The organism is Eubacterium sp. Marseille-QA0814, assembly GCF_965119675.1.
GTDB lineage: Bacteria > Bacillota > Clostridia > Lachnospirales > Lachnospiraceae > Eubacterium_G.
In genome coordinates this window covers 215,514-273,184 of the sequence record NZ_CBCPMG010000001.1, presented here as the reverse complement: position 1 = coordinate 273,184, position 57,671 = coordinate 215,514, and the positions used below count along the sequence as shown (strand labels likewise).

Annotated in this window: 47 protein-coding genes and 1 tRNA gene (1 of these 48 only partly in view); 7 read left to right on the top strand and 41 right to left on the bottom strand. The window is 34.2% G+C overall.

Annotated elements, in window-relative coordinates:
* Positions 1–249: 249 nt before the first annotated feature.
* Complete coding sequence (gene lgt, locus ACQY63_RS01270; protein WP_117999108.1) at positions 250–1,131, bottom strand: prolipoprotein diacylglyceryl transferase; 882 nt, start codon at positions 1,129–1,131, stop codon at positions 250–252.
* Between the two features lie 279 nt (positions 1,132–1,410).
* On the opposite strand from lgt, the gene ychF reads away from it, so the two are divergent.
* Entirely contained in the window at positions 1,411–2,508 is a 1,098-nt protein-coding gene (ychF, locus tag ACQY63_RS01265; RefSeq protein ID WP_022166258.1) for a redox-regulated ATPase YchF, read from the top strand.
* A 248-nt stretch (positions 2,509–2,756) separates the two neighbouring features.
* Here ychF and rpe read toward each other — a convergent pair whose 3' ends face one another.
* The 18 genes from rpe to rpsO form a co-directional block, all read right to left on the bottom strand.
* Entirely contained in the window at positions 2,757–3,416 is a 660-nt protein-coding gene (gene rpe / locus ACQY63_RS01260; protein ID WP_022166259.1) for a ribulose-phosphate 3-epimerase, read from the bottom strand.
* A gap of 26 nt (positions 3,417–3,442) precedes the next feature.
* Positions 3,443–4,309 carry a ribosome small subunit-dependent GTPase A gene (rsgA, locus tag ACQY63_RS01255; protein WP_428245269.1) on the bottom strand — a complete coding sequence of 289 codons (867 nt, stop codon included), beginning with the start codon at positions 4,307–4,309 and terminating at the stop codon, positions 3,443–3,445.
* A gap of 198 nt (positions 4,310–4,507) precedes the next feature.
* Positions 4,508–6,529 (bottom strand): Stk1 family PASTA domain-containing Ser/Thr kinase, encoded by a 2,022-nt coding sequence (pknB, locus tag ACQY63_RS01250; protein WP_302689209.1) that lies wholly within the window; start codon positions 6,527–6,529, stop codon positions 4,508–4,510.
* Between the two features lie 4 nt (positions 6,530–6,533).
* Positions 6,534–7,289: a Stp1/IreP family PP2C-type Ser/Thr phosphatase gene (locus tag ACQY63_RS01245; protein ID WP_022165810.1), complete on the bottom strand. Its 756-nt coding sequence runs from the start codon at positions 7,287–7,289 to the stop codon at positions 6,534–6,536.
* Complete coding sequence (rlmN, locus tag ACQY63_RS01240; RefSeq protein ID WP_118436862.1) at positions 7,282–8,340, bottom strand: 23S rRNA (adenine(2503)-C(2))-methyltransferase RlmN; 1,059 nt, start codon at positions 8,338–8,340, stop codon at positions 7,282–7,284. The genes ACQY63_RS01245 and rlmN overlap by 8 nt, the downstream gene beginning before the upstream one ends.
* A 1-nt stretch (position 8,341) precedes the next feature.
* Positions 8,342–9,694, bottom strand: coding sequence for a 16S rRNA (cytosine(967)-C(5))-methyltransferase RsmB (gene rsmB / locus ACQY63_RS01235; RefSeq protein WP_022165808.1), 1,353 nt, complete (start codon positions 9,692–9,694; stop codon positions 8,342–8,344).
* The gene (locus tag ACQY63_RS01230) at positions 9,684–10,391 is read right to left on the bottom strand and encodes a zinc metallopeptidase (RefSeq protein ID WP_022165807.1); all 708 of its coding nucleotides are present in this window, start codon (positions 10,389–10,391) and stop codon (positions 9,684–9,686) included. Before ACQY63_RS01230 ends, rsmB begins: the two co-directional genes overlap by 11 nt.
* A gap of 32 nt (positions 10,392–10,423) precedes the next feature.
* Entirely contained in the window at positions 10,424–11,344 is a 921-nt protein-coding gene (gene fmt / locus ACQY63_RS01225; RefSeq protein ID WP_428244604.1) for a methionyl-tRNA formyltransferase, read from the bottom strand.
* A 92-nt stretch (positions 11,345–11,436) separates the two neighbouring features.
* Positions 11,437–11,928 carry a peptide deformylase gene (gene def / locus ACQY63_RS01220; RefSeq protein ID WP_302689211.1) on the bottom strand — a complete coding sequence of 164 codons (492 nt, stop codon included), beginning with the start codon at positions 11,926–11,928 and terminating at the stop codon, positions 11,437–11,439.
* Positions 11,929–11,942: 14 nt separating this feature from the next.
* Complete coding sequence (gene priA / locus ACQY63_RS01215; protein WP_022165804.1) at positions 11,943–14,171, bottom strand: replication restart helicase PriA; 2,229 nt, start codon at positions 14,169–14,171, stop codon at positions 11,943–11,945.
* A 55-nt stretch (positions 14,172–14,226) separates the two neighbouring features.
* Positions 14,227–15,072, bottom strand: coding sequence for a bifunctional methylenetetrahydrofolate dehydrogenase/methenyltetrahydrofolate cyclohydrolase FolD (gene folD / locus ACQY63_RS01210; RefSeq protein ID WP_117999119.1), 846 nt, complete (start codon positions 15,070–15,072; stop codon positions 14,227–14,229).
* 213 nt (positions 15,073–15,285) lie between these two features.
* A complete protein-coding gene (locus ACQY63_RS01205; RefSeq protein ID WP_022165802.1) occupies positions 15,286–16,956 on the bottom strand; it encodes a formate--tetrahydrofolate ligase in 1,671 nt (556 codons plus the stop codon).
* A 15-nt stretch (positions 16,957–16,971) separates the two neighbouring features.
* The gene (locus tag ACQY63_RS01200; protein ID WP_412335469.1) at positions 16,972–19,914 is read right to left on the bottom strand and encodes an FtsK/SpoIIIE family DNA translocase; all 2,943 of its coding nucleotides are present in this window, start codon (positions 19,912–19,914) and stop codon (positions 16,972–16,974) included.
* Between the two features lie 121 nt (positions 19,915–20,035).
* Positions 20,036–20,692: a ClpP family protease gene (locus tag ACQY63_RS01195; RefSeq protein ID WP_022165800.1), complete on the bottom strand. Its 657-nt coding sequence runs from the start codon at positions 20,690–20,692 to the stop codon at positions 20,036–20,038.
* A 122-nt stretch (positions 20,693–20,814) separates the two neighbouring features.
* Positions 20,815–21,585, bottom strand: coding sequence for a phosphoribosylformimino-5-aminoimidazole carboxamide ribotide isomerase (gene hisA, locus ACQY63_RS01190; protein WP_022165799.1), 771 nt, complete (start codon positions 21,583–21,585; stop codon positions 20,815–20,817).
* A gap of 93 nt (positions 21,586–21,678) precedes the next feature.
* On the bottom strand, positions 21,679–22,953 hold the full coding sequence (locus tag ACQY63_RS01185) for an O-acetylhomoserine aminocarboxypropyltransferase/cysteine synthase family protein (protein WP_412335470.1): 1,275 nt from the start codon (positions 22,951–22,953) through the stop codon (positions 21,679–21,681).
* 380 nt (positions 22,954–23,333) lie between these two features.
* Positions 23,334–25,418: a polyribonucleotide nucleotidyltransferase gene (locus ACQY63_RS01180; RefSeq protein WP_117999123.1), complete on the bottom strand. Its 2,085-nt coding sequence runs from the start codon at positions 25,416–25,418 to the stop codon at positions 23,334–23,336.
* Between the two features lie 238 nt (positions 25,419–25,656).
* Complete coding sequence (gene rpsO, locus ACQY63_RS01175; protein WP_022165795.1) at positions 25,657–25,923, bottom strand: 30S ribosomal protein S15; 267 nt, start codon at positions 25,921–25,923, stop codon at positions 25,657–25,659.
* A gap of 260 nt (positions 25,924–26,183) precedes the next feature.
* Here rpsO and ACQY63_RS01170 point away from each other — a divergent pair, with 260 nt between their 5' ends.
* Positions 26,184–27,569 carry an alanine/glycine:cation symporter family protein gene (locus ACQY63_RS01170; RefSeq protein ID WP_022165210.1) on the top strand — a complete coding sequence of 462 codons (1,386 nt, stop codon included), beginning with the start codon at positions 26,184–26,186 and terminating at the stop codon, positions 27,567–27,569.
* A gap of 260 nt (positions 27,570–27,829) precedes the next feature.
* Here the strand turns inward: ACQY63_RS01170 and ACQY63_RS01165 are convergent, their stop codons facing one another.
* The 10 genes from ACQY63_RS01165 to ACQY63_RS01120 form a co-directional block, all read right to left on the bottom strand.
* The gene (locus tag ACQY63_RS01165) at positions 27,830–28,735 is read right to left on the bottom strand and encodes a bifunctional riboflavin kinase/FAD synthetase (RefSeq protein WP_022165211.1); all 906 of its coding nucleotides are present in this window, start codon (positions 28,733–28,735) and stop codon (positions 27,830–27,832) included.
* A gap of 20 nt (positions 28,736–28,755) precedes the next feature.
* On the bottom strand, positions 28,756–29,664 hold the full coding sequence (gene truB / locus ACQY63_RS01160; protein WP_022165212.1) for a tRNA pseudouridine(55) synthase TruB: 909 nt from the start codon (positions 29,662–29,664) through the stop codon (positions 28,756–28,758).
* A gap of 21 nt (positions 29,665–29,685) precedes the next feature.
* Positions 29,686–30,633, bottom strand: a complete 948-nt coding sequence (locus ACQY63_RS01155) for a DHH family phosphoesterase (RefSeq protein WP_302689221.1) — start codon at positions 30,631–30,633, stop codon at positions 29,686–29,688.
* Between the two features lie 57 nt (positions 30,634–30,690).
* Positions 30,691–31,056 (bottom strand): 30S ribosome-binding factor RbfA, encoded by a 366-nt coding sequence (rbfA, locus tag ACQY63_RS01150; protein ID WP_117999221.1) that lies wholly within the window; start codon positions 31,054–31,056, stop codon positions 30,691–30,693.
* 116 nt (positions 31,057–31,172) lie between these two features.
* The gene (gene infB, locus ACQY63_RS01145; RefSeq protein ID WP_428244603.1) at positions 31,173–34,067 is read right to left on the bottom strand and encodes a translation initiation factor IF-2; all 2,895 of its coding nucleotides are present in this window, start codon (positions 34,065–34,067) and stop codon (positions 31,173–31,175) included.
* Positions 34,068–34,080: 13 nt separating this feature from the next.
* Positions 34,081–34,380 (bottom strand): L7Ae/L30e/S12e/Gadd45 family ribosomal protein, encoded by a 300-nt coding sequence (locus ACQY63_RS01140; protein ID WP_022165186.1) that lies wholly within the window; start codon positions 34,378–34,380, stop codon positions 34,081–34,083.
* Positions 34,373–34,648: an RNase P modulator RnpM gene (gene rnpM / locus ACQY63_RS01135; RefSeq protein WP_022165185.1), complete on the bottom strand. Its 276-nt coding sequence runs from the start codon at positions 34,646–34,648 to the stop codon at positions 34,373–34,375. The genes ACQY63_RS01140 and rnpM overlap by 8 nt, the downstream gene beginning before the upstream one ends.
* Before the next feature lie 38 nt (positions 34,649–34,686).
* On the bottom strand, positions 34,687–35,898 hold the full coding sequence (gene nusA / locus ACQY63_RS01130; protein WP_117999129.1) for a transcription termination factor NusA: 1,212 nt from the start codon (positions 35,896–35,898) through the stop codon (positions 34,687–34,689).
* A gap of 15 nt (positions 35,899–35,913) precedes the next feature.
* Complete coding sequence (gene rimP / locus ACQY63_RS01125) at positions 35,914–36,381, bottom strand: ribosome maturation factor RimP (protein WP_022165183.1); 468 nt, start codon at positions 36,379–36,381, stop codon at positions 35,914–35,916.
* A 311-nt stretch (positions 36,382–36,692) separates the two neighbouring features.
* Positions 36,693–37,508: an SDR family NAD(P)-dependent oxidoreductase gene (locus ACQY63_RS01120; RefSeq protein WP_428244602.1), complete on the bottom strand. Its 816-nt coding sequence runs from the start codon at positions 37,506–37,508 to the stop codon at positions 36,693–36,695.
* A 72-nt stretch (positions 37,509–37,580) separates the two neighbouring features.
* Between ACQY63_RS01120 and ACQY63_RS01115 the strand changes: the two genes are divergently transcribed.
* A tRNA-Glu gene (locus ACQY63_RS01115) sits at positions 37,581–37,652 on the top strand.
* 511 nt (positions 37,653–38,163) lie between these two features.
* Here ACQY63_RS01115 and ACQY63_RS01110 read toward each other — a convergent pair.
* The 9 genes from ACQY63_RS01110 to ACQY63_RS01070 form a co-directional block, all read right to left on the bottom strand.
* A complete protein-coding gene (locus ACQY63_RS01110; protein ID WP_412621888.1) occupies positions 38,164–42,687 on the bottom strand; it encodes a PolC-type DNA polymerase III in 4,524 nt (1,507 codons plus the stop codon).
* 1 nt (position 42,688) lies between these two features.
* Positions 42,689–43,744, bottom strand: coding sequence for a flavodoxin-dependent (E)-4-hydroxy-3-methylbut-2-enyl-diphosphate synthase (gene ispG / locus ACQY63_RS01105; protein WP_299053708.1), 1,056 nt, complete (start codon positions 43,742–43,744; stop codon positions 42,689–42,691).
* 30 nt (positions 43,745–43,774) lie between these two features.
* On the bottom strand, positions 43,775–45,076 hold the full coding sequence (locus ACQY63_RS01100) for a site-2 protease family protein (RefSeq protein WP_302689227.1): 1,302 nt from the start codon (positions 45,074–45,076) through the stop codon (positions 43,775–43,777).
* A gap of 3 nt (positions 45,077–45,079) precedes the next feature.
* Positions 45,080–46,222 carry a 1-deoxy-D-xylulose-5-phosphate reductoisomerase gene (locus tag ACQY63_RS01095; protein ID WP_022164958.1) on the bottom strand — a complete coding sequence of 381 codons (1,143 nt, stop codon included), beginning with the start codon at positions 46,220–46,222 and terminating at the stop codon, positions 45,080–45,082.
* Between the two features lie 19 nt (positions 46,223–46,241).
* A complete protein-coding gene (locus ACQY63_RS01090) occupies positions 46,242–47,066 on the bottom strand; it encodes a phosphatidate cytidylyltransferase (protein WP_022164959.1) in 825 nt (274 codons plus the stop codon).
* Position 47,067: 1 nt separating this feature from the next.
* Entirely contained in the window at positions 47,068–47,796 is a 729-nt protein-coding gene (locus ACQY63_RS01085; RefSeq protein ID WP_428244601.1) for an isoprenyl transferase, read from the bottom strand.
* Between the two features lie 85 nt (positions 47,797–47,881).
* Complete coding sequence (gene frr, locus ACQY63_RS01080) at positions 47,882–48,436, bottom strand: ribosome recycling factor (RefSeq protein ID WP_022164961.1); 555 nt, start codon at positions 48,434–48,436, stop codon at positions 47,882–47,884.
* Between the two features lie 53 nt (positions 48,437–48,489).
* Positions 48,490–49,188, bottom strand: a complete 699-nt coding sequence (gene pyrH, locus ACQY63_RS01075; RefSeq protein ID WP_412335481.1) for a UMP kinase — start codon at positions 49,186–49,188, stop codon at positions 48,490–48,492.
* 203 nt (positions 49,189–49,391) lie between these two features.
* Positions 49,392–49,730, bottom strand: a complete 339-nt coding sequence (locus tag ACQY63_RS01070; RefSeq protein WP_428244600.1) for a cupin domain-containing protein — start codon at positions 49,728–49,730, stop codon at positions 49,392–49,394.
* A gap of 230 nt (positions 49,731–49,960) precedes the next feature.
* Here ACQY63_RS01070 and ACQY63_RS01065 point away from each other — a divergent pair, with 230 nt between their 5' ends.
* Entirely contained in the window at positions 49,961–50,845 is an 885-nt protein-coding gene (locus tag ACQY63_RS01065) for a LysR family transcriptional regulator (protein WP_428244599.1), read from the top strand.
* A 4-nt stretch (positions 50,846–50,849) separates the two neighbouring features.
* Here the strand turns inward: ACQY63_RS01065 and ACQY63_RS01060 are convergent, their stop codons facing one another.
* On the bottom strand, positions 50,850–52,265 hold the full coding sequence (locus tag ACQY63_RS01060) for an NlpC/P60 family protein (protein WP_428244598.1): 1,416 nt from the start codon (positions 52,263–52,265) through the stop codon (positions 50,850–50,852).
* 275 nt (positions 52,266–52,540) lie between these two features.
* On the opposite strand from ACQY63_RS01060, the gene ACQY63_RS01055 reads away from it, so the two are divergent.
* From ACQY63_RS01055 to ACQY63_RS01045, 3 genes are all read left to right on the top strand, one after another.
* A complete protein-coding gene (locus ACQY63_RS01055; protein WP_428244597.1) occupies positions 52,541–53,164 on the top strand; it encodes a Maf family protein in 624 nt (207 codons plus the stop codon).
* A 93-nt stretch (positions 53,165–53,257) separates the two neighbouring features.
* Positions 53,258–54,526, top strand: coding sequence for a DNA repair protein (locus ACQY63_RS01050; protein ID WP_428244596.1), 1,269 nt, complete (start codon positions 53,258–53,260; stop codon positions 54,524–54,526).
* Between the two features lie 10 nt (positions 54,527–54,536).
* Complete coding sequence (locus ACQY63_RS01045) at positions 54,537–54,872, top strand: YolD-like family protein (protein WP_117999137.1); 336 nt, start codon at positions 54,537–54,539, stop codon at positions 54,870–54,872.
* Positions 54,873–55,052: 180 nt separating this feature from the next.
* Here ACQY63_RS01045 and ACQY63_RS01040 read toward each other — a convergent pair whose 3' ends face one another.
* Positions 55,053–57,080 carry an FtsX-like permease family protein gene (locus ACQY63_RS01040; protein ID WP_428244595.1) on the bottom strand — a complete coding sequence of 676 codons (2,028 nt, stop codon included), beginning with the start codon at positions 57,078–57,080 and terminating at the stop codon, positions 55,053–55,055.
* Positions 57,067–57,671: the 3' portion of an ABC transporter ATP-binding protein gene (locus ACQY63_RS01035; RefSeq protein ID WP_428244594.1), read on the bottom strand. Its footprint extends 163 nt past the window's final position; the window shows 605 of its 768 coding nt (coding positions 164–768); its start codon lies beyond the right edge, outside the window; its stop codon occupies positions 57,067–57,069. The genes ACQY63_RS01040 and ACQY63_RS01035 overlap by 14 nt, the downstream gene beginning before the upstream one ends.

The window sequence follows — 57,671 nt, the reverse complement described above, 5'->3', positions numbered from 1 at the left end:
TTTCCTATTTTTTCATATTTTTGTGGGGAAAAATATTTTTTAACCATTTCTGTGCAAAAATAAAAAATATAGTTTTCCCCTAAGCTTGACAAATAGCAAAAAAAGAAAAACTGTCAGGTCGACTTACACACTAGGTGTTATCAACATAACAGTTTCTCTTTTCAGTTATTTCTTATTTAATTTCTTATTTAATTTTTAATTCAGTTTATAATCTACTTTATATCATTTATTATTTTTTTCATATTTTTATTACTGTTGTGCTCTTTTTATCTGCACACGTTTAACAATTATTATAGTCAGTGCTACCGCCGCAACTACTATTGACAATGCCTGAGATACCGGCCACCCCGTTACAGGCATTATTAACTGGTCTGTTCTCATGCCTTCTATAATGGCTCTGCCTGTTCCATAGCCAAGTAAATACCATAATAAAATCTCGCCATCAAATTTTTTCTTTTTTCTGAAAGTAAGCATTAATATTAGAACACACAGGTTCCAAAGGGATTCGTATAAAAATGTTGGTTGTACCTGTATATATCCTATTTCACTTAATGTTTTGCCTTTCAATGTTTCCATCCCCTGTCTTACTGCATCAGGCACCTGAGATATGCTGTATTTATCACCGAAGAATATTTTCATCATTAATGGGCTGGAGTCTTTTGCTACCCCACCGAAAGCTTCTCTATTAAAGAAGTTGCCCCATCTTCCTATAATCTGTCCAAGTATTAAACCGTATACTGCAGTGTCTGCAATTTTTTTAAACGAAATTTTTTTCACCCTTGTATATATTAAACATACAAGTACCCCTGCTATTACACCACCGTAAATTGCAAGTCCACCTTCTCTTATATTTAATATTTCGTTTGGATGTTTTCCATAATAATCCCAACTGAAAATTACATAATATAATCTTGCTCCGATTACACTAAAAATAATGGCATATAATGCAAAATCAATGTATTCGTTATAGTCCTGACCTGAAGTCTTTGCTATATAACAAACAAGTGCAATGCCTAAAATCATACCCAGGGCAATTATGCACCCGTAAAAAGCGATATCCACCCCAAAGAAATTAAAACTCTTAGGTAAATTTTCTATATTAATGTGTAAATTTGGAAATTGAATGTCCATGTGTCTCTCCTTATTTTTGCTAATTATCTCACATTACAACATATATAAGATTCATATTTATGGTAAATAACTAATCCTTATACGGGAACAGAAACTTCGTATTGCAAGATCACCTTTTTCTGTTTTTTATCTTATCAGTTACAGGAAATATATTCAACCCCAAGCAAATATTATTGCCCACCCTACCATAACTATTAATATCTATTATTGTGCATTGCCCCACTTGTAAAAATATGATAAACTTACCTTTGGTATTACCAAAGAATGGAGGAACAAAAAATGAAATTAGGTATAGTTGGTTTACCAAATGTAGGTAAAAGTACTTTATTTAATTCTTTAACAAAAGCCGGTGCTGAATCAGCAAACTACCCTTTTTGTACTATTGATCCAAATGTAGGTGTTGTTTCTGTTCCGGATGAGAGATTAGATAAATTAACAGCAATGTACAACTCAGCAAAAACTATTCCTGCCGTAATCGAATTCGTTGATATTGCAGGACTTGTAAAAGGAGCTTCAAAAGGTGAAGGTTTAGGAAACCAGTTCCTTGCTAACATTCGTGAAGTTGATGCTATCGTACATGTTGTAAGATGTTTTGAAGACACAAACGTTATCCATGTAGACGGAAGCGTTGATCCTATTAGAGATATTGAAACAATTAATCTTGAATTAATTTTCTCTGATGTTGAAATATTAGAAAGAAGAATTGCAAAGACAACAAGAGGCGCAAGAAATGACAAGGTACTTGCAAAAGAACTTGATTTCCAGCAAAGAATGAAGAAATTCCTTGAAGATGGAAATCTTGCTATTAAATTTGAAACTGAAGACGAAGATGAACTTGCATGGCTTCAGGAATATAACTTATTAACAGCTAAGCCTGTTATTTTTGCAGCTAACGTTTCAGAAGATGATTTAGCTGATGATGGCAACTCAAATAACCATGTTGCCGCTGTTAGAAAATTTGCAGCAGACAATAACTGCGAAGTTTTTGTTATTAGTGCAGAAATCGAACAGGAAATTGCAGAACTTGACGACGATGAAAAGCAAATGTTCTTAGAAGACTTAGGCATTAAGCAGTCAGGATTAGATAAATTAATTCAGGCAAGCTACTCTCTTCTTGGACTTATCAGTTACCTTACTTCAGGCGAAGATGAAACAAGAGCCTGGACAATCAAGAAAGGAACTAAAGCTCCACAGGCTGCCGGCAAAATCCATACTGATTTTGAAAGAGGCTTTATTTGTGCAGAAGTTGTTGCCTACGATGACTTAATTAAATGTGGTTCTATGAAAGATGCAAAAGAAGCCGGTTTAGTTGGTCTTCAGGGTAAAGACTATGTTGTAAAAGACGGCGACGTTATTACATTTAGATTTAATGTTTAATTATTATGTAGTAGAATTTTCCGAAAATTTACTATTATATAATAGAGGATGTTGTTTGCGACATTCTCTCCATTACATAAAAAGCGTAAGATTAACATTTCTAATCTTACGCTTTTTATGTAATATTTTTTCTTTTTCATATCTAAAAAACTTTATGAGCCACTACCTTCTATTCCACTTAAAAGACTACAATAAAGCACATCTATAATAGAGTACGCTGTACTAACTCATGTTATCTTATCTAATATTTATTTTACATTTTCAAAGATTTCTTTAAAGTTTTTAATATTTCCTTCCACATCACCTTTGTATACTGCCGAACCTGCAACTATTACATTGGCACCTGCTTTAATTGGTGTTTCAACATTAGCTGTTGTAATTCCACCATCTACCTGTATAAGTAAATCTTTATTTTCTAAATTTGCTTTTTCTCTAATTACTTTTACCTTGTCTGTACAATCATCTATGTATGACTGACCACCGAATCCCGGATGTACTGTCATTACTAAAACCATGTCAACATCATTAATGTATGGGAACACTTCTTCTGCTTTTGTTTCAGGATTTATCGCCAAGCCCACTTTCATGCCCTGTTTTTTGATTTCATCAATAGTTTCTTTTACGTTCTCACAGGCTTCCACATGTATTGTAAGCAAATCTGCGCCTGCAGCTTTAAATTCTTTAATATATCTGATTGGTTCCTTTATCATCAAGTGTACGTCAAAAAATTTTGAGGTGTAACTTCTGATTGCCTTAATAACAGGCATACCAAAAGAAATATTTGGAACGAAAATTCCATCCATAACATCCACATGAATCCAATCGCAGCCACCTACATCGATTCTTTTTACGTCCTGTCCTAAATTTGCAAAATCTGCTGATAAAATTGATGGTGATAATTTAATCATAATTCTCTCCTTATTTATTTCTTATTTTAATATCTCTGTTTTTCCATTTCTTTTAATTCATTATACATTAAAATATAATTATCATATCTTGACTGTGCAATTTTGTTTTCCTCTAAAGCATCCTTTATAGCACAGTCTGGCTCGTTATTGTGAGCGCAACCTACAAAACGACAATTATTAAGATGTTCTCCAAATTCTGGGAAACAGTCCTCTAACTTTTCTTTTGTCATTCCCGGAACAAACAGTGAACTAAATCCCGGCGTGTCAAACACAAATGTATCCTTGTCAATCTCAAACATTTCAGAATGTCTTGTTGTATGACGGCCTCTTCCTATTTTTTCACTTACACTTCCTGTTTCCATTGTGTAATCTTTTGTCAATGCGTTGAGCATTGAAGATTTTCCAACACCTGAAGGACCTGCAAAAACAGTTGTCTTTCCCTTCAGGAGTTCTTTTACTTTATGCACGCCTTCGTCTTCTGTGGCACTGGCAAATATTACTTTGTATCCGGCAAGGTTATAAATATTTTTCAGATAATCCATATATTCTTCATTGCCAATATCTTTTTTATTGAAGCATATAATAGTTTCAATATTCTGATACTCCATCATTACAAGAAATCTGTCTAGAAGATTCAAATTAGGATCCGGTTGTTTTACTGCAAAAACTATCATAGCCTGATCTATGTTAGAAACAGCCGGTCTTATTAATTCATTTTCTCTTTCTTTTATTAAAGTTATATTACCTTTTTTCTTTTCCTCATCAATAATGTCAATTTCAACATTGTCGCCTACTAACGGTTTTATCTTTTTATTTCGGAAAACGCCTTTTGCCTTACACTCGTATATATTTTCCTCTGCTATTACATAATAAAATCCCGCTATTCCTTTTATTATCTTGCCCTGCTTTTTAATAATATCACCCTCACTTGTATTTAATAAATAATATACTGTGACGAATCACCTATACTTAATATAAATAATCTGCCTTGACAAATCACTTGTGCATATTATAAATATCCACCTTAGCAAATTATATGTTTGTGTATTTTAGTTTCACATAGATAAGTCCACCCTTACGGGTGGGCTTTTCTATTTAAATTTAACTGTATCTTTCTTTACACTCTTTCCATTTACGAACAACTCAATAGTAGCTTTCCCCTTTGTTTCGCTGGTTAAGTCCATTGTGTAATCTCCATCCCACTTAGAAACATCTGAGTATTTTTTGTCTACTTTCTGTAAAACTTCGTCAACAGCAACACTTACAACACCTTCTGTAATAGGATTTCCATCAGAGTCAACTAAATCTTCCAAAGCAAATGTATATGTTGCCTTGTACTCTTCCGGATTTTCCGGTCCTTTACTTACTACTAAACCTATTGTAGCCCCTGATGGGATTGAAGTACCGGCTTTAAGAGTCTGTCTGATAACAATTCCTTTTTCAATTTTTTCATCGTAAACTTCTCTAACAGCACCAATGCTAAATCCTGATGATGAAATCTTAGCTTGAGCTTTTCCCTGTTCCATTCCTACTAAATTAGGCACTGTGTATACACTCTGATTATTGCTTACTGTTCTTCCTCTACTTACTTTTAAAGTAACAATACTGTTCTTTGAAACAGATGCTCTTTCTGATGGTGAACATGAAATAACCACATCAATACTTCTGTCACTGTATTCATATACAACCTCAGTTTTAAGACCTGCTTTTTTGATTGTATCTTTGGCTGTTTCCAATGAAGAATTTACAATACCTGATGGAACTGTAATTTTCTTTGCTCCCTTACTTACTACCAAAGTAACTGTTTCGTTTCTATCAACCATTTTTCCTGAATCAATAGACTGTGAAACAATTGTATCTTTAGGATAAATATCGCTATATACATAATTTGAATCATATTTATATCCTAAGTAGTTTTTATGAAGTAATTGTTCTGCATCATCTAAAGTCTGACCTAAAACATTAGGTACAATAGTCTTATCTGATGGAACAGTTGAAACCTCTACTGTTTCTGCTTTTTTTGCGAAATCAAAATTATTATCACTAATAAATAATGTTGCTACTACAGTTGCAATTAATAAAGCGATAATTCCAATAATAATTCCACCAACAGACACAATTCTGTCCATTTTAGGATTTAATTTATCAATATCGTTTTCGTCATCTAAAGTATCTTCAACTGTATCTTTTCTATTATCACTTGAGCCTTTTCTAATTTGGTTAATTTCATCATCTGTAATCATGACTGTTGAACCACCAATGTTTGATGTGTCCAACTGTACAAAATCAACATTTGGTTCTGCCAAAGCTCTTTTTAAATCTGATATAAGTAATGATATCTTTGGATATCTCCTGTCAGCTTTGTTCTGTGTACATTTAAGAATAATCTTCTCAATGCTTACAGGCACCGTTGGTACATATTCACGTACACTTGGCACATTGCTCTGAATATGCTTAAGAGCAATTGACACAGTTGATTCTCCGTCAAAAGGAACGCGACCTGTGTACATTTCAAACATTGTAATACCAAGGGAATATATGTCACTTTTCTCGTCAACATATTGTCCGCCTGCCTGTTCAGGAGATATATAATGCACAGATCCCATTGCATTTCCGTTAATTGTATTGGCAGATGCTGCCCTTGCAATACCGAAATCTGTTACTTTTACCTTACCTTCTCTGGATATTAAAATATTCTGTGGTTTAATATCCCTATGAACAATTTGATTGTTATGGGCACACTCAATTCCGTTGGCAATCTGGATTGCTATGCTAATTGTCTCTCTAAAAGAAAGCTTGCCCTTTTTCTCAATATATTTTTTTAAAGTTATGCCTTCAATAAGTTCCATAACTATGTAATATAGTCCATCATCTTCACCTACATCATATACATTTACAATGTTAGGGTGAATAAGACTTGCAGCTGACTGTGCCTCTACTCTGAATTTTGATACAAAATTCTTATCTTTGCTATATTCTGATTTTAATACTTTTATAGCAACATTTCTGTTTAATTTATGATCTTTTGCTTTATAGACATCAGACATACCACCTGCTCCAACAGGATTAATAATCTCATATCTGTTATTTATAAAATTCCCTTTTTCCAACATAGTTTTACTCCTTGCCCAATACAGGTTGTATTAGAATTGCTGATATATTATCCTTTCCACCATTCTCATTTGCCTGATCAATCAATGCTCTTACTGCATCCTCGATTCTTTCGTTTTTGGTTACTATCTTTTTAATTTCATAGTCCTCAACCATATTTGTAAGACCATCTGAGCATAGCAAAAGCTTCTCACCGTCTGATATTTCTATTTCAAAAATATCAGGTGTTGCAGTTCTGTCATCTGCCACCCCTATAGCTTTTGTTATTACATTCTTTTTGTAATGAGTTTTTGCTTCCTCCTTGTCAATCATTCCCATTCTTACCATATCTTCAACAAGAGAATGATCTCTTGTAATCTGTCTGATATCTCTACCGATTAAATATAATCTGCTATCCCCAACATTAGCAATATATACATGATTATCCACTATTGAGCACGCTACAAAAGTAGTTCCCATACCACTATAATCCTTGTTTGAAATTGCCATGTCATATATTTCTTTATTAATTGATATAATTCCTGAATCTAAAATATTTGCAGGATCTGACATATGAGTTGTACATGCATACTTTACGAACTTCTCAATTGCAGCCCTGGATGCAACGTCACCCGCCTTATGTCCTCCCATACCGTCAGCAACAATAAAAAGATTAGGGAGCTTACCTATTGGTTCAATAGATGTGAAAATACTGTCCTGATTAATTGTTCTCATTAATCCAACGTCTGTTTTTCCAAAAGCATTTATTATTTCTCTAGACATTGCTTTCCTCCTTTCTTCCTTTCATTGCCTCGTTTCTAAGCTGTCCACAGGCACCGTTAATATCTCTGCCCATTTCCCTTCTTATAGTAACATTTATCTTATTTTTTTCAACCCTGTTTTTAAACTGCTCTACTGCTTTTTTACCGGATTGAACATAATCGCGTTCTTTTATAGGATTTACAGGTATAAGATTAATATGGCAATTCATTCCTTTTACTAATCTGCATAAAGCATCGGCTTCTTCCACAGTATCATTCTGTCCGGCCACAAGACTATATTCAAAAGTAATTCTTCTGCCTGTTTTGGCAAAATAATTTTTGCAGGCATTTATTACTTCATCAATAGAATACTTATATGCAATAGGCATTAAGCTTTTTCTTGTTTCGTTGTTTGATGCATGAAGTGATAATGCTAAAGTTATTTGAAAATGCATGTCTGCCAACTCATTAATCTTCGGTACAATTCCACATGTTGAAAGTGTTATGTTTCTCTGACTGATGTTAGCTCCATTTTCATCTGAAATCATCTGAATGAATTTAACTACATTATCAAAGTTGTCCATAGGTTCCCCGCTTCCCATAAGAACTACATTGGAAACTTTTTCATTAATGTCTTTCTCAATTTCATATATCTGTCCTAACAATTCAGAAGTTGTCAGATTGCGCTCTAAGCCATTTAAAGTTGAAGCACAAAATCTACAGCCCATTCTGCAACCTGACTGTGTTGATATGCATACTGAATTACCATGATGATATCTCATAAGAACACTCTCTATTATGGAGCCGCCTTTTATTTCAAAAAGATATTTTCTTGTACCATCAATTTTCGAAATTAGAACTTCATGCTTTTTTACATTTCTAATTTCATACTGGTCATTTAATTTTTGTCTTAAGGCCTTTGATATGTTTGTCATTTCTTCAAAATCTGTAACTTTTTCTTTATGCAACCACTGATAAATCTGTTTCGCCCTAAAAGACTTTTCACCGATTTTTTCCATTTCTTCTTTTAATTCTTTCAAATTAAAAGACTTTATATCCTTCTTTTCGTCCATATTAATCCTTTATTTTTTCAAATACTGATATGAAAAATCCGTCCATGTTGTAATCTCCTGGGAATATTTGAATCATGCCATTCCCATTATCTAACTTCTTTGGAAAAAGCTCTCCAAAATCAGTTCTTCTCAATGGTAAATTTTTCTCTATCCATTCTACATTTTCATTATTTTCGTATTTGTTTACAGTACATGTACTGTAGACTAATCTACCACCTATTTTAACATACTTACATGCCTGCTCTAATATCTTTCTTTGAATTTCCACTAACTGAAAAATCTGTTTCTTAGAAACATTGTGCTTTATGTCACTTTTATTTCCAATAATTCCAAGTCCTGAGCATGGAACATCTGCAATAACAACATCTGCTTTTCCAATAGCCTCTTTGTCCTCTTTTGTTCCATCCCAAACCTTTGTTTCTATATTTTTAATTTTCATTCGGGAAATATTTTCTTTAATTAATCTTTCTTTATTCTCTGTTAAGTCTCTTGCCTGAACCGTTCCTGTTCCATTCATAAGCTGGCTTATGTGAATACTCTTCCCGCCTGGAGCCGCACAAACATCCATAACATAATCATTTTCTTTAACTCCACTTGCAAGACCTACTAATATGGAACTTTCGTCCTGTACAGTTATTATGCCATCTTCAAACAACTTTAATTTTTCAAGAGAATCGTAACCTTTAATATACAAAGCATTTCCATAAAGTTCTGATTGTTTTACGGAAATATTTTCCTTTTCAAACTCAACAATAACCTGCTTAGGTGACATCTTATTAGAATCTACTCGTATGGTTGTGTATTCATTTGTTTCATACAAACTATTTAAAATCTGTTCTGTTCTCTCAATTCCATACTGCTGGGACCACATTTCTATTATCCACATAGGAATTGAATAACACACAGACAAATATTCTTTTTTATCTTTTGGATATTCTATTTTATCAAGACTTCTTGATATGTTTCTTAAAACACCATTAACAAAACCTTTTAGCCCTGACATTTTTCTTTTATTAACAAGCTTCACTGCCTCATTGCAGGCTGCCGAGTCAGGTACATTGTTCATGTATTTAAGCTGATATACAGAAAGTCTGATTATATTTCTAATTACCTGCTTCATTTTTGAAACTTTTGTTTTTGAAAATTGATTAATAATATAATCAAGCTCTATTTGTCTTTCAATTGTGCCTTTAAACAAAACAGTTACAAATGCTCTTTTCTGTTTATCTAAATAATCGTAACTGTCTAATGTTTCTTTTAAAACAATATGACTTTTTGCTCCGTCCTCTACTTTACAAAGCATAGTTAAAACACTATTTCTTAAATTGACCTGTGGATTACCATTAGTCGTCATCTCGTCCTCCAAACAATAGGATTAATCTTAATAACTGTAAAATCGATGATGCTGCTGCCGCAACGTATGTTAAAGCTGCTGCCCCTAGTACCTTTTTGGTACATTTTAATTCTGATGTTCCAAAAATACCTGTGGATTCCAAAACTCTAATGGCTCTGTTTGACGCATTAAACTCTACAGGCAATGTGACAATTTGAAATAAAACGGCTAAAGAAAAGGCAAATATACCAATATTAATCATTGTCTGACCTGTTCCCTGTCCATAAAAGATAATACCTATAATAATTAAAACCCATGATAATCTTGAACCCCAGTTAGCAAATGGTACTAGCGCATTTCTAACGGATATTGGTGCATAGCCTTTGTTGTGCTGCATTGCATGACCACACTCATGAGCCGCCACACCAATTGCCGCTACACTTGTGCTTCCGTAAGTTGCATCTGACAAACTTAATACCTTTGTTGATGGGTTATAGTTATCTGTAAGATTACCTGAAATATGTCTGATTGACACATCATATATCCCCTGTGATTCCAAAATTCTCTGTGCTGCCTGAGCACCTGTCATTCCCGAATTGCTTCTCACTCTTGAATATTTATTAAATGTTGAATTAACATGAGCCGATGCTGCCAGACATAAAGCCATGCCAATAATAATCAAAATATATGTTGGATCAAAATAAAAACCGTAAAGCATACAACTACCTCCTGTTTAAAACTTCATATAGTTTAACCTAATTTCGTAGAATTTATTTTATATCCATTTAAAAAGGATACAACGTCCATTATTTTCTTCCCCTGTAACTGTAATTCCTTAATGTCCAAATAGCCATCTGCTGTGGCAACTTTTAATGTTTTATTTGTACTAATAATTGTTCCCGGCTCTTCTGCTACTTCTTCATCTATAACATCTGCATCCCATATTTTTAATACCTTTTCATCAAGATATGTAAATGCACTTGGCCATGGATTAAGTCCTCTGATTAGTCGCTCGATTTCTTCTGCTGACTTTGTAAAATCTATATGACCTAATTCTTTTGTGATTTTACCTGCATAAGTTGACTTATCATCATCCTGTGGAGTAGTTAATGCAGTATTATTTTCCAACTTCTCTAATGTTTCTAAAATAAGACTACCACCTGTAATTGCTAATTTATCAAAAAGACTGCCACCTGTTTCTTTTTTATCTAATTCCACAATCTTCTTGTCTATTATGTCACCTGTATCAAGTCCTTCTGCCATGTACATTGTTGTAACACCACTTTCCTTTTTGCCATCAATTACAGCCCATTGAATTGGCGCTGCTCCTCTATATTCAGGAAGCAATGATGCATGAACATTTATGCAACCGTATTTTGGTAAATCCAAAATTTCTTTTGAGAGAATCTGTCCAAATGCAATTACTACAATCACATCAGGCTTTAATTCTTTTAATACTTGAACAAATTCAGGATTCTTGACTTTTTCAGGCTGATAAACAGGTATATTTAGTTCTACCGCCTTTTCTTTTACAGGAGTAAACTGCATTTTATGTCCACGTCCCTTTGGTCTGTCCTGCTGTGTTACAACTGCCACAACCTCATGTTTGTCTGCAATTTTTTCTAAAGCCGGAACTGAAAAATCCGGTGTTCCCATAAATACTACTCTCATATACTCCTCCATTAATAAGCACAATTATATACTGTACCTTACTATTATCTGTTTTTCTCTCTGTAGTTATAAGTAACTGTCTCTGCAATTACTTATTCTTCACCTTGTAACTCTTCGTTATTGTATAAACGACCTTCTACTTTATCTACATAGATTACACCATCTAAATGGTCATTTTCATGAAGAATACATCTTGCAAGTAAGCCTTCAGCTTCCATTTCAAATTCTTCCATTTTTTCATTGTAAGCTCTGACTTTTACCCAGTTGGCTCTTGTTACCTTACCTGATTTTCCCGGTACACTAAGACAACCTTCATAATCTGTCTGACTACCGTCTCTATCTAAAATTTCAGGATTAATGAATACATATGGCACACTGTTTCCTTCTTCATCGCCACAGTCAATTACAAAAATTCTTTTAAGAATTCCAACCTGTGGTGCTGCAAGTCCAACACCATTTGCTTCATACATTGTGTCAAACATGTCGCCTATTAAAATCTTTGTTCTAAGATTAACATCTTTTACAGGCTTGCATACCTTTCTTAAACATTCTTCTCCTAATTCTCTAATATTTCTTATAGCCATTTTTATCTCCTTTACTACGCTTTAAAATCAAATTGTATATTAATTTTTTTGAATTTCTGTGAACTGTTTATAACATCTTCTAAATAATTTTTTAATTGGATAATTCCCTGTCTGCTGTCACTTTTTAAGTAAATTATTTTTCGGTATATGTCATTTATTTTTCCTACAGGTGGATCTGCCGGTCCAATAACAAACAGTTCCTTAAAATATTTATCTTTGTAATTCTTTATTATTTCCACTAAATAATTAGTAACTTCTATTAATTGCTTCTGTTCTCTTCCCTGAAGTAAAATGGAAACCATGTTCGATACCGGCGGATACTTCATAAGTTTTCTGTAAGCAATTTCTTCTTCATAGAATTCTTCATAATTTTGTCTGCCTGCTGTTTCGATGCTGTAATTGTCAGGTGAATAGGTCTGGACAATGGCAATGCCCGGCAATTCACCTCTACCGGCTCTACCTGCTGCCTGGCAAATAAGTTGAAATGTTCTTTCATTTGCACAATAGTCTGATGAATACAATGACATGTCAGCTGCAATTACACCTACTAAGGTAACTCCTGGAAAGTCATGACCTTTTACAATCATTTGTGTACCAACTAAAATATCAGCTTCTCTGTTAGCAAAGGCTGATAAAATTTCGTCGTGCCCACCTTTTTTTGAAGTTGTGTCTGCATCCATTCGCAAAACTCTTGCGTGAGGAAACATTTTCTTTACGGCAGTTTCAATTTGCTGGGTTCCTATTCCAAAGCCGCCCAAATATTTAGAACCACATTTTGGACAAAGTGTAGGCATATTTTCTGTATGACCACAATAATGGCAAACTAACTTTCTGTTTCTATGAAGTTTTAACGTTACGTCACAATGGGGACACTTTATTGCTTCACCACAATCTCTACAGGACACAAATCCTGCATAGCCCCTTCTATTTATAAACAACATTGTCTGTTGTTTTTTTTCTAATCTGTCTTTTATCAAATTCTGTAATTCAATACTAAAAATAGATTTATTTTCATTCTTTAATTCTTCTCTTAAATCAACTACATGTACTTCCGGTAAATTACCTTTCTCTCTTTTGTTTAATACATGTAGCTTATACGCGCCATTTTTTGCCCTATAGTAAGATTCTACAGAAGGTGTGGCTGATCCTAATACTAACGTTGCTCCCACGTCTTTTGCTCTTTTTATTGCCACTTCCGTTGCATGATACTTAGGCACTGATTCACTTTTATAGGCGCTTTCATGTTCCTCGTCAATTATTATTAAACCTAAATTCTTAAAGGGTGTAAACAAAGCTGATCTTGGACCTATCATTATGTCAACATCACCGTTTTTTGCTCTTTCAAACTGATCGTATCTCTCACCTTTTGACAATCTTGAATTAATAATTGAAACTCTGTCACCAAACCTTCTTGTAAATCTCATTACAGTTTGGTATGTTAATGCAATCTCCGGTATTAAAACTATTACCGCTTTTCCTTTACTGATTGTATAGTCAATTAAATCTATATATACTTCTGTTTTTCCACTTCCTGTAATTCCATGGATTAAATGAATATTAGGCTTACTGTCATTTCTGAAATCCATAGTTTTTTTTATGTTTTCTGAAACCTGTCTTTGCTGTTCATTTAAAATAATATCATATGCTTTTTGCTCAATTTTTTTAACAGGATTTCTATAGCCTGTGTCAGTTTCTATTATAATATCTCCAAGCTGTTCCATTGCTTTTAATGTGCCTGCTGATATATTTAATTTATCCACAACCAGATTCTTTGATAATCGGTCTGTGTTACTTAATTCATTTAAAAGTCTGACTCTTGCTTTTGCGTTTTTCTTCGTATATGTCTGAATTTTTTCTTCTAACTGTTCCTTAGATAAATTAAGAACAATGGTTTTCTTCTCAATACCTCGTACTGTCTGTTTTACAGGTATTACTGTTTTTAGTGCCTGATTCATAGTTGAACCGTAGTTTTCCTTTATCCACCAGGCAAGTTTAATCAACTCTCCCTCAACTGATGTAGCATTTTCTACAACAGAATGAATTGGTTTCATTTTACTTACATCAAAGCCGGGGGTATCTGTTATTTCAATAACATATCCTGAAATAAGTCTGTTTCCTCTTCCAAAAGGAATCATTACGGCTGTTCCTACGGATATTTTATCTTCAAGTTCTTTAGGTATGATGTATCCGAAAGGACGGTCTAATTTTTCATGTGAAATATCAACTATTATATTTGCAAACATACAACCATCCTTTCATTATAAACATCTTTTTTATGGCTAATAAGTGAATTAGCCTTTATTTGTTTAATTCTACACTTCTTAAGCAGTTCACTAATAACATTGTAACTGTCATAGGGCCAACGCCTCCCGGAACAGGAGTAATTGCACTTGCAACCTGTGAAACCGAATCAAAATCCACATCTCCACATAACTTGCCATTCTCATCTCTGTCCATACCAACGTCAATTATTACAGCACCTTCTTTTACATAATCAGCTGTAACAAACTTAGCTTTTCCAATTGCAGCTATTAAAATATCTGCTCTCTTTGTTACTTCTTTTAAGTCTTTTGTTCTAGAATGAGCAATTGTAACTGTAGCATTTTCTTTTAACATTAACATTGACATTGGTTTACCAACAATGTTACTTCTGCCAATAACAACACATTCCTTGCCTGAAATTTCAACATCTGTTCTTTTTAGCATTTCAATGATACCTGCCGGTGTACATGGAAGAAATGTTTCTTCACCAATAACCATTTTACCAACATTTACAGGATGGAATCCATCAACATCCTTGTTGCTGTCAATTGCAAGTAAAACTTTGCTTTCGTCAATGTGCTTTGGAAGTGGCAACTGTACTAAAATACCATTTACTGCCTTGTCTTCATTTAAGTCATTAACTACTTTTAAAAGTTCTTCTTCTGTTGTTTCTTCAGGAAGTGCTAATGTTCTTGATGTAATGCCTACATATTCACATGCCTTTTCCTTATTTCTTACATAAACTGCTGATGCAGGGTCATTTCCAACTTTAACTACAGCTAACGTAATTTCAACTCCCTGCTTTTTGTATTCAGCTACTTTTTCTTTTAGTTCTTCTTTTATTTCTGCTGAAATAGCTTTTCCATCTATAATCTTTGCCATTTCTTCTCCTTTTTAGTTCTGTTTTATTATTTTGAGAATAAACAAATTAACGAAAGCACGCTTCCGCTGCTTCCAGCTCGTAGCGGTTCTATAAAGCTGCCTTCGTCACCTTTATGAACCGACGGCTTCCAAGCACTTTCTTATAATGTTGTTTATTCTCAAAATTTTCAAAACATACATTTTCTTATTTATTTAATCAACTCTGGAGTAATTCTAGAATAATCCTTGAATTTTTCCGTCGTCTGTTAAGTTGATTTCGTATGCTGCCGGTTTCTTTGATAATCCAGGCATTGTCATTACGTTGCCTGTAAGCGCAACTACAAAGCCTGCACCTGCTGAAATATATACGTCTCTTATGTTAATCTTGAATCCTGTAGGTCTTCCTAACTTACTTCTGTCATCTGATAATGAGAACTGAGTTTTGGCCATACATACAGGATAATCGCTGTATCCAAGTTTGTTTACGTTTGCAATTGCTTTTTCTGCTTCAGGTGAGTATGTAACTCCATCTGCGCCGTAAATTTCTTTTGCAATTGTTTCAATTTTTTCTTTAATTGGCATATCATCAGGATATAAAGGTGCATAGTTTGAAGGTTTTGTTTCTATTGTTTCTATAACCTTTTCTGCTAATGCGATTCCGCCTTCTCCACCTTTTGCCCAAACTTCTGCTAATGCGAATTCACATCCTCTTTCTTCACAGAAGTTCTTAATGTATTCATATTCTGCTTCTGTATCTGTAATAAACTGGTTTAATGTTACTACTACAGGCACACCGAATTTCTGTAAGTTTTCAATATGCTTTTCAAGGTTTACAATACCTTTTTCTAAAGCATCGAGATTTTCTTCTGACAAGTCTTCTTTTGCAACACCACCGTTATATTTAAGTGCTCTAACTGTTGCTACTAAAACTACACAATCAGGTTTTAAACCTGCTTTTCTACATTTGATGTCTAAGAACTTTTCTGCTCCAAGGTCAGCACCAAAACCTGCTTCTGTAATAACATAATCTGCCATCTTTAAAGCTGTTTTTGTTGCCTTAACTGAGTTACATCCATGAGCAATGTTTGCAAATGGACCACCATGTACTAATGCAGGTGTATGTTCTAAAGTCTGAATAAGGTTTGGTTTCATGGCATCCTTTAATAATACTGCCATTGAACCTACAGCCTTAACATCTTTTGCTGTAACAGGTTCTCCGTCATATGTATAAGCAACAATAATCTTTCCAAGTCTTTCTTTTAAGTCTGCATAATCTGTTGCCAAGCATAAAATAGCCATAATTTCTGATGCTACTGTAATTACAAAATGATCTTCTCTTACAACACCATCAACCTTACGTCCAAGACCTACAACAATGTTTCTTAATACTCTGTCGTTAATGTCCACACATCTCTTCCAAACAACCTGATTAGGATCAATGTTTAATTCATTACCCTGCTGAATTGAATTATCAAGCATTGCTGCTAAAAGGTTATTTGCTGATGTAATAGCATGAAAATCTCCTGTAAAGTGAAGGTTTAAATCTTCCATTGGTACAACCTGTGCATAACCGCCGCCTGCTGCACCACCCTTGATACCAAAACATGGTCCAAGTGAAGGCTCTCTTAATGCGATAACAGCTTTTTTATTTAATCTACCAAAAGCTTCCCCAAGTCCTACTGTTACTGTTGTCTTTCCTTCTCCTGCCGGTGTAGGGTTAATAGCTGTAACAAGGATTAATTTTCCATCTTCGTTATCTTTGATACTTTCATAGTATTCATTTGAGATTTTTGCTTTATATTTACCATATAATTCTAAATCATCTTCCTGTAATCCTACCCTCTGAGCTACCTCTTTAATTGGTAGCATTTCTGCTTCCTGTGCAATTTCAATGTCTGTTTTCATATGCCTTCCTTCTCCTTATAAAATATTTTCAAATTCTTCCATGGACATTATGACTTTTCTAGGTTTGTTAGTTTCTTCCTGACCAACTACGCCTGCATCATATAACTGTTCCATAATACGTGCTGCCCTGTTAAAGCCAACACGAAATTGTCTCTGTAACATACTTGTAGAACCTTTTTTCTTTTCAATACATAACCTACCGGCATCTGCAAATAAAGGATCTCTGCCACTGTTACCATTGCTCATTACTTCCTGATCTGTGGTTAATTTAGCATCAATTGATTCATCATATTCTGCCTCGCCACTGTTGTTTTTAATAAATTCTACTGTATCAAAAATTTCCTGGTCGGAAACATAAGCCCCCTGTAATCTGACAGGTTTAATATAACCTGCGGGATAAAATAACATATCACCATTTCCCAAAAGTTTTTCAGCTCCATTCATGTCAATAATTGTTCTTGAGTCTGTACCCGATGCAACTGTAAGGGCAACTCTCGATGGAATATTTGCCTTAATAAGACCTGTGATTACATCAACAGAAGGTCTCTGTGTAGCAATAACCATATGAATACCTGCTGCTCTTGCAAGCTGTGCCAATCTACATATAGCTTCTTCCACTTCTTTTGCCGCAACCATCATAAGGTCTGCCAACTCGTCAATAACAATCAAAATCTGTGGGAGCTTGTCTGCCTTTTCGCCTAAGTCATCTACCACATCGCCCTCTTCAACTTTTTTGTTGTAACTTCCAATATCTCTTGCTCCGGCTTTTGCAAACTTATTGTATCTTGTTGTCATTTCGGCAACAGCCCAATTTAAAATACCTGCCGCCTTCTTAGGATCTGTAACAACATCATATAATAAATGAGGTATCTTGTTATAAACCTGAAATTCAACAACCTTTGGATCTATCACAATAAGTCTTACCTCCTCAGGCGTTGTTCTATACAATATACTCATTAATATTGAATTGGTAAATACTGATTTTCCCGAACCTGTTGTTCCAGCAATCAGCATATGTGGCATTTTTGCAATATCTGCCACGACTACTTTTCCTGCAATGTCTTTTCCTGCCGGGAAAGCAAGTTTTGACTTATGATTCTGTAACTCTTTTGACATCAAAAGTTCTTTTAAACATACCGAATCACGTCCTTCATTTGGAATCTCAATACCTACAGCAGCCTTTCCCGGAATTGGTGCTTCAATTCTTATGTCTGCCGCTGCCATGTTTAATTTAATATCGTCAGCTAAGCCTGTAATCTTGCTGACTTTTGTACCCATTTCAGGCTGTAACTCATATCTTGTAACAGAAGGTCCCTTACTAACATTTGTAACTTCCACTCTTACTCCAAAATTAGCCAAAACCTGTTTCAGTTTGTTAGCTGTTTCCATTAAGGATGCTCTTGTTACTTTGCTTGAACCATTCTCACTGTCTTTTAAAAGATTGTAACTTGGCTTTTTGTATTTCAATTTCTTCTTAACAGGGGAAATAATTTTTCCTTCTGAAGGGATTTTCTTATTTTCATCTGCCACCGTTTCTGTTTCTAAAGAATCTACGCTGTTCACAACTTCGTTTTCACCTGCGCCACTGCCTGCTGTTACATTATCATTAGCTGTGTTAGCAGTATCAGCCGCTCCTCCTGTAGAATTCATACCAAAAGGTTTTCTACTCATTGCTTTTTTGGCTTCCTCGCTTACAATAATTCTTTCTTTTGGTGTAAATTCTCCGTCTGTTGCATGAGGATCATTTTCCACAACTCTGTTTTCTGCCTTCTTAGGAGTATTCTTTGCTTCTTCCTCGTAAGTGTAAACTGTGTCATCCTGAACAGGAACATCATCTAATACATCATCAATTCCTTCTATATGTATTTCATGTACTTCCTGACTATTATAATTATCTGCCAGTTCACTAAAGCCATCACCGTAACCATCAGGTAAAGAACTCTTAATACTAGGATTTTTTGCTACATTTTTCTTTTTAGAAGTTCTTCTATATGGTTCTTTTACAGCTTCTACTCTATCCTTTGGAACTAAATCATCCTGATTATTAATATCAATATTAGTCAGACTTTCTCCAAAGGTTGCAGAATCATTTTCATTAACAGCTTCTGCTGCCGCCTGATTACTTACCATATTGCTATCAGCAATTGGTTCATCACCTAATCTTGTATTTCCAAAATCTACACCTATTGCTCTTTGTTTTCTATACTGTCTTTCTATCTCACGCTGTCTGTCTTTTTCTTCTTTTTTTCGCTGTTTCTTTGTGGCAGCAATTTCACGTCTAACCTCTGCATCTTTGGCAGCATTTTCATATACATCCATACCTCTGTTTCTTATGGCTGCCATAAAAGATTTTTCCGTTAAAATAACAATTGAAATAATTAAAATTGCTAAAGACACAATATATGCACCTGTAAGTCCTAATAAAGAATGTAGAACCTTACCTAATATGCCACCTAGAATTCCGCCGCTAAAATTATTATTAGCAGATTCACGATAAATAGATATATTAGACTGATTACTGCCTCCGTAACTTATCAGATGAAATAATAAGCAAAAATCAATATATGCAATGGCACCTGTTATTAACTTACTTACGATTCCTGAATTCATTTCGTTAAAAACGATGATACCTACAAATATAACTAATACGATGGGGAAAATATATCCCATCCATCCAAAAGTTCCAAGCATAACAGAACTAAGTCTCTCGCCTATAATTCCGCATACACCAAAATTGCTAAGGAAAAGAACTAACGCAACTGCAACCGCAATCCACAAATCAACTTCTTTTACAACTTTTTTGTGAGTTATTGCTTTTTGTGCATTTCTCTTTCTTGTTTCCGATGCCTTACCGGCTCTTGATGTGCTTTTGGCATTGCTTCTACTTTTTGTTGTAGAAGTAGTCTTTTTCTTTGTATTTGATTTTTTGCCTCCACTTTTACTTTTTGTATTGGCCACTTTGCACCTCTTCTTTATATACTAAAACTAATTATACTTACACATAATCCTTTATATTTTACTATTAATCATACTTTTATTCAAGATGCCTATTTATTACCTTTCATATTTTCTTATTTTTCTAAACATTTTTATCTTTTTCACTTATAAGTTGGTAAAGTTTGCCTATAGCATCTTTAAGACCGCCGATTTCATTTATTATTCCTTCGTCTACAGCCTGTTTTCCCACAAGAATACTTCCTACATCTTTTGTTAAAACTTCAGTTTCTGTCATTAATTCCATAAACCGTTCTTCTTTTATTTTGCTGTGAGTAATTACAAAATGATTAATACGCTGTTGTATTTTCTTAAAATATTCATAAGTCTGTGGAACGCCAATAAACATGCCGTTCATTCTAACCGGATGAATGACCATAGTACCTGTTTCTACTATATAAGAATAATCTGACGCCACAGCCAAAGGCACGCCTATTGAATGACTACCACCCAAAACTAAAGAAACTGTAGGTTTACTTAAACTTGCTATCATTTCTGCTATGGCAAGTCCACATTCCACATCTCCGCCTACTGTGTTTAACACAACAAGCAAGCCGTCTATTTCTTTGTCATCTTCAATACAGGCAAGTTTCGGTATAACATGTTCATATTTAGTTGCCTTTGTATTTTGTGACACATTTTCATGGCCTTCAATTTCACCTATAATACATAACAGATGTATTTTTTTATCCCTGTTATTATTTTCTAAATCGGTCTGTCCATATTCTTTTATTTCATCCATTTGTTGCACCTCCAATATTTTTCTTATATTATTGTGCAACTTTTTCAAAAAAATATAAGGTTAACAACAAATACTGTTATTAACCTTACTTAATAATGCTTTTATTATTTATTATAATCGTATTAACGGATATTCTTAATTTGTTCATAAGGCAAAGGACCACCAAACAAATCAATTGCACTGCCTATTGTAAAATCCATTCTGCCGTTAGAAATTTCTCTGAACTTTTGGATTTGTTCCATTGTTCCAATTCCGCCTGCGTATGTTATTGGGATTTCTGTAAAGTCAGCCAGCAATCTCACCAACTCTTCTTCCATACCACCTGATTTTCCTTCTACATCTACGCCATGAATCAGGAACTCATCACAATACTCTGACAATTTTTTCAAAGTTTCCAAATTCACTTTTTCATCAGTGAATTTCTGCCATCTGTCAGTAACTATATAATATTGTCCATCTTTTTTTCTACAACTAAGATCTAAAACAATATGTTCTTTTCCAACAGCTTTTACAAGGCTTTTGAGATTTCCATAATTAACCTTTCCGTCCTTAAAAACAAAGGATGTTACAATTACGTGAGTGGCACCTGCTTTTATGTAATCATCTGCGTTAATTGCCGTAACTCCTCCCCCTATCTGCATTCCATTAGGGTAAGCTTTAAGGGCAGACATTGCCTGTTTCTTAGATTCCTTAAAAAACTCTGAACCACCTGCATTTAAAATAATAATATGGCCACCTGTTAAATTGTCCTTCTTATATAATTGTGCAAAATCTTCAGCGTTTTTTTCAGACACAAAGTTTTCTTCTGCCTGATTTCCTTTATCTTTAAGACTACCGCCTACTAACTGTTTTACTTTTCCATTATGAATGTCAATGCATGGTCTAAATTTCATTTTACTCCTCGCTTGTTTTTACATTAAATTATGCATATTATTCTTTCAGTTAATTCATTATTTTAATCTATTCTGCAATATTTTCTAATTATATTACTGATTAAGTGCCTGTTCTAAGTCTGCAATAATATCTTCTGCGTCTTCAATTCCTACTGAGAATCTAATCAAATCAGGCTGTACTCCTGCTTCAATTAACTGTTCATCTGTCATCTGTCTGTGAGTATGACTTGCAGGATGAAGTACACATGATCTTGCATCTGCCACATGAGTTACAATTGCAATAAACTTTAAGCTATCCATAAATTTAATAGACGCTTCACGACCACCTTTTATACCAAATGTTAAAACACCACAAGTTCCATTTGGCATGTATTTCTTAGCTCTCTCATAATATTTATCACCTTCAAGTCCCGGATAATTTACCCAGGCAACCTTGTCATTCTCACTAAGCCATTTTGCAACTTTATATGCATTCTCGCAATGTTTAGGCATTCTTAAATGTAAAGTTTCAAGTCCTACATTTAATAAAAACGAATTCTGTGGTGAAGGTATTGAACCTAAATCTCTCATAACCTGAGCTGTTGCTTTTGTTATATAACCGGCTTTTCCGAATTTTTCTGAATAAACTATTCCATGGTAAGAATCATCCGGCTGTGTCATTCCCGGAAATTTATCCCCATGTGCCTGCCAGTCAAAATTTCCACTGTCAACAATTGCTCCACCTACTGCCATTGCATGACCATCCATATATTTTGTTGTTGAATGAGTAACAATATCCACTCCGTACTCAAAAGGTCTACAGTTAATTGGTGTAGGGAAAGTGTTATCAACAATAAGAGGAACTCCATGGCTGTGAGCTGCCTTACTGAACTTTTCAAAATCTAAAACTACTAAAGACGGATTAGAAATTGACTCACCAAACACGCACTTTGTATTAGGTTTAAATTCTTTATCCAAGTCTTCAGGTGTAATTTCCGGATCCACAAAAGTTACATCAATGCCCATCTTCTTCATTGTAACACCAAATAAATTAAATGTTCCGCCATAAACATTAGATGAACATATTAAATGGTCTCCTGCCTCACAAATATTAAACACTGCATAGAAATTTGCTGCCTGTCCTGAGGATGTAAGCATCGCTGCAACACCACCTTCTAAATCACAAATTTTCTGTGCCACTGCATCATTTGTTGGATTCTGAAGTCTTGTGTAAAAATATCCACTATCCTCTAAATCGAATAATCTTCCCATCTGGTCTGATGTATCATACTTAAATGTTGTACTCTGATAAATAGGTAAAACTCTTGGTTCTCCCTTTTTAGGTTGCCACCCCCCCTGTACACAAATTGTTCCTTTGTTGTTCTCCATAATAAATGTACTCCTTTTCTCTTATTGTGGTTTGTAGTCTTTTAAACAAATATGACTGATAATACAGCTTATACAAAATAATACTGCTATTACAATTGTGGACACTAAAAAAAATGTCTTATTCATAATAGGTATTACAAAAACTGATATAAAAAACAGTACAAACAATACTGTTGTTATCTTGTTAAATATTTTTCCAATTTTAATTTTCTTCTCTTCTGTCATATTGAATCCTTTATTTAAATACTTTTATTTCTAGTAACTTAAATATTATAAATCATAATTCCCACAAATCATAGTGTTTTTGTACATTTTTTAATATAAAAAAACCAGCTTTTAAGCCTATAGCTTAGAAGCCGGTTTTCTATCTCTAAAATATATTATTTAGCATCTTTGATTGAGAAACTCATTCTTCCCATCTTGTCTTTTCCAAGGCATTTAACTTTTACCTTGTCACCAAGTGTTAAGTAATCTTCTACATGTTCAACTCTTTCTTTTGCAATCTTTGAAATGTGAACCATACCTTCTTTTCCTGGAGCAAATTCAACGAAAGCACCAAATTCTTTAATGCTTACAACTGTTCCTTCAAGAATCATTCCTTCTTCAAAATCACTTACAATTGTTTCAATGTATTTTAATGCTTTATTAATCATGTCTCTGTCAACACCACAAACTGAAACCATTCCTTCATCTGTAATGTCAATCTTAACGCCTGTTTCTTCAATAATGGCATTAATAACTTTACCACTCTTACCTACTACATCTCCAATCTTATCAGGGTTAATCTGAATTGTTTCAATCTTTGGAGCATAAGCATTAACTTCCTTACGTGGTTCAGCAATTGCTGGTTTCATACAATTATCCATAATGAATAATCTTGCTTCTCTTGTTCTTGCAATAGCACCTTCAACGATTTCTCTTGTAAGACCATGGATCTTAATATCCATCTGAATAGCTGTAATACCTTCTGTTGTACCTGTTACCTTAAAGTCCATATCACCGAAGAAATCTTCAAGTCCCTGAATATCTGTAAGTAATACATAATCATCATCTGTATCACCTGTAACAAGACCACATGAAATACCTGCTACCATAGCCTTAATTGGAACACCTGCTGCCATTAATGACATACATGATGAACATGTTGAAGCCATTGATGTAGAACCGTTTGACTCAAATGTTTCTGAAACAGTTCTAATAGCATATGGAAATTCCTCTTCACTTGGAAGTACAGGCATAAGAGCCTTTTCTGCTAAAGCACCATGTCCAATTTCTCTACGTCCAGGTCCTCTTGATGGTTTTGTTTCACCAACTGAGTATGAAGGGAAATTATAATGATGCATGTATCTCTTAGTTTTTACATTTTCATCTAATCCGTCAATTCTCTGTGCTTCTGATAATGGAGCTAATGTACATACGTTACAAATCTGAGTTTGTCCTCTTGTAAACATAGCTGAACCATGTACTCTTGGCACAATGTCTGTTTCTGCTGCAAGAGGTCTAATCTGATTTAATGCTCTTCCATCAGGTCGCTTGTGATCTTTTAAAATCATCTTACGAACTGTTTTCTTCTGATACTGATAAATAGCTTCCCCTAATACAGCAAGCCACTCTTCATTTTCAGCAAAAGCTTCTTCTAACTTTTCTGTAATCTGACGAATGTTTTCTTCTCTTGTCTGCTTGTCATCTGTGAAAACTGCAACTTCCATATCTTCAGGAGGTACAATTTCCTTAATTGCTGCAAACAATTCTTCAGGTATAGCACAACTTTCGTATGTGTGTTTTTCCTTACCTACTTCTGCAACAATCTTATCGATAAATTCGATAATTGTCTGGTTAATGTCATGAGCCATGTAAATAGCTTCAATCATCTTAGCTTCCGGAATAATGTTAGCGCCTGCTTCAATCATAATAACTTTCTGTCTTGTTGAAGCAACTGTAAGCTGTAAATCACCGTTATCCCAATCTGCCTGACTTGGGTTTACAATAAATTCACCATCAACTAAACCGATCTGTGTCATTGCACATGGTCCGTCAAATGGAATATCTGAAATACATGTTGAAATAGCTGAACCTAACATTGCAACTAATTCAGGTCTGCATTCAGGATCAACTGACATTACTAAGTTGTTAAGAGAAACATCGTTTCTGTAATCCTTTGGGAATAAAGGTCTCATAGGACGGTCAATAACACGTGCCGTAAGAACTGAGTTCTCTGAAGCCTTTCCTTCTCTTTTATTAAATCCACCAGGGATTTTTCCTACTGAATACATCTTTTCTTCAAACTCTACTGATAATGGGAAGAAATCCACACCATCTCTAGGTTTGTCAGATGCTGTAGCTGTTGACAATACTGTTGTGTCACCATAGTGCATAAAAGCCGCACCATTTGCCTGAGCAGCAACTCTTCCTACATCTACTGTAAGAGTTCTGCCACCAAGTTCCATACTAAAACTCTTGTACATAATCTTCTTTCGTTACTTATTTATATAGTAACTTCTCCTTATATTTATTTTTCATTTGCAGAAGAATCCGAAACTACTGTAAAAACCGGTAAAAATTACTGCCCTTTACAGTGGCTTCGGCTTGGTTCTTCTGCCAAGCTTTGGTAAACAACCATAAGCCTTTTAATTATAATTGATATATTAAAAAAAAGCAAGGGAGGAACATATCCTCTCTTGCTTCTACTTCATAATTAGTAAATTATTTACGAATTCCTAATTTTTCAATTAAAGCTCTGTATTCGTTTACATCGTTTTCCTTGATGTAATCAAGTAAACCACGTCTCTTACCTACCATCTTAAGAAGACCTCTTCTTGAATGATGATCCTTCTGGTTTACCTTTAAATGTTCTGTTAAATCTTTAATTCTGTAAGTTAAGATTGCAACCTGAACTGCTGGTGAACCTGTGTCTGTAGGTGTCTTACCGTATTCTGCTGTAAGCTGAGCTTTTACTTCCTTTGAAATCATTATAATTTCCTCCTTAAATATTTTTGATATATCCCCATGCACTTAAGTAATGGTCGGAGAATCCGGTTACTTAGTGTAGGTTCATTAAACATACTTTGCTAGTTTACTATATAATAAAGAAATTGTCTAGTAATTTTCTAATATTTTTTAAACTCTTTCTTTATATATATTAAATTGATACCAGCACTTTAATATGGTACAATACCAAAGTATGCGCAATTTAAGCGAATTCACGAAAGATAGTGAGGTTAATTATTATTATGTTAAAACTTATTGAAGAAATTAACAGTGCCGTAAACAATTTCATTTGGGGTGTACCTGCAATGGTTTGTATTATCGGCGTTGGACTTTATTTGAGCATTCGTACCGGATTTATTCAGATACGAAAATTTAAATATGCCATGAAAACAACTATTGGTCGTATTTTCAAGAAAAGAGATGCCAGTGACGGTTCAATTACTCCTTTTCAGGCTGTATGTACCGCTCTTGCCGCAACTGTTGGTACAGGAAATATTGCCGGCGTTGCCGGGGCAATTGCCATAGGTGGTCCCGGAGCAGTATTTTGGATGTGGATTTCAGCATTACTTGGTATGTGCACCAAATTTGCTGAAGTTACTCTAGCTGTACATTTTAGAGAACGTAATCAGGAAGGGGACTTAGTTGGTGGTCCTATGTACTACATAAAAAACGGCCTTGGAAAGAAATGGCAGTTTTTAGCTATTCTATTTTCTCTTTTCGGAGTGCTGACTGTTTTTGGTACAGGTAACGCCACACAGGTTAATACAATTACTACTGCCATTGATTCTGCATTACTTAACTATAATATATGCACTTCAAAAACAATACCTCAGATTAATTTAATATTAGGAATTATTATTGCAGTTTTAGTTGCACTTGTACTTTTGGGCGGAGTTAAACGAATCGGAAAAGTTACAGAAAAATTAGTTCCTTTTATGGCTTTATTTTATATTGCACTTGCAATTGGCGTAGTTATATTAAATATCGGAAACCTGCCAACTGTATTTGCTTCGATATTTGAAGGTGCCTTTAACCCTCGTTCAGTTACAGGTGGTGTTGTAGGTAGCATATTTATTTGTATGAAGCGTGGTGTTTCCAGAGGAATTTTTTCTAACGAAGCAGGTCTTGGTACCGGTTCAATCGCACATGCATGTGCTGATACACAAAAGCCTGTTAAACAGGGATTTTTTGGAATATTTGAAGTATTTACAGATACTATTGTAATTTGTACATTAACAGCTCTTGTTATACTTTGTAGTGGTGTAACAATTAATTACGGTGCAAACGCCGGAGCTGAACTTACAATACTTGGATTTACTTCTACTTATGGTAACTGGATTTCAATTTTTTCTGCAATTGCCATGTGTTGTTTTGCTTTTTCAACTATACTTGGTTGGGGCTTATACGGAGCAAGATGTATCGAATTTTTATTCTCACCAAAGGTAATCAAACCATTTATGGTTGTTTATGCTTTAGTTGCAATAGTTGGAGCCACAATGGATTTAGGCTTAATTTGGGGCATTGCTGATACCTTCAACGGGCTTATGTCAATTCCAAACTTAATAGCGCTATTCCTCCTTTCAGGAACAGTCATTAAACTTGTAAAAGAATATAAAAAATTTGATTAGCAAAATATAATACTATAGAATATATCTTTTTATTTAATTTCTCCCTCAGGGGCGTATAAAAATAGAGTGTTTTAAACGATAGGAAGCATTTCGTCTATCGAAGCGAGCATAGCTACAATCGCGAGAGATTGTCTGAAACCGCGAAGCGGTTGAGTTATCGGTAGCGATTGTTAATATGCGGCGCAGCGCAGATAGAAATGCGACATGTTTAAAACACTCTATTTTTATACGCCCCTTAGTGGAGCGATTATTCAAAAGCTTTATATTCTTTTACAATATTCTATGTCTTTTTCGATTTGAGTTTTTAGTTCTTCTAAGTTTGGAAATATTCTTTCCGGACGGACGAACTCGTAAAACTCTACCTGGACGATTTCATTGTAAATGTATTCTTTGTAGTCTAGAATGTGTGTTTCTACTTTTATTTGGTTTCCACTTTCCACTGTTGGATTTACTCCGATGTTTGTTATTGATGCAAAGCGTTTTCCTTCTACATTTACAACTGTTTTGTACACTCCTTTTGGTGGTAAAAGTTTTGTTTTTTCTGGAATTATGTTTGCTGTTGGAAGTCCTATTTGCCTTCCCAGTTTTTTCCCTTCTTCAACTTTTCCAATAATTGTGTATGGATGGTTTAGCATATCATTAACTTCCTGCATTTTGCCTTCCACTATTTTTTCTCGAATGGCTGTACTGCTTATGTCTTTGTTATGATATTGCTCTTTTTCTACAACTATCAGATTGTAGCCATATTTTTTCTGATTATCTTTCAGAAATTGTACATTTCCTAATGCTTTTGTGCCAAATGTAAAATCAGGCCCACATACTATTGTTGTAGCACCTATTTTGTCCTTTAAAATTTCTTTTACAAATTGGTCAGGAGTCAATGCTAAAAATTCCTTTTTCATTGGCATTTTCATGTATACATCAATTCCATGGCTGTGACAAAGCATTTGCTTTTCGCTGTCTGTTACAATTGTTTTGTTGGCATTATTATCCAAAAATGCTTTTGGTGATGTCTCAAAAGTCAACACAACTTTCTGTCTGCCATTAGCATTTTTTGTTATCTCATCTAATAGCTTTTCATGGCCTTTATGTATACCATCAAATTTTCCAATTGTAACTATTGTATTTTTTAATTTAATATTATCATCAATAGATATACACTGCATATCTTCTCCTATTTTCGAATTTACAAAAACATCTTTATTGGTTTATAAATCTGCTTATCTGCAATAAACATGTATAAGCCTATAAATTTTCCATCATGTGTATATACTCTTACAGTCTGACCTTCTTTATGGTTCATTTTAAGAAGAGTATTTCCTGATGTAAATATGTTTCCATTGTATACTAATTTTTCCGCACTCTCTGATACTATGCACTTTGAATACATATCAAGCATTTCGTCTGCAGGTACAATGTACTCTTTCAAGGTTCCATTATCTCTAAATTCTTCAATTTGAGAAAGAGTAATTGAGTCCTCTACTTTAAATCTATCTACTCTGCTTCTTACCAAATGCTCCATGCAACCGCCAACACCTAACTCCTTACCTATGTCATGACACAGTGTTCTTATGTATGTTCCTTTTGAACAGGTAACATGCATATTAACTCTTGGCAATTCCATACTTGTTACTGTAATGTCAATAATTTTACAATGTCTTGGTGGGCGTTCAATTACTTCGCCTCTTCTTGCCAGATTATATAGCTTTTCCCCACCAATTTTTATAGCTGAAAACATCGGTGGAATCTGGTCATATTCTCCAATATAGCCTTTTACGGTTTTAAATACCTGATCCTCAGTTAATTTTTTTAAGTCCTCTTCACTTGCCTGACTTAAAACTTCTCCTGTTGTATCCTGTGTGTTTGTTTCTGTTCCAAGTAACAATGTTGCTTCGTAAGTTTTATCTTTTTCTGATAAAATATCGCACAACTTGGTTGCCTTGCCTAAACACACCGGTAAAACTCCAACTGCATTAGGATCGAGAGTTCCCATATGTCCTATCTTTTTTTGCTTTAATATACCTCTGAGCTTGGCAACTACATCGTGGGATGTAAACCCAGGCTCTTTGTATACATTTATAACTCCACTAATCATAACTTCACTCTCTACTTTTTATTAAATAACGTTATTGATTTTCTTTAACACTTTTTCAATAACATCTTCCAAGCTTCCTTCAATATCAAATCCGGCAGCTCTAACGTGACCGCCGCCGCCAAAGGATACAGCAATTTCACTTACATCTACATATCTTTTTGAACGAAGACTTGCTTTAAACTTATTTTCATCAAGCTGATATACAAACAAAGCAACTTCTACGCCGTCTACATTTCGTATTGCTCCAATTACAGCATCTAAATCACTTTTTGTTACGCCGTATTCTTCCATAGTTTCATTTGTACAGAAACCATAAATGCATTTGCCATCCATGGTTAAAACTGCTTCACTTTGGATTTTTGCAGTAACCATCATCTGTTTATATGTTTTTCTGAAGAAAGTTTCTTCTAAAATTTCATTTACTTCAACACCATGTTCAATCATGTTTGCGGCTATTCTCATAGTCTTAGGTGATGTAGACTGAAATCTGAAAACACCTGAATCATGGGCGATTCCCATATACATTGGCTCTGCAATGTCTTTGTCAAACAATTCATTATCTAACAAATCATATAACACTTCGCTGGCAGAACTTGCATCAGGCAAAATATAGTTGTAGTCACCATAAGCCGGATTACTTTTATGATGGTCGATACAGGCTGTTCTTTTTGCATTATCAAAAAAGCCCTGATTTTGTCCTAATCTGTCAAGACTTGCTGTATCTAATGATATAAACAAATCATAGACTGTTCCATCATAGCCTTCTGTTGAAATATCCTGTGTATTTTTGATTATTTTAAATTTATCATCAACACTTTCAAGATAAATCTGAACTGTTAAATCAGGTCTGTTTTTCTTTAAATAGTTATATAACGCCATACAAGACCCAACGCAATCGCCGTCAGGTCTTATATGACCGGCAATACCAATTGTTTTAGCATCACCAATAATTTCATTAATTTTTTTCATTTAATTCTCCATTACAAGTCATTCAAATATGGACTTCCGAAACACTTTCATTAAATCCTATTCTTCTGACTGTTCCTTAGCTTTCATGTCATCAATAATTTTTGACATTTTCATACCGTACTCAATAGATTCATCCATAATAAATCTAATTTCAGGAGTGTTTCTTAAATTTACAGTTCTCGCAAGTTCTCTTCTAATAAAACCTGCTGCACTTTTTAAACCAGCCATTGTGTCGGCTTTTGCCTGCTCATCTCCTAACACGCTAATATATGCCTTGCATGTTTTTAAGTCAGGGGCAACTTCAACTCCTGTAACGGTAGTCATAATACCAACACGTGGGTCTTTCAACTCACGTATGATATTACTAAGTTCTCTTTGAACTTCACCATTTATTCTTGTATTCTTAATACTATTTTTTCTCATAATCATTCCAACTTTCTTTATACAAAAGATTGTCATACATTATATAAAATATCCATTTTTCATAAAACAAGTCATATTAATTTTGTTTAGACCTATTTTATGCCTGATATTAAAACCTATCTTGGAACTTCTACCATAATGTAAGCTTCTACCTGATCTAATTCAGCAATTTCGTTAAAGCCTTCAAATACAAGACCGCATTCGTAACCTGCTTTTACTTCCTTAACATCATCTTTGTATCTCTTAAGTGATGCAACAGGGCCTTCGAAAATCTGCTTTCCGTCTCTTGTAATTCTAGCTGAACAGCCTCTCTGCATAAAGCCGTCTAATACGTAAGAACCACCGATGTTACCAACACCAGATGCCTTAAATATCTGACGGATTTCTGCATGACCAATAACTTTTTCTTCATAAATTGGCTCAAGCATACCCTTCATGGCTCTTTCAATGTCTTCAATAGCATTGTAAATTACAGAGTAAAGTCTTAAATCAACCTTTTCATTATTTGCTGTAATTTCAGCCTGTGTATCAGGTTTTACGTTAAATCCTAAAATAATTGCGTTTGATGTAGATGCTAAAATAACGTCTGATTCGTTAATTGCACCAACACCACCATGGATAATCTTAACTTCAACTTCATCATTTGAAAGTTTAAGTAAGCTCTGCTTAACTGCTTCAACTGAACCCTGAACGTCAGCCTTAACGATAATGTTAAGTTCTTTTAATTCACCGGCTTCAATCTGTGAGTTAAGATCATCAAGAGAAATTCTAAATTTATTAGATTCCATAAGTTTTGCCTTGCTGTCTTCAACGAATGTGTTAGCAAAGTCTTTTGCTTCTGAAGCTGTTTCTGTTGAAACGAAAACTTCACCTGCGTTTGGAACTCCGCTAAGACCTAAAATTTCAACAGGTGTTGAAGGACCGGCAGTCTTAATTCTATTTCCCTTATCATCTGTCATGGCTCTAACTTTACCATGGTTAGCTCCTGCTGCAATATGTGCACCTACTTTTAAAGTACCTTTCTGTACTAAAACTGTAGCTACAGGACCTTTACCTTTGTCAAGTTTTGCTTCAATAACGATACCTCTTGCCTGACGGTTTGGATTAGCCTTTAATTCTAATACGTCAGCCTGTAAAAGTACCATTTCAAGAAGATCGTCAATACCTTCTCTTGTGTGAGCTGAAACAGGAACCATTTCCACGTCTCCGCCCCAGTCAGATGCTAATAATCCATGTTCAGCAAGTCCCTGCTTAACTCTCTCGATATTTGCACCCGGCTTATCAATCTTGTTAATTGCAACAATTATTTCAATTCCTGCAGCCTTAGCATGGTTAATAGCTTCTACAGTCTGTGGCATAACACCATCATCAGCAGCTACAACTAAGATTGCAATATCTGTAGACTGTGCGCCACGCATACGCATTGATGTAAATGCTTCATGTCCCGGTGTATCAAGGAATGTAATTGTCTGGTCATTAATTTTTACAACTGAAGCACCAATATGCTGTGTAATACCACCTGCTTCACCTGAAATTACATTTGTTTCTCTAATTGCATCAAGAAGTGATGTTTTACCATGGTCTACGTGTCCCATAACACAAACTACAGGTGGACGTTTAACCATAAGTGATTCATCTTCTTCATCTTCTTTAAGAAGTTCTTCAATCATGTCTACTTTTTCTTCTTTTTCGCACATGATGTCATATCCTAAAGCGATTTCTTCTGCACTGTCAAAATCAATTTCTGTGTTAACAGTAACCATCTTTCCTTCTAAGAATAACTTCTTAATAAGTGTTGATGCTGTCATCTTCATCTTTTCTGCTAACTCGCCAATTGTAATAGCTTCAGGAACCTGAATAATCTTAATTTCTTCTTTCTTTTCTTCCTTCTTCTTTGGCTTTTCTAATGTAGGTTTAGAGAAATCACCCTTCTTGCCATTCTTACCTCTTCTGCCATCTTCGTAATTTTTCTTATTACGTTCCTGTCTATCCTGGCGGATTTTGTTTTCTCTATTCTTTCTGTTCTTATCCTGAATTGGTTCTGATGGGGCATCATTTCTGTCATTTCTTCTAAAGCCGCCTCTATCATTGTTTGGTCTGTTGCCATTATTTCCGTTTCTGAAATTGCCTCTTTCATTGTTTCTGTTTCCGTTGTTGTTTCTGTTGTCATTTCTGCCATTTCCGTTACGGTCTTTGTTGAAATTACGGTTGTCTTTACGATTTCCATTGTTTCTGTCGTTATTTCTGTCATTGTTTCTATCGTTGTTATATCTTCCGTTATTTCTGTTGTTATTTCTATTGTTGTTTCTGTTATCGTTTCTGTTGTTGTTTCTATTATCGTTTCTATCGTTATTTCTATTGTCGTTTGAACGATTATCTCTCTGCTGTCTGTTGTTGTTTACCTGTCTGTTATTATTGTTTTCTTTAGGCTGTTGTTTATTATCAGCCGGTTTTGTTTCTCTCTGTGCCATTTTTTCCGTAGTATTTTCCTCTTGAATTTTATTTTCTTTGTTTTCCACCTCTTTTACAGGTTCCTTTACAGGTTCCTTTACCACTTCTTTTGCCACTTCTTTTACTTCTACAGGTTTCTTTTCTTCTGCCTTAGGAGTAGTTTCTTTAGCCTGAACAGTTGTATCTTTTGGAGCTGTCTTTTCTTCAACTGCCTTTTCAACTGTTTCGTTAGGCTTAACATTTTCCTTTACTTCTTCTTTTACTTCAGAAGAATGTTTCGAACGATGTTTATGCTCTCCATCACTACTATGTCTACGTCTTCTTCTTTCACCTGTCTTAACAACACCTTTGCTTGTAATTAAAACTCTAGGTTTTGCCTTTTCTTCTTTTTTATTTTCAGATTTTGCTGAAGGGAACTTCTTTTTCACAATTTCAATTGAAGCTTCGTCAATTGAACTTTGAGCTTTTACATCAATTCCTTTTTCTCCAAGCACTTCTATAATGTCTGAACTTTTTATATCTAATTCTTTGGCCAATTCATGTACTCTCATCTTTGACATATACTACCTCCGTCTAACTTTCTAACAATCTGTTGATGGTTTCACTAAATCCTCTGTCCGTTATGGCTATTGACGCACGACTGTCATTTCCAGTTGCCTCGCCTAATTCCTGCTTACTTCCGTAAACAAAACATGGAATCTTATAATATTTGCACTTGTTAAAAAACAGTTTCTTTGTATTATCTGAAGCTTCCTCTGAGACAATAACCAACCATGCCTTCTTTTGTTTTACCGCTTTTTCTACAGAAAACTCACCTGCAACAGTTTTTCCAGCCCTGGTTGCCAAGCCTATCATTGAAAAAACTTTATTCATTTGTATCTCCTAACTGTTCTTTTAATTTTTCAAAAATTTCACTGTCAACGGATACCTTTAATGTTTTTTCCAAAGCTTTTGTTTTCATGGCTTTTTCCAAACAATGCACATCTTCACATATATATGCACCTCTACCGTTTTGTTTTCCTGTTAAGTCAACAAAAACGTTGTTTTCCTTGTCTCTAACAATTCTTATTAGCTCTTTTTTTTCCTTTGACTGTCTGCAACCAATACATGTTCGCATTGGTATTTTTCTATTCTGCCCCATGCCATAATCTCCTATGTTCTAATTGAATCCATCAGTTACTATTCTTCTGTTGATTCCTCTGATGCTTCTTCTACTGAATCAGCTTCTTCGCTTTCTTCATCATATTCATCATCGTAATATTCTCCGTCGTAGTATTCGTCATCGTAATACTCTCCATCATAATATTCGTCATCATCATAATAATCATCTTCATCGAAAACATACTGAATGCCTTCTTCTTTTGCCTGTGACTCACTCTTAATATCAATCTTAAAACCTGTAAGCTTAGCTGCAAGTCTTGCATTCTGTCCTTCTTTACCAATTGCTAATGATAACTGTAAATCAGGAACTACAACTAAAGCTTCCTTATTATCAGGATCTGCTAAAACTGCAATAACTTTTGATGGGCTTAATGCATTTTCAATTAAGATAGCTGGGTTTTCACTCCAGTTAATGATATCGATTTTTTCATCCTGTAATTCTTCAACTACTGCATTTACTCTTGCGCCGTTAATACCTACACAAGCTCCAACAGGATCAACTGCTTCATTATTTGACCAAACAGCCATCTTTGTTCTTGAGCCTGCTTCTCTTGCAATGCTCTTAATTTCAACTGTTCCGTCCTGAATTTCTGTTACTTCCTGTTCGAATAATCTCTTAACAAGTCCCGGATGAGTTCTTGAAACATTAATTCTAGGTCCTCTACCATTATCTTTTACTTCAGTAATATATAATTTAATTTTATCATTTGGTCTAAAGTATTCTCCCTTAGACTGTTCTTTTTCCATTAATACAGTATCGATTTTTCCAATGTTTACGCTAATGTTCTTTCCGTTAATTCTCTGAACTGTACCTGTAATAATATCATCCTGCTTTTCATAATATTCTTCATAGAGACTCTTTCTTTCTTCTTCTCTAATCTTCTGTAAAATACCATTCTTAGCACTCTGTGTAGCAATACGACCAAAATCCTTTGACTGAATTTCTACATTAACTGAATCTCCAATGTCGTATGATGCCTTAATATTTCTTGCATCTTCCAATGAGATTTCACATACAGGATCCATAACTTCTTCAACTACTTCTTTCTGAGAATAAATATGGAAATCACCTGTTTCTCTATCCATTGTTACTGCTACGTTATCTGCTTTATTAAAGTTGTTCTTGTAAGCAACTACCAAGTTACTTTCAATAGCTTCAAATAAAGACTCCTTGCTAATACCTTTTTCCTTTTCCAACACGTCTAATGCTGCAATTAATTCATTGTTCATCTTTCCAATATCCTCCTAAAAATCAATAGTTAATCTAACAAGTGAAACATTCACTCTATCAAGAGCAATCTCACTTCCATCTTCATCTTCTATAGTAATTGTATCCTTGTCATAAGATTTCAATAAACCTACATACTGTTTGTTTCCGTTAAGGCTTCTATATAAATGTACTTCAATTTCCTCGCCAATACTTCTGTCAAAATCTCTGTCTTTTTTCAGTGGGCGACCAAGTCCTGGTGAGCTTACTTCTAATATGTAAGCATCGCTAATAAAGTCTTCTTCGTCAAGTAAATCACTTAACTTACGGCTTACGCCTTCTAAATCATTAATTGTGATTCCACCTGGCTTATCAATAAAAGCTCTTAAATACCAATTGCTTCCTTCTTTAACATATTCCACATCTACCATTTCATACCCTTTTTCTTCAACAATGGGTAACAGTAGTGCTTCTGTCTTCGCTTCGTATTCTTCTTTTCTAGACACCTTAACCTCCTTATTTGACTTTGCTGTATTTGTTAGTATCTTTTATTATAAAGAACATTTTCTAATGTTCTTTGAAAAATTTAACTACATAACAAAGAGCGAACCTTTGCGGTTCGCTCCTTCTACGCTAGTCAATATTCATTACATAGTATACGACGTTATTATTTTCCTGTCAACCCCTGTAAAAATCGTAACTTTCATTGTAAAATTCATCTGCAACTTTCAGCTGCCTTCATTGATTCCAACTTTTATATCTGTCAAAATTGTAATATTTATTCTTAACTTTAATATTATGCAATCTTGTCTGACTACTATCTTACATTTTCAAAAATATCTATTTTTGTATGTTTGATAAACTGCTCATAAAATTTTAACCCTAATACCGGAAAGAATTTTGAAGTAAAGTTCATAAACTTTGCATCTTTTCCTACTATTATTCTATTTTTCTGTTTTATTATCTTTTTTATAATCTTTGCAGCAACTTTATCAACATTATTTGCAATAAATTTCATCAGCTTGCTTTCTGTCTTGTAATACTGACTTCTAAATATGTCTGTCATTATAAATCCCGGACACACATATCCTATGTACATTTCTCTTCCAAGCTCCCCTATTAAAGTTTCTGTATAAGCTTTAACTGCGGCTTTGCTTGCACTATAGACACCTGTTCCAACTAAAGGTGCAAGCGCTCCTGAACTTGATACATTAACAATCCCTGCCATAGTGGACTTTCTTAATATAGATAGCATTGCGTTAATGGAATATCTGCAACTGTTAAAATTAACGTCCATGCATCTCTTAACCTGCTCTTCCGTATAATTAACTGACTTCTCAAAAGGTAATAACATACCTGCATTATTAATTAGCAAATCAACGCTTATATTATTATAAGTAAGTTCTTCTCTAAATGTATTCCAATTTTCTTCCTGGCTCACATCAAAAATCCAATATTTAAACTGATCTCTTAAATAAGACAGTTCTTCTATTAAACTTTTCATTTTTTCTTCAGATTGTCCAATTCCTAAAACCATACATCCATGCTCTCTGATTAGCTGTAGCGTCATAGCTCTTCCTAATCCTGAGGATGCCCCTGTTATAAGAATTGTTTTTCCGTATATCCAGTCCATAAATTAAATCCTTTCAAAAATAACTTGCAAAAATTTCTTTTGCTGTTTATAATAATACAGTAACATTTTTCAGGCTCGTTGGTCAAGTGGTTAAGACGCCGCCCTCTCAAGGCGGAATCACGGGTTCAATTCCCGTACGAGCTGTTTTTTATGCCCTTATTTTAAGGGCTTTTTTCATGCCTGAAGCTACTCATGTGATATTTCGTGTGATATTTTTCGTATTGTATTTCGTGTTGCATTTTCCGTTGCATTTTGTAATGTATAAAGCAACACGATTTTTTCAATTTTTATACAAATGTTATAACACTTGCAATAATTGTAAAATTTGGCAATATTTTTGTAATTTTTTCTTTACTTATAACGATTTTGTGATATAATACTTATTGTTAGCTCGAGTGGTCTTAGTTAATAATTGGGTTCGATTCCCATAGGAGTTATTTTTCTTTTTGTTTTATTATTATTTTTATTTTTTTCATTTTACATCTTTTTTAAAAGATGTATTTTCCTTTTAGTTAGCACTGCTACCGAACATTCGGTATGCAGTGCTTTTTCTTTGCCTTTTATTTTATAAAAATTCAAAATTTCAAATTTCAAACTTAAAATTAAAATTAAATTCATAATTCAAAATTAAATTTGAAATTTGAAACTCATAAAATTAAAAATCAAAAATAGACAACTGACTGTCTTCAGGCATTCCTTCTAACAATCCCAAATCTGACATTGTATCTATTACTGTTTTACTTAACTTACTTTTCTGTCTTAAATCATTTTTAGAAACAAATGGTCCATTCTGATTTGCAACTGCTTCTACTAAAGCATCTGCCGCTTTTTCTCCAAGTCCTTCAATAGAATCCAAGCTAGGCATTAACTTACCATCTATTATCTGGAACTCATGAGCCTTTGCAGTATAAATATCCAACGGTAAGAACTCAAATCCTCTTGCATACATTTCCTGAACAATCTTCATGTCACCTAAAGAATCTTCATCTTTCTTAGATGCTTCATGATTATTCTTCTTACGTTTTAAATCTGCCATAAAGTATTCAAGTTTTTCTTTTCCCTGACACATTGTTTCATAGTCAAAAGCTTTTGCTCGAATTCCAAAATATGCTGCATAATATGCCAATGGGTGATACACCTTGTACCAGGCAACACGTAAAGCCATCATAATGTAAGCAGCCGCATGTGCCTTAGGGAACATGTACTTAATCTTTTTACATGACCAAATATACCATTCAGGTACATTATGTTCACGCATTACATCTTCTTCCTTCCTGTCTTCTCCTGTTTCCTTGTCTGTAAAAGTAAGAAGACCTCTACCCTTTCTAACATGCTCCATAATATCAAAACTTACCTGTGGCTCTATACCTTTATCCATTAGGTAAACCATAATATCATCTCTAGTACATATAGCAGTAGAAATTGTACACTTGCCTTCCTGAATAAGTGTCTGTGCATTACCCAGCCACACGTCAGTACCATGAGACAAACCTGCAAGTCTAACTAAATCGGCAATTTTTGTAGGTTTAGTATCTACTAACATTTGAATAACGAAATCTGTTCCCAGTTCAGGTAAACCAAGGGAACCTGTTGGACAGCCGTCAATGTCATCGCTTGTAATTCCTAAAGCCTCAGGACCAAGGAATAATGACATTACATTTTTGTCATCAAAAGGCACATCCGTTTGAACATTAGTGTTTGTTAGTTTTTCAAGTCGACGAATCATTGTTGGATCATCATGTCCGAGAATATCTAACTTTAACAGGTTTGCATCAATTGCATGGTATTCAAAATGAGTAGTTATTGTATCTACCGTCATATCGTTAGCTGGTTTCTGTATTGGCGTAAATTCATATATTTCCTTATCCCTTGGAACAATAACAATTCCACCAGGATGCTGACCTGTACTTCTACGGATTCCTGTACAGCCTCTTGCTATTCTGTCAATTTCCGCAGTACGCTTAATCTCATTATGGTCATCGTAATAATTTTTCACATAACCAAATGCAGTTTTCTCGGCTACACCTGCGTATGTTCCCGCTCTAAATGTATGGCCCTTACCAAACATAACTTCTGTATACGCATGTGCATTTCCCTGGTATTCACCAGAGAAGTTAAGGTCGATATCCGGTTCCTTTGTACCACCAAATCCAAGGAATGTTTCAAAAGGAATTTCCAAGCCATCCTTATGAAGTTTTTCTCCACAGTGTGGACATACTGCATCAGGCAAGTCAAATCCAAGACCACCCTCTGCTCTTTCCTCTTTAATTGTTGCCTGAATCTTTTTAATTTCATCTATAGGTGTCCCTTCAGGTGCTCTGTACTCATCCTCAAAAAATGAACTTTTGCACTTCTCACAATAATAGTGTGGGGCTAAAGGATTACATTCTGTAATACCTGACATTGTAGCTGCAAAAGATGAACCAACAGATCCTCTTGAACCTACCAAATATCCATCTTCATTTGATTTCCAAACTAATCGCTGAGCCATAATGTACATAACCGCATAACCGTTACCAATAATAGAATCCAGTTCAATTTCCAATCTATCTTCAACAATTTTCGGTAAATCTTCGCCGTAAATTTCATGAGCTTTTTGGAAACAGATATTTCTCAGGTTTTCTTCCGAATTATCAAGAACCGGTGGGCATTTATCAGGATGAATTGGTGAAATATTTTCTATCATATCTGCAATCTTGTTTGGATTTGTAATTACAACTTCTTCTGCTAAATCACTACCCAAATAATCAAACTCGCCAAGCATCTCATCTGTTGTTCTCAAATATAAAGGTGCCTGATTATCTGCATCCTTAAATCCGTTACCATACTGTATGATTCTACGATAAATTTCATCTTCCGGATCCATAAAATGAACATCACATGTAGCAACTGTTATTTTATTAAATTTTCTTCCCAGTTCAATTATCTTCCTGTTAATCTCTCTTAGTTCTTCCCTTGAATCAACTAAGAATTTTTTCTTATTATCTATATCAGGATTACCTGTTTTTAACATAAACTCATTGTTGCCTAAAGGTTGAATTTCAAAATAATCATAGAATTCTGCTAACCTTGCAATTTCCTGCTGAGTTCTTCCATGTAATATAGCCTGATATAATTCACCTGCCTCACAGGCACTTCCAATCATCAGACCTTCGCTGTATTTTAAATAATCACTTTTTAATATACGTGGTCTTTTGTTGGCAAAAGTATCTATATGGGAAATAGATACTAACTTATATAAATTAACTCTTCCTGTCTGGTTTTTAACCAAAATAATTGCGTGATGTGCAGGAAGCTTATTTATAAGATTGTCTGACTTCTTTCCTTCTTTGTTTACTTCATCAAGATTATTAATTCCTTTATCCTTTAACATCTTACAAAGTTTTAGGAAAATAAGAGCTGTACACTCTGCATCATCTACAGCTCTATGGTGATTTTCAAGAACAATTCCCAATGCCTTGGCAACTCTGTCTAATTTGTATTTTCCAAGTCCTATAATCAAATATCTTGACATTGCAACTGTATCAACGATTGTAAAATCACATGGCAAGCCAATTCTCTCGCAATTAGCTGCAATAAAACTCATGTCAAAGTCTGCATTGTGGGCAACCATTACTGAGCCTTCGCAAAATTCCATAAATGAAGGTAAAATTTCTTCTATCTTAGGAGCATCAATAACCATATTGTCATTAATACTTGTTAATTGTTCAATTCTAAGAGGTATAGGTATTTCAGGATTAACAAATGTACTAAAACGGTCAATTATTTTTCCATTTTGTACCTTTACAGCTCCAATTTCAATAATCCTGTCACTTTTTGCACTAAATCCTGTTGTTTCCAAGTCGAATACAACGTATGTGTCATCTAAGCTCTGACCTCTGGGATTAACAATCATATCTTTCAAGTCATCTACCAGATAAGCTTCAACACCATATATTACCTTAAAGTCACAATCTTTTCCTACCTTTGAACATTCCTTCTTAATGTCACAATACTCATGCCAGGCGTCGGGGAATGCCTGTACTACGCCATGGTCTGTTATGGCAATCGCTCTATGTCCCCATTCATAAGCACGTCTTACTAAATCGCTACAGTTACTTACACCGTCCATATCACTCATTTTGGTATGACAATGAAGTTCCACTCTTTTTTCCACTGCAGTATCTTTTCTCTTTTCAGTTGAAAACGGCTGTATAACCTTCATACCATCCACACGGCTGATTTCCACCTGTCTGTCATAGGTGTCATACATCGCAACACCTTTGATTCTTACAAAAGTATTCTTTTTTACCTTTGAAGTAAATTCCTTCTTGGCATTTTCATCTCCTAAGAAAATCTTTACTGCAATACTATCTGTGAAATCTGTTATCTCTAAGCTAACAAGGTATTTTCCTGATCTTAATTCTCTGTCATCCATGGTCATAACCTGACCTTTAACCACACACTCGCCTGTTCCCTCAAACACATCACATAAGGCTGTGTCTGAATCAAATTTAAAATCTCTTCCGTATGCCACTTCAGGATTATCTGAATATGTAGCCTTTTTAAGTCTTTTAGGTCTCTCTTCTACCTTCTTTGCTTCCTCCGGTTGCTTCTCTTCATTTTTGCTTAAAAGAACATCCACTTCATTTTTCAAACGTTTAGCGTTTCGTTTAGCGTATCTATTTCCGTCAATGGCATGCTTTTTGATTTTAACTTCTAAAGGCATACTAAATCTGTCTCTAAAAATTCTCTCAATTGTATCCTTTAAAGTTTTCATTCTGGCCTCCGAAATAATACTTGATTCCAGATTAATAACCAGTCTGCCTTTCTCATCAAAGGATGTTGGTGCCTTCTTTAACATAGTAGCAATTATGGGACTATGTTCATTTAATTCAAGCACAATACTATCCTTATATATTTCAAATAAGTTTTCCGTTGTATACTGAGCAGACAAATAATATTTCTCTATAATTTCTATACCTATCTTTTTGCCTGTTCTTAAAGTTCTTGCTAATTCTTCCCTAATTTTGAAAATAGCAGACTTTTCAATAAGTCTGCTGCTTTCAATATAGATTCTTATTTTGGTATGTTCTGTATTAGTAACAATTCTCGTTATATCTACTAATTCTAAAATACCTCGTAATTCATCATTTAACTGAAGATTATCAAAAACTTCTAAAAAGTTCTTTTTTGCCAATTTAATTCCTCCAGTTTTTTAATTCCTCTTCCAGTGTGTTTAATAATTCGTTTTCAGGAACTCTCTTTACTATTTCGCCCTTTTTAATCAAAAGACCTTCTCCTTTTCCTCCTGCTATTCCAAGATCAGCTTCTCTTGCCTCACCGGGTCCATTAACCACACATCCCATTACAGCAACTTTAATGTCTAAGTCATACTTTGACACCATTTTTTCCACTTGCTTTGCCAAACCAATTAAATCAATTTGAGTTCTACCACAAGTAGGACATGAAACAACTGATATGCCACCTTTTCTTAAACCTAATGTTTTTAAAATAAGTTTGGCACTGGCAATTTCCTCAACTGGATTATCAGTAAGGGATACTCTGATTGTATCGCCAATTCCCTGATTTAAAATAAGGCCCAGTCCTATGGCTGACTTAATATTTCCTGATGTAACTGTTCCTGATTCTGTAATTCCAACATGTAGTGGATAATTAGTCTTTGTAGCTATTAATTCATGGGCTTTAACACACATCATTACATCAGAAGATTTAATACTGATAACAAGATTATCATAACCTAAATCTTCGATTATTTTTACTTTGTCTAAAGCACTTTCAACTAAACCTTCCGCTGTAACCTTACCATATTTTTCTAAAATATCTTTTTCTAACGAGCCACTGTTTACACCAACTCTAATAGGAATATTTTTCGCCTTAGCTACTTCCACTACAGCCTTAACCTTGTCTACAGAGCCAATGTTTCCTGGATTAATACGAATCTTGTCAGCTCCATTTTCCATGGCAGCAATGGCAAGTCTGTAATCAAAATGTATATCTGCTACAAGTGGTATTGAAATCTGCTTCTTAATTTCTGCAATTGCCTTAGCAGCTTCCATTGTGGGAACCGCACATCTGATAATATCACATCCACTAGCCTCTAATTCTTTTATTTGAGCTACTGTAGCTTCCACATCTTCAGTCTTTGTGTTAGTCATTGACTGAATCATTATTGGATTTCCTCCACCAATAACTTTATTTCCAATTCTAATTACTTTCGTATTATCTCTATACATAATCTTCACCTATCCGTCAAAATCATAATTTTAAATTAATTTTCTAATATCATTAAATAATAAAAATACCATTAATGCCATTAATAAAATAAATCCAATGAAATGTATCATACCTTCCTTATCCTTTGGAATCTTTTTTCTTGTAATAATTTCAATAATGTACAAGAATAATCTTCCACCGTCTAATGCAGGTAATGGTAATAAATTCATTACACCTAAGTTGGCACTTAACATTATGGCTAAATTAATTAATGATAAAATAGTTACAGTTGTTCCCTGAGACTTAGCTGTTGAATAAGTATTGCCTATTACATTAACAATACCAACAGGACCGGCAATTTCGTTTGCTGATACCTTTCCTGTAACTAACATTTTTAAGCTCTTTAAAACTGTTGCTATTTCGTATCTTACATCTGTAAAGCTGTACTTGATTACGCCGCCTATAGACTGTTTTTCTCTTCCAATGTTGTAATCAAATCCCCTGCTTGCAATCTTTGTCATTATAGGTTTAACAGTTACATTTACAGTTTTTCCTTTTCTGTCCAAAGTAATCTTAACTTCATTTTCACCAAAAGGATGCTCTGTTAAATAATTGTTCATGTCATTGCCTGTTTTGATTGCAGTGCCGTCAATTTCAGTAACTACGTCTCCTGCCTGAACGCCCGCCTTAAAGAACGCTGAACCTCTTGTTACCTGAGTTATTTCAGCTTCTGCATCGCTTGGTGCATACTGCATACCTACTATATATCTTTTTTCAATTTCAGGTGAATACTTAATTGTCTTTGTCTCACCATTTCTAACAAAAGATACTGTTATGTCGTCACCGTTTAATGGATTAACATAATCTTCTAAGTATATTTCTCTTCCAAGTGTTGCATGAGCTCCATTATACTTAACGATTCTGTCTCCCTGTCTAAGTCCTGCTTCATACGCCGGTGATGCCTTGTCAACATTTGTAACATATGATACATCAGCACCCTTTGCTCCTATTACAATAAACGCAAGTAAAAGAGCTAATATGAAATTAAAAAACGGACCTGCAAATACTATTGCCATTCTCGCCCAGATTGATTTTGAATTAAAAGATCCTTCCTCTTCGTTATCTTCATCTTCTCCAAGCATTGCACAGGAACCACCTAAAGGTAAAATCTTTAAGGAATATCTTGTGCCGCTTTTTGCAACTTTACTTAAAATTCTAGGTCCCATACCTACTGAAAATTCATTTACAAATACACCGTTTTTCTTTGCCACAATAAAATGACCAAATTCGTGTATTAAAACTAATAAGCCAAAAATTATTAATGCTATAATTATACTGATTGCTGTCTCCATTAATTACCACCTTTTCTCAATGAGCTCATAAGCCCACCCCTCTATTTCTAATATTTGTTCTACTGTCGGATTCTCAAGTGCTTTGTGATTTTCCATGCAGTATTGTATTATGTCTGTTATTTCCAGAAAACTAATTTCCCTGTTTAAAAACTTTGCAACTGCCTTTTCATTTGCTGCATTAAATACTGTTGGCATTGAACCACCGATTCTACCTGCTTCAAAAGCCATTTTTAGACCGACAAAATTATTTAAGTCAGGTTCCTCAAAAGTTATCTGACCAATTTTTGCAAAGTCCAGTCTATCACCTGATAAATATCTTCTCTCAGGATAATATAATGCATACTGAATTGGAAGCCTCATATCAGGAGTTCCTAATTGCGCTATAACTGCCCCATCCTTAAACTGCACCATGGAGTGTATAATACTCTGTGGTTGAACTATTGGTTTTACATTGTCAATGTCCACGTTAAATAACCATTTTGCCTCAATTACTTCAAGTCCTTTATTAACCATTGTAGCAGAGTCGATGGTTATTTTTTGTCCCATAGACCAATTTGGATGTTTTAAGGCATCCTCAACTTTAACATTTTTCATCTGTTCTCTTGTGTAGCCTCTAAATGGTCCACCTGATGCTGTTAATAAAATCTTATCAATTTCCTTTGGATTTTCTCCGTTTAATGACTGAAAAATTGCACTGTGTTCACTGTCAACCGGCAATATTTTAACACCATTATCTTTTGCAGCCTTCATTACCAAATGACCTGCTGTAACAAGAGTTTCCTTGTTAGCTAGTGCAATATCCTTCTTTGCCTTAATTGCCTCTAATGTTGGTCTTATTCCAATCATGCCAACAAATGCCGTCACTACTATTTCGGCACTTTTTATTGTAGCCGCCTCTATCAAGCCATCCATACCTGTTACTACTTTTGTATTAGTATCATTTATGGCTGTTTTTAAATTCTTCGCTGCTTCCTCGTTATAGACGCAAACCAATTCAGGATTGAATTCCCTAACCTGCTCTTCTAACGCTTTAATATTTGAGCCTGCAGCAATTGCCACAACGTTTAAATCATCATTTGCTCTAACTATATCTAAAGTCTGTGTTCCTATTGAACCTGTAGAGCCTAAAATTGAAATATTCTTCATTTATCTTTCCTCTAAAAATTTAAAACAATTGTATTAATATCCAAATAATTGGTGCCACATAAATAACACTGTCAAATCTATCCATAATTCCACCATGTCCCGGAATTAATTTTCCGTAATCCTTGATATCATGATTACGCTTAATTGCTGACGCTGCCAAATCGCCAATCATAGAAATTAATGCACCTATGGCACATATAATTGCACACGCAATTACAGGATTAATACTTAAGTTAATTTTATCTGAAAATACTGCTGCATAAATTGCACCTAACGCCGCTGCTCCAACTACACCGCCAACAGCACCCTCAACTGACTTTTTAGGGCTTAAAACCGGTGCCATCTTATGTTTTCCAAAAGCTACGCCTGCAACATACGCACATGTGTCACTTGCCCATGAGCATAAGAAAATCAACCAAACTAAATAAGTTCCGTTTTCTCCATTTCTCACTAAATAAATATATGACAATAGTATTCCGCCATATAACATACACATTATTGCATTTGAAATTTCCTCTGTTTTATATTTAGGAAACATAAATACATATTCTGCCAATAAGCAAATTAAAAATACAACAAGTAATGTAATTACATAATCTTCTTTTCCTATGTAAATCAACGCATAATAAACTATTAACGCAATATATCCTGTAATACCCGGTAGTTTATTTTCCAAGCCTAACACTTTATACAATTCATACAAAGCTGCAACTGACAAAAACATATTAAAGAAAAATAAAATGTTTCCTCCCGGTATAATTGTCACAAGAATAAGTGCAACTAAAACAATGCCACTAATTAATCTTGTAAAAAAAGATTTATTTGCAAATTTACTTAAAACCATTTTACTTAACTCCTCCAAAACGTCTGTCACGCTGATTGTATTTTACTATTGCTTTCTTTAGTTCTTCTTTGTTGAAATCAGGCCATAATACATCTGTAAAATAAAATTCTGTATATGCTAACTGCCACAATAAATAATTAGATAATCTGATTTCTCCACTTGTTCTAATCAACAAATCAGGATCAGGAATTCCTCTTGTGTCTAAATAACTGCTAATTGTATCTTCTGTTATATCCTCAGGATTTAACTTTCCTTCCTTACAGTCCATTGCCATCTTTGTTGTAGCTCTTCTTATTTCGTCTCTGCTACCATAATTAAGTGCAATAATAAATGTTATGCCATCATTATCTTTTGAACACTCTTCTAATTCATTGATTTTGGCAACAATATCATCATCTAATCTTGTTTTATCGCCGATAACCATACAACGCATATTATTCTTATTTGCTCTTTCTATACAGTCCGATAAATACTTTCTAAGAAGTTTCATAAGTGCATCCACTTCATCCTGTGGTCTGTTCCAATTCTCTGTTGAAAAAGCATACATTGTTATATATTTAATACCAATATCATGTGCATCTTCGAGTATTTTTTCTACTGTTTTTGCACCTGCGGCATGTCCTGCTTTTCTAGGTAAAAATCTCTTTTTTGCCCATCTGCCATTTCCATCAAGAATAATGGCAACATGATTTGGAATGTTCATTCCTGTTAAATCAATTTTCTCTGCCATCCCGGTCTCCTTACTCATTTATAAGTTCTTTCAATAACTGAAAATAGAGGAAACCCACCGTTTCCTCTTTGTCATTAATTCAAAATTAAACTGTCATGATTTCTTTTGACTTAGCATCAATTGCATCATCAATCTTCTTTACATATGCATCTGTGCTCTTTTGAACATCATCTTCATATCCCTTAATTTCATCTTCTGAAATTGAATCTTCTTTTCCTTTTTTCTTAATTGCATCAATTGCATCTCTTCTTATATTTCTGATTGCAACTTTTGCATTTTCGCCTTTTTTCTTAATATCCTTTGCAAGTTCTTTTCTTCTCTCTTCTGTTAATTCAGGATATACAAGTCTGATAACTGTTCCATCATTAGTTGGTGTAATACCAATATCTGATGCCATAAGTGCGTGTTCAATATCACCTAAAATTGAAGGATCAAATGGCTTAATGGCAATTACTCTTGCTTCCGGTACGGATATGTTACCTACCTGCTGAAGTGGTGTAGGTGCTCCGTAGTAATCAACTGTAATTCTGTCTAACACTCTTGGATTAGCTCTACCTGCTCTAATTGCTCCAAATTCGTCATCCAAGTTTTTTAAAGACTTCTCCATTTTTTCTTCGTAAGTCATTAATAATTCTTCCATAATAAATAATCTCCTTAAAAGTTTTTTCTTAAATATCTTAATCTACAATATTCTTATTCTACTGTAATTTTTGTACCAATCTTTTCGCCTGAAACTGCTTTATTAATACTGTCTTCTTCGTTGAGACCAAACAATAACATTGGCATTTTGTTTTCCATTGCAAGAACACTTGCAGCTAAATCAATTACACCAAGTCTGTCGTCAACAATCTTTGAAATAGGTAATTCATCATATTTCTTTGCATTAGGATTAACTGCAGGATCACTGTCATAAACCCCGTCAATTGCCTTAGCTCCTAAAATACAATCTGCTTCAATTTCAATTGCACGAAGAACCATAGTCATATCTGTTGAAAAATATGGATGTCCTGTACCACCTGCAAAAAATACAACCTTACCTGCATTTAAATCTGCAACAGCTTCATCTTTTGAGAAAAGTTTTGTCCAAGTTCCACATAAGAAGGGTGTATATACATTAGTATCCATACCTTCTGTTCTAAATATTTCAGAAACATACATGCAATTCATAATTGTTGCCAACATACCAATCCCGTCTGCCTTTGGTCTGTCAATCTTATTGCTTGTACGTCCTCTCCAAAAGTTACCACCACCGATAACAATTGCAACCTGAACCCCTTTATCTACTATAGCCTTTACCTGCTTTGCAACAGCCACACAGGTTTCTTCATCAAAACCTGTCTTCTTATCTCCTGCCAAAGCTTCACCACTTAATTTAAGTAAAACTCTATTCATTATTCTCACCTAGTCCTTTATTAGTATTTACACAAATAAAAGACGTAAACACAAAATAAATTTTGCATTTACATTCCTTTCTTTATTTATAACCGATTTTAGTCAAAACCTAGAATTAGAATACCATATATCAAGTAAAAAATAAAGATTAATATTATGAGACTACGCGATTAAATCTTCCACTGAACAACCTAATACTTTCGCTAATCTAGTTTACTATAATCTTCGTTACTTACAGCTTCGCACCATTCATTACTTGTGTTTTCGCCTGGTACTTCCACTGCAATATGTGAGAACCAACTGTCTTTCTTTGCTCCATGCCAATGTTTAACTTCAGGTGGAATTGTAATTACTGTTCCTGGAACCAGACTTACAGCTTCTTTTCCTTCTTCCTGATACCAGCCTTCACCGGCAGTACAAATTAATAACTGACCACCACCTTTGTCTGCATGATGAATATGCCAGTTGTTTCGGCAGCCCGGTTCAAATGTAACATTTGCTAAAAATACTGCTGTCTCTTCCGGATTTGTTAATGGATTCAAAAAAGAATCCCCAACAAAATACTGTGCAAATCCTGTTCATCTTCCGTACAACCAAGTTCCTTTAAGCACCAGATTGTACACTGGTTATTATTATCCATGCATTACCTCCGTTTTCACTATACTTTATATTATAAATCCTTTTCTTTTTTTTATAATACCTATGCTAAATGTTGCACTATGCTTTACAGGCATGATATAATTTAACCGTATTGTTGTTAAAGGAGAGAAATATGGACATTAGAGTTTTGCGATATTTTTTAGCTGTTGCCAGGGAAGAAAATATTTCCAAGGCAGCGGAATATTTACATATAACCCAGCCGACTCTTTCACGACAGTTAAAAGAGTTAGAAGATGAATTAAATGTTTCTTTATTTACCAGAGGCAAAAGAAACATAACATTAACAGATGAGGGAATGCTTCTTAGAAAAAGAGCTGAAGAAATTACTTCCCTTATGGATAAAACTGAAGCTGAATTTAGCAATTTAGATAATTTAATAAGCGGGGACGTTTACATTGGTGGTGGCGAAACCCTTGCCATGAAAATTTTAGCTGAAGTAATGACTGATATGAGTGAAGAATATCCGGATGTGCGTTTTCATCTTTACAGTGGTAATGCTGACAATGTTATGGACAGAATTGACAAAGGGCTTTTGGAATTTGGTGTGGTTATTGAGCCTGCTGATATTAGAAAATATGAAGCCATGCGTCTGCCATACACAGACCATTATGGGCTTATCATGAAAAAAGATGATCCTTTGGCATCTATGGATACAATTCCAATTTCAATGTTAAAAGACATACCTATTTTAGTTGCCAAAAGAATCATTGATAACAATTATTTTTCTGAAATTTTTGGCATTTCACCTGAACAACTGGATATTCGAGCTACGTTCAATCTTATATATAATGCTGCTCTCTTAGTTGAACATGGAATGGGATATGCCCTTACAATAGATAAACTTATTAATGTAACAGGAGATAATAATCTTTGTTTTGTCCCACTGGAACCGGAAACCACACTTAATCTTTCAATTATATGGAAAAGATATCAAATGTTTAGCGGTGCCTCAAAGGAATTTTTAGACAGATTAAAAGAGCGTTTAAAAAGACAGTAGTGAGTTAAATTTCACTACTGTCTTCTTCTATTGTTGTCTCAATTTCTTTTGTTGTTTCAGACTTTGTATTCTTTGTTTCTGTTTCAGGATTTTTTGTTTCAGGTTGAGCTTTTGTGGTTTGCTCTTCCTTTGTCTTATCCTTACTTTTATGTTTAGTTTCTTCTTTCTTTTTAGCTTTTTTTGTCTCCACTTCTTTTTTTGATTTTAACTTTAGATTCTCCGCTGTTAAAATTCTTCTTGCTGCACATGGACTTCCTACCGTACTAATTACCATACCGACTTTTCTATTGGCGGAATGTATTACTTTTCCATTTCCAATATAAATTGCCACATGACTGATTCTGTTTTTATCTCTTTTGTCTGTGTGATAAAAAACCAAATCTCCGGGCTTTAATTTGTTTAATGAGACTGCGCTTCCGTTTTTTGCCTGTTCTGCTGCTGTTCTGTTAAGATAATGACCGAACTTTCTAAAAACAGACTGTACAAATCCTGAACAGTCAGCGCCTCTTGTTAAGCTTGTACCACCCCAAACGTATCTGTTTCCAAGGAATTTTGAAGCATACTTTATCAAGTCCCTTGCTTCACCTTTTTTAGGCAAATCTTTTTCGGCCAGACTATAACCAACAATACCACCAGTCCACTGGGTGTCTACCATCTCATCATACTCCTCAGAAGTATATACTTTTTCTTTTTGTACCTTCAAAGTCATTTGTTTTGCCGGAATCCACCCTGTTACTGCTTCAGACCTTTTTATTTTTACCCATTTTTCATTTTTGCTAATTTCAACAATAGGATATTCTGTCTTTTTGTATGCCACACCTATTGATGCTGCCTTCTTGTTGCCGTCTTTTCTTATAGCTACGTTTTCTGACTTTATTTTTGCAATTACATGCTCTGTTCTAAGTAGCACTCTTTTAGCTTCTTTTCCCTTTACAACATACTTGCTCTCAATGTAGCCTTCTACTTTACCTGACTTGATTTTAGTCCACTCTTTACCTGATTCTACGACCTTTACAACGCATCCTTCAAGAGCAACTCCTGCCTCATCGCTTGCCATGGATTTGTCCTTGTAAACTTCTGCTATATCGTCATCAATATCATCTATCTCTTCGAAAGATTTATCATCGTAAACTTTAACAATTTTTAATTTTTTATATTTTTTGCCATATAGCGGTTGTTTCTTTTTTGTTTTAGTTTTCTTAGTCTTAGTCACTTTTTTTGTTTTAGCTACTTCTGCCTGTGTTGTTGTTTCCTGCACAGTTGTTGTTTGAATTTCCTTACTTGACGTTGTTTTTCCATTATGCCCAATTAATGCAATTGTTCCAATCGCAATTGCAAACACCACCAAAATACCAACTGCTTTTATTACAGTTTTATTATCAAAACTTAATTTATTTATTTTTTCTTTTATAAAATTCATTCTCTTTATTTCTACTTCCCATTTTTTATATAATTTCAGCACAAAAAGATCAATTTTCACCTCTCTTTTTAAATGGGTGAAAACGACCTATATTAATTAACTCTATTGCCATCATCTTTTTTAGATTTATTATAAAAATCCGTTATTTTATCCATACTATTAATCACTATCTACTAATATAATAACGTTTTCTAATATATTCAACAGTTTTCATAAAATTTTTATTTTTTATTTTTAAGGGTGAACATTCATTCGATTTATGTTATACTCTTTTTATGATCAATTTAGAAAAAACCAAGATTATACTTGCTTCTCAGTCGCCAAGACGCAGCGAGCTTATGAAGCAGGCAGGTTATGAATTTGAAATAATTGCGTCTAACATGGAAGAAGTTATAACAAAAACTGAACCGGAGGCAGTTGTGGAAGAACTGTCATTTCAAAAAGCTGACAATGTTCTTAACATGATTTTGAAATCTGTAGATTTGTCTCTTATGGCTTTTGGTGGTTTATCCCTTATGGTTATTGGAGCCGATACAATTGTTTGCAGTAACGGCAATATTCTCGGCAAGCCTAAGAATCATAATGAAGCATATAATATGATTGATTCCATTCAGGGAAATACCCATCAGGTATATACAGGTGTTACTGCTATTGTGTACGATTTTGACACACAGGCAAGGAGACATATAACTTTCAACGATTGTACTCAGGTGCATTTGTATCCAATGTCATCTCAGGAAATTAACGACTATATCAACACAGGTGACTGTTATGACAAAGCCGGAGGATATGGTATACAGAGTAATTTTGCAATATATGTTAAGGAAATCAGTGGAGATTATAATAATGTTGTGGGGCTTCCAATTAGTAAGTTGTACCACGAACTTCAAAAGCTTTAGAAGCTATCAACTTTAGAAGATATTAGCTTTAGACGATTATTACTTTTAGAAGATATTAATTTTAGAGAATTATTAATTTTAGGAGATATTGTTTTGTCAGAGAAATATTATTTATGTATTGATTTGAAATCATTCTATGCATCAGTTGAGTGCATTGAATTAGGGCTTGATCCCATGACAACTAATTTAGTTGTTGCAGATAAAGAGCGAACAGATAAAACCATTTGTCTGGCAATTACACCTGCAATGAAAGCTCTCGGCATAAAAAACCGTTGCCGATTGTTTGAAATTCCTAAGAATGTTGAATATATTACTGCTGTTCCCCGTATGAAAAGATACATTGATTACTCCGCAGATATTTACAGTATTTATCTTAAATATATTTCAAAAGATGATATCCACGTTTACTCAATTGATGAGGCGTTTATGGACGTTACCAATTATCTTGCCCTTTATCAAATGGATGCAATTACACTTGGGCGTACAATAATGGAAGATATTTACAACACTTTTGGCTTACGGGCAACCTGTGGAGTTGGCACTAATATGTACTTAGCCAAAATTGCTTTGGATATCACAGCAAAACATTCACCTGATTTCATCGGCTTTTTGGATGAAGATTTATACAAAGAAACTCTTTGGGATTACACTCCACTAACTGACTTTTGGCGTGTAGGTCCGGGGACTGTAAGGCGTCTTGCCACAATGGGTATTTATACCATGAAAGATATTGCAGAAGCTAACGAGGACGTACTTTACAATGCTTTTGGTGTTGACGCGGAGCTTTTAATAGACCATGCTTTTGGCATTGAACCAACTACCATGTACCAAATCAAGCATTACAAGCCACAAAGTAACTGTTTAACAAGTGGTCAGGTTCTTATGTGTGATTACAATTTTGATGATGGTCTTCTTGTAGTTAAGGAAATGATTGATGCTCTTTGTCTTGATTTGGTTGATCAGGAACTTGTTACAGGCTCAGTAACTTTGCATGTAGGTTACTCTAATGCCCTTAACATGAAACCTGCTCATGGTACAACAAGACTTGATATCAACACTAATTCAGACTTAATTATTATTCCAGCCGTTACCAACCTATACAGGGAAATCGTAAGACCTAACATTGGCATAAGAAGAATTAACATTACATTTAATAATGTTATGCCTGAAGGTTACACTCAGTATACTTTCTTTATGGACATTGAAGCTTTGGAACGGAATAAGAAAATTCAAAAAGCAATGATTGAAATCAAGTCAAAATTTGGAAAGAATGCCGTTCTTAAGGGAATGGATTTACAAAAAAATGCCACTGCTATTGAGAGAAACCGACAAATTGGCGGTCATAAAAGCGGTGAAAATTAAGGAGAGAGTCATGCCATCTAAACCCAAACAAAAAATGCCAATAGAGGAACGTGCCAAACAGTTTATGCCTTTTTCAGCTTTAAAAGGTCTTGAGGAAGCCTTAGCTTCCAAAGAGAAAATCATCGTTCCAAAAAAAGAACTTACACAGGACTATGCCGAAGAACTTAATCTTAAACTTAAAAGTTTAAAAGCAGGTTCTATTATAACAGTTGTCTACTACTGCAAAGAGGAATATATCAAACTTACAGGTATGATTGCTAAAATCAATTACGACAGCAGAATCATACAAATTGTAAACACCAAAATTCCTTTTGATGATTTACTAGACATAATAATAGCTGATTAAATGTATATTACACTAAATCTTTTAATATAATATGCATTTATCAGCCATTTTATTTACTACTTATTTTTTACCATTGGTTTATCATTTATAATTTTTATTGTCTGATATTTCTTTTACTATTATTTTCTGTCTTCTTTTCATTATTATCCTGTTTTTTAACTGAACTTTGTATTGCCTACTTTATCTTTCCTTAATAATATTTCTGCTACAGAAATATGTTATTAAGAAATACCCGCCGTAAATTAAAACTAAAACAACTGCAGTTAATATAATTGAACCAAGCAAACCAACTTTTCCAAAGATTGCTAAAATTGTTGTAGCAAATTTCAAGCCTACAACAGAATGAATAATGGCAATAATTAGTGGAAACATAAAATATATTCCAATCTGTTTAAATAATGCCCTGTTAATCATTTTGTCATCTGTACCTAATTTTCTTAGCATTAAATAACGCTCTTTATTGTCTGTTGACTCAGATAATTCCTTTAATGCAAGTATTGCTGCTGATGAAATCAGAAAAATACTTCCTAAATACATGCCAATAAATGTAACTATGGCTCCAATCCCGATACATGCTTCTGCTACATCCATTTTTGTATTTATCGAAATCATATTGTAAGTTTTCTTACCCATTATTTTGGTTATCCGGTCATTGTTTTTTATTATTTCATCCTTTGGTGCTGTATTGTACTTTCCTACTAAAGTACTGTCATATACTTCTGCATTTTTAAGTGCACTGTCAGGCAATACAATGATACCCGAATTTTCTTCATTACCTGATAAATTAACAAATCCATATTTGCACTCTCTATATAGGGGAGAATATTCCTTTCCACCTAATTTAATTTTCTCACCATTTTTCAACGCAATGTTTCTTAATTGAACCATTCCCTGAAAGTTTGCTACAACAAGATATTGATTTTCTTTTAGTTTAAAAGTCTTTTGTCCATAAAGTTTTGCCACCTTGTTATAGTCACTTATTTTCATTATATCTTCCTGACTATTTAAAGTTATTCCCTTATATGTTTTTGCTATTTCATTATAGCTGTTTCCAACAACATCTCTTAAAGTAAGCTTCTGTGTCTTATAAGTATCATATTCCACATATTCGCTAAACTCATCTTCTATCTTACAGCCAGCGCTTTCCAATATGCTCTTTACCTTCACCTGCTTATTATTTGTAACATCATTTTTTACTTCTTTTCCAACAGTAATTTGAACATCCGCCGGGCACATTTTCTGAATATTTTCTGATAAAGAATTTTTAATTGAAAATGCACTTGATAAAACGCAAATTGTTACAAAAAGCATAATGCATATAATAGTCATCTGGACAACTGTTGTATTTATTTTGCTACTTATCTGTCGTAAAACAAAACTATTTAAACCTTTGTAATATGTGCTTTTTTTCGCCATTACAATTTTAAGTATTAGTCCCGATACTGACCAGAAAAACAGCAATGTGCCAACAATTCCAAGCATTATTGGAATTAAAATATCCATTGAACTTTCTAATTCATTAACGCCAACGGTTACTAAATAATATGCTCTACCTAAAACTACGCATGAAATAATGAAAACCATTATACATACAATAGAATTTTTGTTTTTTATTTTTTCATTTCTTTTTCTTCCATTTAGCAAATCTATAAGTTTGCATTTACCAATTGTCCAGGTATTAAATACCATTACAAAAACATACATTATGCCAAAATATATTAGTGTTTTTATACAAGCACTTCTTGAAAATACAAATTCAAACTTGCGCATGTCTGCCTCAAACATATTTGCCACAACTCTGCTCATTAATTGAGAAAATGCTGTGCCAATAACCAACCCAACTATAAGGGATATTATACCAATTATCAGTGTTTCAAAGAAAAGTACAAGAGATATTTTTCTTTTTCCCATACCTAAAGTCAAATAAACTCCAAACTCCTTATTTCTTCTTTTTATTAAAAAAATAGAAGCATATATTATTAAACAGCCTAATATAATTGACACAAAAACACTTACACCTGAAAGCATGCCTGTCATTAATTTTATAATATCAGATGTGTTTTTAGAAACATCCAGCATTACTGTTTGTGAATCAATGGCATTAAACACGTAAAATATAGCCACACCTAATATAAGAGTAAAAAAATAGATGGCATAACCTTTTATACTCTTTGCTATGTTTTTCGCCGAGAGTTTAAAGAGCATCATTTAAATCTCCCCCTAACATTGTAACTACATTGATTATTTCATTAAAAAATTCTTTTCTACTTCTATCGCCTTTTACAATTTCGTTAAAAATTTTGCCATCCTTAATGAAAATAGCTCTTGAACTGTAGCTTGCTGAAAAAGCATCATGCGTAACCATTAATATTGTTGCCTGCAATAAATTATTCAAATACTCAAATCTTTCTAATAACATTCTTGAAGATTTAGAATCCAGAGCCCCTGTTGGTTCATCTGCCAAAATAAGTTTTGGATCATTAATAATTGCCCTTGCACTGGCTACTCTCTGTTTCTGTCCTCCTGACATTTCATAAGGATATTTATTTAAAATATCTTCAATTCCTAAGTCGTAAGCTACTTTTTTTACTTTTAAATTGATTTCCTTATACTTTTCATTTTGAATGGACAATGCTAATGCAATGTTCTCATAAGCTGTTAAAGTATCAAGCAAATTAAAGTCCTGAAAAATAAAACCAAGTTCCTCTCTTCTAAACTTATTTAACTCCTTTGACTTTAAGGCTGTTATGTCCTGACCTGCAACATAAATATGACCTGCTGTTACTTTATCAATTGTTG

What these genes read in the sequence shown, in the direction of transcription:
- rnpM (WP_022165185.1), bottom strand. Translation starts at nt 34,648, where the DNA reads ATGGGGCAGAATAGAAAAATACCAATGCGAACATGTATTGGTTGCAGA.
- ACQY63_RS01205 (WP_022165802.1), bottom strand. Translation starts at nt 16,956, where the DNA reads ATGAAAACAGACATTGAAATTGCACAGGAAGCAGAAATGCTACCAATT.
- priA (WP_022165804.1), bottom strand. Translation starts at nt 14,171, where the DNA reads ATGTTTGCAAATATAATAGTTGATATTTCACATGAAAAATTAGACCGT.
- ACQY63_RS01065 (WP_428244599.1), top strand. Translation starts at nt 49,961, where the DNA reads ATGGACATTAGAGTTTTGCGATATTTTTTAGCTGTTGCCAGGGAAGAA.
- def (WP_302689211.1), bottom strand. Translation starts at nt 11,928, where the DNA reads ATGGCTATAAGAAATATTAGAGAATTAGGAGAAGAATGTTTAAGAAAG.
- nusA (WP_117999129.1), bottom strand. Translation starts at nt 35,898, where the DNA reads ATGAACAATGAATTAATTGCAGCATTAGACGTGTTGGAAAAGGAAAAA.
- ACQY63_RS01170 (WP_022165210.1), top strand. Translation starts at nt 26,184, where the DNA reads ATGTTAAAACTTATTGAAGAAATTAACAGTGCCGTAAACAATTTCATT.
- ACQY63_RS01085 (WP_428244601.1), bottom strand. Translation starts at nt 47,796, where the DNA reads ATGGCAGAGAAAATTGATTTAACAGGAATGAACATTCCAAATCATGTT.
- ACQY63_RS01140 (WP_022165186.1), bottom strand. Translation starts at nt 34,380, where the DNA reads ATGAATAAAGTTTTTTCAATGATAGGCTTGGCAACCAGGGCTGGAAAA.
- ACQY63_RS01155 (WP_302689221.1), bottom strand. Translation starts at nt 30,633, where the DNA reads ATGAAAAAAATTAATGAAATTATTGGTGATGCTAAAACAATTGGTATT.
- rbfA (WP_117999221.1), bottom strand. Translation starts at nt 31,056, where the DNA reads ATGAGAAAAAATAGTATTAAGAATACAAGAATAAATGGTGAAGTTCAA.
- ACQY63_RS01120 (WP_428244602.1), bottom strand. Translation starts at nt 37,508, where the DNA reads ATGGACTGGATATACGGAAAAACAATTCTTATAACAGGGGCATCCTCA.
- ACQY63_RS01165 (WP_022165211.1), bottom strand. Translation starts at nt 28,735, where the DNA reads ATGCAGTGTATATCTATTGATGATAATATTAAATTAAAAAATACAATA.
- truB (WP_022165212.1), bottom strand. Translation starts at nt 29,664, where the DNA reads ATGATTAGTGGAGTTATAAATGTATACAAAGAGCCTGGGTTTACATCC.
- ACQY63_RS01180 (WP_117999123.1), bottom strand. Translation starts at nt 25,418, where the DNA reads ATGTACAAGAGTTTTAGTATGGAACTTGGTGGCAGAACTCTTACAGTA.
- ACQY63_RS01095 (WP_022164958.1), bottom strand. Translation starts at nt 46,222, where the DNA reads ATGAAGAATATTTCAATTTTAGGCTCTACAGGTTCAATAGGAACACAG.
- ACQY63_RS01185 (WP_412335470.1), bottom strand. Translation starts at nt 22,953, where the DNA reads ATGGAGAACAACAAAGGAACAATTTGTGTACAGGGGGGGTGGCAACCT.
- ACQY63_RS01230 (WP_022165807.1), bottom strand. Translation starts at nt 10,391, where the DNA reads ATGCTTTACGGTTTTTATTTTGATCCAACATATATTTTGATTATTATT.
- folD (WP_117999119.1), bottom strand. Translation starts at nt 15,072, where the DNA reads ATGGCAAAGATTATAGATGGAAAAGCTATTTCAGCAGAAATAAAAGAA.
- ACQY63_RS01245 (WP_022165810.1), bottom strand. Translation starts at nt 7,289, where the DNA reads ATGTCTAGAGAAATAATAAATGCTTTTGGAAAAACAGACGTTGGATTA.
- rlmN (WP_118436862.1), bottom strand. Translation starts at nt 8,340, where the DNA reads ATGGACGAAAAGAAGGATATAAAGTCTTTTAATTTGAAAGAATTAAAA.
- ACQY63_RS01040 (WP_428244595.1), bottom strand. Translation starts at nt 57,080, where the DNA reads ATGATGCTCTTTAAACTCTCGGCGAAAAACATAGCAAAGAGTATAAAA.
- ispG (WP_299053708.1), bottom strand. Translation starts at nt 43,744, where the DNA reads ATGTATAGAGATAATACGAAAGTAATTAGAATTGGAAATAAAGTTATT.
- pknB (WP_302689209.1), bottom strand. Translation starts at nt 6,529, where the DNA reads ATGTTGGAAAAAGGGAATTTTATAAATAACAGATATGAGATTATTAAT.
- ACQY63_RS01055 (WP_428244597.1), top strand. Translation starts at nt 52,541, where the DNA reads ATGATCAATTTAGAAAAAACCAAGATTATACTTGCTTCTCAGTCGCCA.
- ACQY63_RS01195 (WP_022165800.1), bottom strand. Translation starts at nt 20,692, where the DNA reads ATGGATGAAATAAAAGAATATGGACAGACCGATTTAGAAAATAATAAC.
- rpe (WP_022166259.1), bottom strand. Translation starts at nt 3,416, where the DNA reads ATGATTAAATTATCACCATCAATTTTATCAGCAGATTTTGCAAATTTA.
- lgt (WP_117999108.1), bottom strand. Translation starts at nt 1,131, where the DNA reads ATGGACATTCAATTTCCAAATTTACACATTAATATAGAAAATTTACCT.
- rsmB (WP_022165808.1), bottom strand. Translation starts at nt 9,694, where the DNA reads ATGACGACTAATGGTAATCCACAGGTCAATTTAAGAAATAGTGTTTTA.
- ACQY63_RS01100 (WP_302689227.1), bottom strand. Translation starts at nt 45,076, where the DNA reads ATGGAGACAGCAATCAGTATAATTATAGCATTAATAATTTTTGGCTTA.
- pyrH (WP_412335481.1), bottom strand. Translation starts at nt 49,188, where the DNA reads ATGAATAGAGTTTTACTTAAATTAAGTGGTGAAGCTTTGGCAGGAGAT.
- hisA (WP_022165799.1), bottom strand. Translation starts at nt 21,585, where the DNA reads ATGAAATTTAGACCATGCATTGACATTCATAATGGAAAAGTAAAACAG.
- infB (WP_428244603.1), bottom strand. Translation starts at nt 34,067, where the DNA reads ATGTCAAAGATGAGAGTACATGAATTGGCCAAAGAATTAGATATAAAA.
- fmt (WP_428244604.1), bottom strand. Translation starts at nt 11,344, where the DNA reads ATGAGAGTAGTATTTATGGGAACACCGGATTTTTCAGTTCCGGCTTTA.
- ychF (WP_022166258.1), top strand. Translation starts at nt 1,411, where the DNA reads ATGAAATTAGGTATAGTTGGTTTACCAAATGTAGGTAAAAGTACTTTA.
- ACQY63_RS01090 (WP_022164959.1), bottom strand. Translation starts at nt 47,066, where the DNA reads ATGGTTTTAAGTAAATTTGCAAATAAATCTTTTTTTACAAGATTAATT.
- rpsO (WP_022165795.1), bottom strand. Translation starts at nt 25,923, where the DNA reads ATGATTTCAAAGGAAGTAAAAGCTCAGCTTACAGCAGAATACGGTAAG.
- ACQY63_RS01060 (WP_428244598.1), bottom strand. Translation starts at nt 52,265, where the DNA reads ATGAATTTTATAAAAGAAAAAATAAATAAATTAAGTTTTGATAATAAA.
- ACQY63_RS01045 (WP_117999137.1), top strand. Translation starts at nt 54,537, where the DNA reads ATGCCATCTAAACCCAAACAAAAAATGCCAATAGAGGAACGTGCCAAA.
- frr (WP_022164961.1), bottom strand. Translation starts at nt 48,436, where the DNA reads ATGGAAGAATTATTAATGACTTACGAAGAAAAAATGGAGAAGTCTTTA.